At 67.7% G+C, this 45,458-nt stretch carries 50 protein-coding genes, 3 tRNA genes and 1 pseudogene; 27 read left to right on the plus strand and 27 right to left on the minus strand.

Annotated features, from left to right (window positions below):
- Positions 1–184: 184 nt before the first annotated feature.
- The 3 genes from QK291_RS04640 to QK291_RS04650 form a co-directional block, all read right to left on the minus strand.
- A complete protein-coding gene (locus QK291_RS04640; RefSeq protein ID WP_282379587.1) occupies positions 185–820 on the minus strand; it encodes a DUF2461 domain-containing protein in 636 nt (211 codons plus the stop codon).
- A 139-nt stretch (positions 821–959) separates the two neighbouring features.
- The gene (locus QK291_RS04645) at positions 960–2,459 is read right to left on the minus strand and encodes a catalase (RefSeq protein ID WP_282379590.1); all 1,500 of its coding nucleotides are present in this window, start codon (positions 2,457–2,459) and stop codon (positions 960–962) included.
- A 24-nt stretch (positions 2,460–2,483) separates the two neighbouring features.
- Positions 2,484–2,951, minus strand: a complete 468-nt coding sequence (locus tag QK291_RS04650; RefSeq protein ID WP_282379592.1) for a Fur family transcriptional regulator — start codon at positions 2,949–2,951, stop codon at positions 2,484–2,486.
- Between the two features lie 184 nt (positions 2,952–3,135).
- Between QK291_RS04650 and QK291_RS04655 the strand changes: the two genes are divergently transcribed.
- Positions 3,136–4,407, plus strand: a complete 1,272-nt coding sequence (locus QK291_RS04655; RefSeq protein WP_282379594.1) for an MFS transporter — start codon at positions 3,136–3,138, stop codon at positions 4,405–4,407.
- A gap of 51 nt (positions 4,408–4,458) precedes the next feature.
- A complete protein-coding gene (htpX, locus tag QK291_RS04660; protein WP_282379596.1) occupies positions 4,459–5,331 on the plus strand; it encodes a zinc metalloprotease HtpX in 873 nt (290 codons plus the stop codon).
- A 479-nt stretch (positions 5,332–5,810) separates the two neighbouring features.
- Here the strand turns inward: htpX and QK291_RS04665 are convergent, their stop codons facing one another.
- Positions 5,811–6,302: a YajQ family cyclic di-GMP-binding protein gene (locus QK291_RS04665; protein ID WP_282379598.1), complete on the minus strand. Its 492-nt coding sequence runs from the start codon at positions 6,300–6,302 to the stop codon at positions 5,811–5,813.
- A gap of 212 nt (positions 6,303–6,514) precedes the next feature.
- On the opposite strand from QK291_RS04665, the gene QK291_RS04670 reads away from it, so the two are divergent.
- Both QK291_RS04670 and QK291_RS04675 read left to right on the plus strand, forming a co-directional pair.
- Positions 6,515–6,769, plus strand: coding sequence for a hypothetical protein (locus QK291_RS04670; RefSeq protein ID WP_282379600.1), 255 nt, complete (start codon positions 6,515–6,517; stop codon positions 6,767–6,769).
- A gap of 150 nt (positions 6,770–6,919) precedes the next feature.
- Positions 6,920–7,001 (plus strand) — tRNA-Tyr (locus QK291_RS04675).
- Positions 7,002–7,402: 401 nt separating this feature from the next.
- Here the strand turns inward: QK291_RS04675 and QK291_RS04680 are convergent.
- The 7 genes from QK291_RS04680 to QK291_RS04710 all read right to left on the minus strand — a co-directional run bounded on the left by QK291_RS04680 (position 7,403) and on the right by QK291_RS04710 (position 14,925).
- Positions 7,403–8,626, minus strand: coding sequence for a glycosyl hydrolase (locus tag QK291_RS04680; RefSeq protein ID WP_282379602.1), 1,224 nt, complete (start codon positions 8,624–8,626; stop codon positions 7,403–7,405).
- A 151-nt stretch (positions 8,627–8,777) separates the two neighbouring features.
- Positions 8,778–9,206 (minus strand): ATP-binding protein, encoded by a 429-nt coding sequence (locus QK291_RS04685; RefSeq protein WP_282379604.1) that lies wholly within the window; start codon positions 9,204–9,206, stop codon positions 8,778–8,780.
- Positions 9,199–9,531 carry an STAS domain-containing protein gene (locus QK291_RS04690; RefSeq protein ID WP_282379606.1) on the minus strand — a complete coding sequence of 111 codons (333 nt, stop codon included), beginning with the start codon at positions 9,529–9,531 and terminating at the stop codon, positions 9,199–9,201. Before QK291_RS04690 ends, QK291_RS04685 begins: the two co-directional genes overlap by 8 nt.
- Entirely contained in the window at positions 9,515–11,512 is a 1,998-nt protein-coding gene (locus tag QK291_RS04695; RefSeq protein ID WP_282379607.1) for a glycosyltransferase family 2 protein, read from the minus strand. Before QK291_RS04695 ends, QK291_RS04690 begins: the two co-directional genes overlap by 17 nt.
- Positions 11,509–12,855, minus strand: a complete 1,347-nt coding sequence (locus QK291_RS04700; RefSeq protein ID WP_282379608.1) for a SpoIIE family protein phosphatase — start codon at positions 12,853–12,855, stop codon at positions 11,509–11,511. The genes QK291_RS04695 and QK291_RS04700 overlap by 4 nt, the downstream gene beginning before the upstream one ends.
- A 111-nt stretch (positions 12,856–12,966) precedes the next feature.
- The gene (locus QK291_RS04705) at positions 12,967–14,181 is read right to left on the minus strand and encodes a SpoIIE family protein phosphatase (protein ID WP_282379609.1); all 1,215 of its coding nucleotides are present in this window, start codon (positions 14,179–14,181) and stop codon (positions 12,967–12,969) included.
- A gap of 255 nt (positions 14,182–14,436) precedes the next feature.
- Positions 14,437–14,925 (minus strand): hypothetical protein, encoded by a 489-nt coding sequence (locus QK291_RS04710; RefSeq protein ID WP_282379610.1) that lies wholly within the window; start codon positions 14,923–14,925, stop codon positions 14,437–14,439.
- Between the two features lie 380 nt (positions 14,926–15,305).
- Between QK291_RS04710 and QK291_RS04715 the strand changes: the two genes are divergently transcribed.
- Entirely contained in the window at positions 15,306–15,776 is a 471-nt protein-coding gene (locus tag QK291_RS04715; RefSeq protein WP_282379611.1) for a DUF6325 family protein, read from the plus strand.
- 39 nt (positions 15,777–15,815) lie between these two features.
- Positions 15,816–16,139: an SHOCT domain-containing protein gene (locus QK291_RS04720; protein ID WP_282379613.1), complete on the plus strand. Its 324-nt coding sequence runs from the start codon at positions 15,816–15,818 to the stop codon at positions 16,137–16,139.
- A 103-nt stretch (positions 16,140–16,242) separates the two neighbouring features.
- On the opposite strand, the gene QK291_RS04725 is transcribed toward QK291_RS04720, so the two are convergent.
- The 4 genes from QK291_RS04725 to QK291_RS04740 form a co-directional block, all read right to left on the minus strand.
- Complete coding sequence (locus tag QK291_RS04725; protein ID WP_282379615.1) at positions 16,243–16,740, minus strand: SRPBCC domain-containing protein; 498 nt, start codon at positions 16,738–16,740, stop codon at positions 16,243–16,245.
- Positions 16,737–17,087, minus strand: coding sequence for a metalloregulator ArsR/SmtB family transcription factor (locus tag QK291_RS04730; RefSeq protein WP_282379617.1), 351 nt, complete (start codon positions 17,085–17,087; stop codon positions 16,737–16,739). The genes QK291_RS04725 and QK291_RS04730 overlap by 4 nt, the downstream gene beginning before the upstream one ends.
- 52 nt (positions 17,088–17,139) lie before the next feature.
- Positions 17,140–17,406, minus strand: coding sequence for a hypothetical protein (locus QK291_RS04735; protein ID WP_282379619.1), 267 nt, complete (start codon positions 17,404–17,406; stop codon positions 17,140–17,142).
- Between the two features lie 119 nt (positions 17,407–17,525).
- On the minus strand, positions 17,526–17,711 hold the full coding sequence (locus tag QK291_RS04740; protein ID WP_282379621.1) for a hypothetical protein: 186 nt from the start codon (positions 17,709–17,711) through the stop codon (positions 17,526–17,528).
- A 166-nt stretch (positions 17,712–17,877) separates the two neighbouring features.
- Here QK291_RS04740 and QK291_RS04745 point away from each other — a divergent pair, with 166 nt between their 5' ends.
- Positions 17,878–18,192, plus strand: a complete 315-nt coding sequence (locus QK291_RS04745; RefSeq protein WP_282379623.1) for a hypothetical protein — start codon at positions 17,878–17,880, stop codon at positions 18,190–18,192.
- A gap of 145 nt (positions 18,193–18,337) precedes the next feature.
- Here the strand turns inward: QK291_RS04745 and QK291_RS04750 are convergent, their stop codons facing one another.
- From QK291_RS04750 to QK291_RS04760, 3 genes are read right to left on the minus strand one after another with little or no spacing between them, the layout of a single operon-like run.
- Entirely contained in the window at positions 18,338–18,799 is a 462-nt protein-coding gene (locus QK291_RS04750; RefSeq protein WP_282379624.1) for a DUF1810 domain-containing protein, read from the minus strand.
- Positions 18,799–19,434, minus strand: a complete 636-nt coding sequence (locus QK291_RS04755) for an ANTAR domain-containing protein (RefSeq protein ID WP_282379625.1) — start codon at positions 19,432–19,434, stop codon at positions 18,799–18,801. Before QK291_RS04755 ends, QK291_RS04750 begins: the two co-directional genes overlap by 1 nt.
- Positions 19,435–19,486: 52 nt before the next feature.
- Complete coding sequence (locus QK291_RS04760) at positions 19,487–20,212, minus strand: GAF and ANTAR domain-containing protein (protein ID WP_282379626.1); 726 nt, start codon at positions 20,210–20,212, stop codon at positions 19,487–19,489.
- Between the two features lie 246 nt (positions 20,213–20,458).
- On the opposite strand from QK291_RS04760, the gene QK291_RS04765 reads away from it, so the two are divergent.
- From QK291_RS04765 to QK291_RS04785, 5 genes are all read left to right on the plus strand, one after another.
- The gene (locus QK291_RS04765) at positions 20,459–21,181 is read left to right on the plus strand and encodes a GAF and ANTAR domain-containing protein (protein ID WP_282379997.1); all 723 of its coding nucleotides are present in this window, start codon (positions 20,459–20,461) and stop codon (positions 21,179–21,181) included.
- 15 nt (positions 21,182–21,196) lie between these two features.
- Complete coding sequence (locus QK291_RS04770) at positions 21,197–21,541, plus strand: hypothetical protein (protein WP_282379628.1); 345 nt, start codon at positions 21,197–21,199, stop codon at positions 21,539–21,541.
- Between the two features lie 83 nt (positions 21,542–21,624).
- The gene (locus tag QK291_RS04775) at positions 21,625–22,350 is read left to right on the plus strand and encodes an MgtC/SapB family protein (RefSeq protein WP_282379630.1); all 726 of its coding nucleotides are present in this window, start codon (positions 21,625–21,627) and stop codon (positions 22,348–22,350) included.
- A gap of 21 nt (positions 22,351–22,371) precedes the next feature.
- Positions 22,372–22,914, plus strand: a complete 543-nt coding sequence (locus QK291_RS04780; protein WP_282379632.1) for a GNAT family N-acetyltransferase — start codon at positions 22,372–22,374, stop codon at positions 22,912–22,914.
- Positions 22,915–22,987: 73 nt separating this feature from the next.
- Positions 22,988–23,392 (plus strand): VOC family protein, encoded by a 405-nt coding sequence (locus QK291_RS04785; RefSeq protein ID WP_282379634.1) that lies wholly within the window; start codon positions 22,988–22,990, stop codon positions 23,390–23,392.
- A 22-nt stretch (positions 23,393–23,414) separates the two neighbouring features.
- Here QK291_RS04785 and QK291_RS04790 read toward each other — a convergent pair whose 3' ends face one another.
- Entirely contained in the window at positions 23,415–23,903 is a 489-nt protein-coding gene (locus QK291_RS04790; RefSeq protein ID WP_282379636.1) for a GNAT family N-acetyltransferase, read from the minus strand.
- A gap of 60 nt (positions 23,904–23,963) precedes the next feature.
- Between QK291_RS04790 and QK291_RS04795 the strand changes: the two genes are divergently transcribed.
- Both QK291_RS04795 and QK291_RS04800 read left to right on the plus strand, forming a co-directional pair.
- Positions 23,964–24,704, plus strand: a complete 741-nt coding sequence (locus QK291_RS04795) for a Type 1 glutamine amidotransferase-like domain-containing protein (protein WP_282379638.1) — start codon at positions 23,964–23,966, stop codon at positions 24,702–24,704.
- Between the two features lie 10 nt (positions 24,705–24,714).
- Positions 24,715–25,260 carry an acyl-CoA thioesterase gene (locus QK291_RS04800; protein ID WP_282379639.1) on the plus strand — a complete coding sequence of 182 codons (546 nt, stop codon included), beginning with the start codon at positions 24,715–24,717 and terminating at the stop codon, positions 25,258–25,260.
- On the opposite strand, the gene QK291_RS04805 is transcribed toward QK291_RS04800, so the two are convergent.
- Together QK291_RS04805 and QK291_RS04810 are read right to left on the minus strand one after the other, a co-directional pair.
- Positions 25,175–25,780, minus strand: a complete 606-nt coding sequence (locus QK291_RS04805) for an ABC transporter permease subunit (RefSeq protein ID WP_282379641.1) — start codon at positions 25,778–25,780, stop codon at positions 25,175–25,177. The two genes, QK291_RS04800 and QK291_RS04805, sit on opposite strands and share 86 nt — an antisense overlap.
- A complete protein-coding gene (locus QK291_RS04810; protein ID WP_282379643.1) occupies positions 25,777–26,073 on the minus strand; it encodes a hypothetical protein in 297 nt (98 codons plus the stop codon). Before QK291_RS04810 ends, QK291_RS04805 begins: the two co-directional genes overlap by 4 nt.
- A 225-nt stretch (positions 26,074–26,298) precedes the next feature.
- Here QK291_RS04810 and trxA point away from each other — a divergent pair, with 225 nt between their 5' ends.
- Complete coding sequence (gene trxA / locus QK291_RS04815) at positions 26,299–26,706, plus strand: thioredoxin (protein ID WP_282379645.1); 408 nt, start codon at positions 26,299–26,301, stop codon at positions 26,704–26,706.
- A 151-nt stretch (positions 26,707–26,857) separates the two neighbouring features.
- Here the strand turns inward: trxA and QK291_RS04820 are convergent, their stop codons facing one another.
- Positions 26,858–27,136 (minus strand): antibiotic biosynthesis monooxygenase, encoded by a 279-nt coding sequence (locus QK291_RS04820; RefSeq protein ID WP_282379647.1) that lies wholly within the window; start codon positions 27,134–27,136, stop codon positions 26,858–26,860.
- A 101-nt stretch (positions 27,137–27,237) separates the two neighbouring features.
- Here QK291_RS04820 and QK291_RS04825 point away from each other — a divergent pair, with 101 nt between their 5' ends.
- A complete protein-coding gene (locus QK291_RS04825) occupies positions 27,238–28,914 on the plus strand; it encodes an AMP-binding protein (protein ID WP_282379649.1) in 1,677 nt (558 codons plus the stop codon).
- A 182-nt stretch (positions 28,915–29,096) separates the two neighbouring features.
- Here the strand turns inward: QK291_RS04825 and QK291_RS04830 are convergent, their stop codons facing one another.
- Entirely contained in the window at positions 29,097–30,089 is a 993-nt protein-coding gene (locus QK291_RS04830; RefSeq protein WP_282379651.1) for a 3-methyladenine DNA glycosylase, read from the minus strand.
- A 166-nt stretch (positions 30,090–30,255) separates the two neighbouring features.
- On the opposite strand from QK291_RS04830, the gene QK291_RS04835 reads away from it, so the two are divergent.
- The 6 genes and pseudogenes from QK291_RS04835 to QK291_RS04860 form a co-directional block, all read left to right on the plus strand.
- Positions 30,256–30,642, plus strand: a complete 387-nt coding sequence (locus QK291_RS04835) for a VOC family protein (protein WP_282379653.1) — start codon at positions 30,256–30,258, stop codon at positions 30,640–30,642.
- Positions 30,643–30,712: 70 nt separating this feature from the next.
- Complete coding sequence (locus tag QK291_RS04840; protein WP_282379655.1) at positions 30,713–31,147, plus strand: VOC family protein; 435 nt, start codon at positions 30,713–30,715, stop codon at positions 31,145–31,147.
- Positions 31,148–31,376: 229 nt separating this feature from the next.
- Positions 31,377–32,762, plus strand: a complete 1,386-nt coding sequence (locus QK291_RS04845) for a cystathionine beta-synthase (RefSeq protein ID WP_282379657.1) — start codon at positions 31,377–31,379, stop codon at positions 32,760–32,762.
- Positions 32,763–32,852: 90 nt separating this feature from the next.
- Positions 32,853–34,070 carry a cystathionine gamma-synthase gene (locus tag QK291_RS04850; protein WP_282379659.1) on the plus strand — a complete coding sequence of 406 codons (1,218 nt, stop codon included), beginning with the start codon at positions 32,853–32,855 and terminating at the stop codon, positions 34,068–34,070.
- Between the two features lie 5 nt (positions 34,071–34,075).
- Positions 34,076–35,353, plus strand: a complete 1,278-nt coding sequence (locus tag QK291_RS04855; protein WP_282379661.1) for a glycosyltransferase 87 family protein — start codon at positions 34,076–34,078, stop codon at positions 35,351–35,353.
- Positions 35,354–35,935: pseudogene (locus QK291_RS04860) on the plus strand (SDR family oxidoreductase); the annotation flags it as partial. It abuts the gene before it with no gap.
- A 10-nt stretch (positions 35,936–35,945) separates the two neighbouring features.
- On the opposite strand, the gene QK291_RS04865 reads toward QK291_RS04860, so the two are convergent.
- The 4 genes from QK291_RS04865 to QK291_RS04880 are packed head-to-tail and all read right to left on the minus strand — an operon-like array spanning position 35,946 to position 40,551.
- Positions 35,946–37,127, minus strand: a complete 1,182-nt coding sequence (locus QK291_RS04865; RefSeq protein WP_282379663.1) for an acyl-CoA dehydrogenase family protein — start codon at positions 37,125–37,127, stop codon at positions 35,946–35,948.
- A gap of 24 nt (positions 37,128–37,151) precedes the next feature.
- Complete coding sequence (locus tag QK291_RS04870; RefSeq protein WP_282379665.1) at positions 37,152–38,669, minus strand: APC family permease; 1,518 nt, start codon at positions 38,667–38,669, stop codon at positions 37,152–37,154.
- The gene (locus tag QK291_RS04875) at positions 38,666–39,880 is read right to left on the minus strand and encodes a glutathionylspermidine synthase family protein (RefSeq protein WP_282379667.1); all 1,215 of its coding nucleotides are present in this window, start codon (positions 39,878–39,880) and stop codon (positions 38,666–38,668) included. The genes QK291_RS04870 and QK291_RS04875 overlap by 4 nt, the downstream gene beginning before the upstream one ends.
- 2 nt (positions 39,881–39,882) lie before the next feature.
- Positions 39,883–40,551 (minus strand): Tat pathway signal protein, encoded by a 669-nt coding sequence (locus QK291_RS04880; protein ID WP_282379669.1) that lies wholly within the window; start codon positions 40,549–40,551, stop codon positions 39,883–39,885.
- 148 nt (positions 40,552–40,699) lie between these two features.
- Between QK291_RS04880 and QK291_RS04885 the strand changes: the two genes are divergently transcribed.
- The 5 genes from QK291_RS04885 (at position 40,700) to QK291_RS04905 (ending at position 45,147) form a co-directional block, all read left to right on the plus strand.
- The gene (locus QK291_RS04885) at positions 40,700–41,353 is read left to right on the plus strand and encodes an MOSC domain-containing protein (RefSeq protein WP_282379671.1); all 654 of its coding nucleotides are present in this window, start codon (positions 40,700–40,702) and stop codon (positions 41,351–41,353) included.
- A 391-nt stretch (positions 41,354–41,744) separates the two neighbouring features.
- Complete coding sequence (locus QK291_RS04890) at positions 41,745–43,898, plus strand: DEAD/DEAH box helicase (protein ID WP_282379673.1); 2,154 nt, start codon at positions 41,745–41,747, stop codon at positions 43,896–43,898.
- A 233-nt stretch (positions 43,899–44,131) separates the two neighbouring features.
- Positions 44,132–44,203: transfer RNA gene (locus QK291_RS04895), tRNA-Thr, on the plus strand.
- A gap of 62 nt (positions 44,204–44,265) precedes the next feature.
- A tRNA-Met gene (locus tag QK291_RS04900) sits at positions 44,266–44,339 on the plus strand.
- Between the two features lie 145 nt (positions 44,340–44,484).
- A complete protein-coding gene (locus QK291_RS04905; protein ID WP_282379675.1) occupies positions 44,485–45,147 on the plus strand; it encodes an NAD(P)-binding oxidoreductase in 663 nt (220 codons plus the stop codon).
- The last annotated feature ends 311 nt before the right edge of the window (positions 45,148–45,458 follow it).

The raw sequence follows: 45,458 nt of genomic DNA on the forward strand, positions 1-45,458 counted from the left end.
CGGCGGCTCGCCACCGACGCCCGGCTGTTCGCCGGCGGCTCGCCACCGACGCCCGGCTGTTCGCCGGCGGCTCGCCACCGACGCCCGCTGTTCGCCAGCGGCTCGGCCCCGACGGCCAGCACATCTGACGCTCCCATCCGACACAGCCGATCCGAACCGGCACATCTGGCCCGTCCGACGTCGCTCAGGGGGCCGCGTAGAGGCCCATCCACTCGACGAGGGGCCGCAACATCTCCCAGCGTCGGGCCACTTCGGCCGCCGCACCAGGTGTGGCGAGCCACCCGGGTTGGCCCACGTTCACCGACGCCGTCAGGGACTTGTGCTTGAGCAGTTCGGCCCGCGGATGGTCTTTGTCGAAACCCCGGGGGGGAGTCTTCAGGCTTTCGCCCTCCACAGCAAAACCGGCTCCTTCGACGTCGTGCACGATCGCCTGGAGGGCCTCGCCGCTGGCGGGATCATCGACGGCGCGGCGGAAACGCGCCAGCTGGGCGGGCGTATGCGTGTGGCAGCCGCCTCCGATAAGGACGCCGTCAGCGCTGAGCTGGAGATAGAAGCCCACGCCGTCCGCTGTCGACGCGAAGGCTCCTTGCGCAGTCTTGTAGGGGGATTTGTCCAGCGAGAACCGGATGTCCCTGTTGGGCCGGAACAGCTTGCCCGCGCCGAAAGACGGCTCCAGCTCGGCCAGCAGCAGGGTCAGCGGCCCCTTCACCGCGGACTCGTACGTCGCCTTGTGTTCCAGCCACCAGTCGCGGTTGTTGTTGTGTTCGAGATCGGCATAGAACCGGAAAGCGGCATCCGGGATGCCCGCAAATGTGTCCATGTATGGATCGTAGGGATAGCGCCGGGGTCATGGCGAGCGGTTGTCACCGGCATGTGGAAAAGAACAAAAAACTCCCCGCCGCGAAGATCCGCGGCGGGGAGTTTCAGGTCACGGGCAAGCCCGGGCCGGAGCGGGACGATCAGACCTTGTTGGCGGCCTCGGCGTCGGACTCGACCTGGCCGGCACCGAGGTTGGCGCGCAGCTTGGCGCCGAGCTCGGCGTCGACGTTGGTCCAGTACTGGATGGCGCGTTCCTTGATTTCGGCGTTCTTGACGCCGCTGACGGCACCGGTGACGGTGTCCAGCAGGCGGGCCTTGGCGCCGTCGTCGAACACTTCGCGGTACAGCGTGCCGGCCTGGCCGAAGTCGCCGTCCTCGGCGTGCAGGGAGTGCGCGGAGAGCGTGAGCTCACCGTCGTTTTCCCAGCCGCCGGCCGGGTTCAGCGGCTCCACGGCAGCCGGGCCGCCGAGGGAGTTCGGTGCGTAGACCGGAACGGACGGGGCGTTGAAGAGGTACCGGCCCTGGCCGTCCTGGCTGTAGTTGTTGACCTGGTTCTTGGGCAGGTTGACCGGCAGCTGGGCGTGGTTGGTGCCCACGCGGTAGCGGTGCGCGTCGGCGTAGGAGAAGATGCGGGCCTGCAGCATCTTGTCCGGTGACGCGGCGATGCCCGGCACGAAGTTCGACGGCGCGAAGGCGGCCTGCTCGATCTGCGCGAAGTAGTTCTCCGGGTTCCGGTTCAGCTCCATGGTGCCGACCTTGATCAGCGGGTAGTCCGCGTGCGGCCAGACCTTGGTGAGGTCGAACGGGTTGAAGCGGTAGGTCTTGGCATCCTCGTACGGCATGACCTGGACGTGCAGGTCCCAGGAGGGGAAGTTGCCGGCGGCAATGTTCTCCTGAAGGTCGCGGATGTAGAAGTCGCCGTCGGCGCCGGCCAGGGCCTCGGCCGCGTCTCCGGTCATCGAGTTCACGCCCTGGTTGGAGCGGAAGTGGTACTTGACCCAGAAGCGCTCGCCCGCGGCGTTGATCCACTGGTAGGTGTGCGAGCCGTAGCCCTGCATTTCACGCCAGGAAGCCGGGAGGCCGCGGTCGCCCATCAGCCAGGTGACCTGGTGCGCGGACTCGGGGGAGAGGGTCCAGAAGTCCCACTGCATGTCGGCGTCGCGCAGGTGGGTGCCCGGGAGGCGCTTCTGCGAGTGGATGAAGTCGGGGAACTTGATGCCGTCCCGGATGAAGAACACCGGGGTGTTGTTGCCCACGAGGTCGTAGTTGCCCTCGGTGGTGTAGAACTTCACGGCGAAACCGCGGGGGTCGCGCCAGGTGTCGGGGGAGCCTGCCTCGCCGGCGACGGAGGAGAAGCGGATCAGCATCTCGGTCTCGGTGCCCGGCTGGAACAGTGCGGCCTTGGTGTACTTCGAGACGTCCTCGGTGGTCGTGAAGTTACCGAACGCGCCGCCGCCCTTGGCGTGCACCACGCGCTCCGGCACACGCTCGCGGTTGAACTGTGCGAGCTTCTCGATCAGGTAGTGATCGGTGAGGATGATCGCGCCGTCAGCACCGACGGATTTCGAGTGGGCATCGGACGTGACCGGGGCACCGGTCTGGGTTGTGGACACGGCGGGCGCAGAGATGTTCTGAGTCATCGTTCTCCTATTTCTTGGTTGTACTTATTTACGTTCGGAGGGAAGTTGTTGGGTGCGCTGGCAGTCCTGGCAGATGCCCTGGTACAGCACATCGGCGATCTGGATGGTCATAGGCCTGGAGTTCTCGTCCCAGCTCGGCGTCAGGCACGGCGCATGCCCGACGGCGCATTCGACGTCCTCCACCCGGCCGCAGCTGATGCAGACGGCGTGGTGGTGGTTGTCGCCCACCCGCGTCTCGTACAGGGCGGGGGAGTGCGGGGGCTCAAAGCGGCGGAGCATGCGCAGGTCGGTCAGATCGCCCAGGACCACGTAGACGGACTGCGCGGTCAGCTCGGGCAGATCCTGGCGGGCGGCGGCGAGGATCTGCTCGGCGGGGGAGTGCGGGTGGTGTTCGACGGCGGTGAGCACAGCGAGCCGCTGCTTGGTCACCCGGCGGCCGTGGGCACGCAGGGCGGCAGCCCATGCCTCGTGGGTGCCCGCCGAATCCGTCATGCCCCCATTCAAGCATCTATTATGAGTCGATCATAATAAGGCGCGCCTATGACGCCGCTCCGGCGGCGGGTCCCGCTCCCGCTCCCGCGCCCGCGCCGCACCCGCGCCTCGCCGGCGGCGGCCAGACTGCGCGTCGGGCACCGGGTGCGCCGGGCGGCCAGCCCGGCGCCACTAGAGTATCCGGGTGGGGAAATATCTGGCGGACATCACGCCCTTGCGCGAGAGTCCGGCGTTCCGCCGCCTGTGGCTGGGATCCGCCGTCGCGGCCCTGGGCAGCCAGCTGACCCTCGTTGCCGTGAGCCTGGAGGTCTACCGGCTCACCCAGGACAGCCTCTACGTGGGACTGCTGAGCATCTTTGCCCTCGTCCCGCTGGTGTTCGGCGGGCTGTTGGGCGGCTCGATCGCGGACGCCCACGACCGCCGCACGGTGGCGCTGCTGGCCTCCTCGGTGCTGTGGCTGACCACCGCCTGCCTGGCCCTGCAGGCCTGGCTCCAGCTGGGGAACATCTGGGTGCTCTACGTCCTGGTGGCGGTGCAGAGCGGTGCGCAGGCGATCAACCAGCCGGCCCGCAGCGCCATCATCCCGCTGCTGGTCCGCAAAGAGCTCCTGCCGGCCGCCAACGCGCTGAGCATGATCAGCTTCGGCCTCACCCTGACCGCCGGACCGCTGCTGGCCGGGCTGCTGGTGGCCACGGTCGGCTTCGCCTGGACCTACACGATCGATGTCGCCACCTTCGCTTTCGCCTTGTGGGCACTGTTCAAGCTGCCCGCCATGCCGCCGGGGGAACATGCGCGGCCTGCCGGGCTGCGGTCCGTCGTCGAGGGCTTCCGCTTCCTGGGCACCCGCCCCAACCTGCGGATGACCTTCGTCATCGACCTCGTCGCCATGATTTTCGCCCAGCCCCGGGCGCTGCTGCCCGCGATCGGCGCGGTGATGATCGGCGGCGGCGAAACCACGGTGGGGATCCTGCTGGCCTCCACGGCCGTCGGCGCGTTCCTTGCCGGCCTATTCTCCGGCCCGCTCGGCGCCGTGCGGCGGCAGGGGACCGCCGTCGTCTGGTCCGTGATGGGCTGGGGAGCCTCGATTGCCGGCTTCGGCCTCGTCGTCGTCCTGGCCGGGGACTCCGGAGCCAACGGCGCGACGTGGTGGCTGCTGCCCGCGGCCCTGTGCTGCGGGCTGGCCGGCATCGCCGACTCCGTCAGCGCCGTCTTCCGCACCACCATCCTGCAGGCCTCGACGCCGGACCACCTGCGCGGCCGGCTGCAGGGCGTCTTCATCGTGGTGGTCGCCGGCGGACCCCGGGTGGGGGACATGATCGCGGGCGGTGGGACTAAAATTCTGAGTGAAGGCTGGGTCCTGCTGTTGGGCGGCCTGTTGAGCATCGCGGTGGCATGGGCCGTGGCGCACTGGCAGGCGGGTTTCCTGAAGTACGACGCGCGGAACCCGGTGCCCTAGCGGGACGTTTTTCTGGTGCGGGTCGATATTGGGACGACTTCGGGAGGAATCGTGCATCAGCATCACAATGGACTGAAGACCGCGGCCCTTTTCGGTGTGCTGTGGGCGGTGCTGCTGGGGCTTGGCGCGCTGATGGCCTCCAGCATGCGCAGTGCCGCGCCGATCTGGATCATGGCGCTGGTGGGCGTCGCCACGACAGCCTACGGCTACTGGAACAGTGACAAACTCGCGATCCGGGCCATGCGGGCGTATCCCGTGACGGAGGCCCAGGCGCCCCAGCTCTACCAGATTGTCCGGGAGCTCTCCGCCACGGCGCAGCAGCCGATGCCGCGGATCTACCTCTCGCCGACGATGGCCCCGAACGCGTTTGCCACCGGACGGAACCCGCAAAACGCCGCCGTGTGCTGCACCGAGGGCATCCTCCGGCTGCTCGACGCCCGGGAACTGCGCGGCGTGCTGGGCCACGAACTGATGCACGTCTACAACCGGGACATCCTGACCGCCTCCGTGGCTGCCGCCGTCGCCGGCGTCATCACCTCGGTGGCGCAGATGTTCCTGATTTTCGGCGGCGGCGGGGACCGGCGCAACGCCAATCCGATCGCCGCGATCGCGATGGCGCTGCTGGCCCCGTTTGCAGCCTCGCTGATCCAGATGGCCATCTCCCGGACCCGGGAGTACGACGCCGACGAGGACGGTTCCAAACTCACGGGGGACCCGCTGGCGCTCGCCTCGGCCCTGCGCAAGATTGAGCAGGGCGTGCAGCTCGCGCCGCTGCCGCAGGACCAGCGGCTGGTCAACGCCTCGCACCTGATGATCGCGAACCCCTTCCGCGGCGGGGGCGTCGCGAAGATGTTCTCCACGCACCCGCCGATGGGCGAGCGGATCGGCCGGCTGGAGCGGATGGCGGGCCGGCCGCGCGGCTAACTGGGCTTGTTGTGCCGGGGTGCATCCGTCCGGGGGCACTCCGCCCTGCTAACTGGGCTTGTTGTGCCGGGGTGCATCCGTCCGGGGGCACTTTGAGCCGAGATTTCGACGGCGACGCCCCAGCTGACGGGATGTCCGCGCCAATGTGCCCCCGGAGCGCTGCCCCGTCGCGGTGGGCAACCTGGATCTGGGGACCCGGGGTCCGCGGGACAGGAAGATGCCCGGGGATCGCTCGTGGGGGGCCCGGGACCCGGCTGCTTCCCGACGCGCATGAAGTTCCGTGACGCGCAAGTCGTTCCGTGACGCGCAAAAGGGCTGGCACGCCGGTATACCGGCGTGCCAGCCCTTTTGCGTAGCGTCGGGAAACTCGCGCAGCGTGGGGAGGCCTGCGCAGCGTCGGGAAACTCGCGCAGCGTGGGGAGGCCTGCGCAGCGCCAGCCCTTTGCGCAGCGTCAGGGAACCCGGTCCTTGGAGAAACCCTAGCTGCGGAAGTTCACGAACTGCAGGTCGGCCTCGTCGAAGCCCTTCAGCAGGTTCATGGTCTCCTGCAGGTCGTCGCGGGACTTGGAAGTCACGCGGAGCTCGTCGCCCTGGATCTGCGACTTGACGGACTTGGGCGCCTCGTCGCGGATGAGCTTGTTGATCTTCTTTGCGAGGTCCTGCGCGATGCCCTCCTTGATGGTGGCCTCGAGCCGGAACTCCTTGCCGGACGGGTAGGGCTCGCCCGTGTCGAGGGACTTCAGGGAAATGCCGCGTCGGATGAGCTTGGACTGCAGCACGTCCAGGACCGCGAGGACGCGCTCTTCGGAGTTGGCCTTCATGAGGATTTTGTCGTCGCTGAAATCGACCTCGGCGCCGACGCCCTTGAAGTCGTAGCGCTGGACCAGTTCCTTCTGCGCCTGGTGCAGCGCGTTGGCGACTTCCTGCTTGTCGACCTTGCTGACGACGTCGAATGTGGATTCGCCTGCCATGACTGTCCTCCTGGTGTTTCGGGGGGTGCCCGGTAAGGGGCCGTTGTATCTGCAATCCAGCCTAGTACGGATGCCCCTGATGTGAAGTCCGGCGGTGCGGTGCCCTCTTCTCAGTCCGTTTCACAGTCCGCTCAAAGCTGAGTCATGGCGGGAATGAAGTTTCGGGTGGGAGAGTTGCGGGAGTTGGAAGAGTCGCTCGAAAGGAACAGCTCATGCAGAACAAGGCCGTTCGGTACGTCGTCCGCTCCACGGCAGCCGCCGCCGGCGGTATCGCCACCGCCGCGACCTCGGTGGCGGCCGCGACGCTGGCGGCCTCGATCATCTTCAGCCCGGCCCCGGATGCCTCGGAGCGGCTGGACGGCGTCCATGCTGATCTGGCCCGGGCCGTCCAGCTGAACCAGATCACGGAGGAGCAGGCGGCGAGGTTTGAGTCCAGACTCGTCGGCCGCATCCTGGGAGATGCCTGACTTTCCGGGCTTTTTCGAGGCTCAAAGCGCCGATTCGATTCTTCGGCAGAATTTCTGTAAAGTTGTCTTGCCCGCGGTTACTGGAAGCGGAACGGCCTGGAAATAGGCGTTCTGACGATGGAGGCCGCGAGTGATCTTCTTTTGAAGTTCGGCAGATTACCCGAGCGGCCAAAGGGGGCTGACTGTAAATCAGCTGGCAACGCCTACGGGGGTTCGAATCCCTCATCTGCCACCCTTGGAAAAGCCTCCGGAACCAACAGGTTCCGGAGGCTTTTTCTTTGGCTGCCTCAGACCGGAGGGCCCGCCGGGACCCAGTTTCCGCGCCTGATTCGGACGCGGGACGCGGATTCGGACGGGGGCACCCCGGATCCGCGTAGCGCGCGTCCGGAAGAGCAGCGGAACGTGCTGCGCGTCCCGAATCGGGTGCCGCGGAAGCAGGAAAACCCGCGGCAGAGGCTGTGGATCGTCCCGCCGGCAGTGGCTGCCTCAGACCGGAGTGCCTGGCAGGACCCAGTTTCCGCGCCTGTTTCGGACGCCGGGCGCAAATTCGGACGGGGGCACCCCGGATCCGCGTAGCGCGCGTCCGGAAGCGTAGCGGAACGTGCAGAGCGTCCGGCCTCCGGCGGCCTCCGGCTAATGGGGGCGCGCCGCCAGGGCAGCGGCCAGCGCCGTGGCCGAGCTGGTGCTGCTGTTGATCCGCCAGTCGGTTTCCTTGTTGAAGTTGAACCAGACTACGGCCGTGACGTCGGCCTGCGCCGCGAGGTAGCTGATCAGCGCCGTGTTCCAGTCCGCTTTGGATCCGCCGTGTTCCGCCGATGACGTTTCCGCGATGAGCACCTGTTTGCCGGGCGCGAGCCGTCTCAGTTCGGCGAGCCCCGGGCCGAAGAGCTCCGCCGGGGCGATCCAGCTGCTCCAGGCCGCCGACGTGCCCCAGTTGTACCCGTCGAGCGCCACCGCGTCCACGTACCCGGGTCCGGGGTACAAGCCGTCGAGCGGTGTTGACCCCCAGTAGGGGACGTTGGGGTTCCAGACCCAGGTGATGTTGGTGGCGCCGGTGCCGGCGACGACGTCGTGCACGTGCCGCCACGCGGCGGCGTAGTCACCGGGTCCGTTGCCGTTGATGCTTTCGGCCCACGGGTACCAGTTGCCGTTCATCTCGTGCCCGAAGCGCAGCATCACCGGGTGCCCCCAGGACGCCAGGGCCGCGCCCCACTGCCGCAGGTAGGGGTCGAAGTCTCCGGCGGTGATGCGGTCGAGGGCATAGGCGGGCTGCTCGGTTCCGCCGCCCCACGCCCAGGGCTCCCACGTCAGCAGGGTCGTGGCGCCGCGGCTGCGGGCGGCGTCCAGTTCCGGAACGGGCGGGGCCTGGTTGAAGTCCTTGTAGGACAAGATGACGGAGGGCGCCTCGCCGGCGAGGGACGCGGCCTGGTCCAGTTCCGCGGAGGCCAGCGGCCCGCCCGGGGTGCCGACGCCGAAGCGCAGCGGCGAGCTGCTGATGGCCGGAGTCGGCGGCGGCGGTGCGGGGGCGGCGACGACGGTGAAGACCGCCGACGCCGGGACGGTGCCGGCGGTGGCCTGGACGTCAACGACCGGTTGGGTCGTTTGCGGGATGACGAGGGTGGCCGTGAAGTATCCGGAGGCGCTCACCTTGAACGCGGCGGTGCCGGTGCCGGCGGTGAGGGTTCCGGAGCTCTTCTTGGGGAAACCGGTGCCGGTGGCGGTAACCGTGGTTCCCGCCGGGCCCTGAGCGGGACTGAGGCTGATGTTCGCGGTTGCCGCCTGCGCGGGCACGGCTGCCAGCGACAGGCTCAGGACCACCAGTGCGAGGACGCAGGCCAGGCTTCTTATCGGCTTCAAAGGAACTCCTCGGCCGGACGCCGGGTGCGGCGGGGCGTCGTGACGGTACCCGGCCCCCACCGGAAGCCGTAACCTCCAGTGTCCGCTACGGCCGGCCCGGTGAGAGGCTAAAACGACGCAGGACAACCCGAGGAAAGCCCAAGGATTCCGTTCAGTCGTGCAGCGGGGACTTGGACAGGATCCAGGTGTTCGTCCCGTCCTGGCGCTTGAACGTCACAGTGGTGACGAGGGCGCGGATGAGGGCGAGGCCGCGCCCGGATTCCGCCTCGCCGTCGGGCATCGCCGGATCTGTGTCGATCGGGTCAGGGGACGCTGCGCCGAAGGCGCTGACCCGGGCCTCCAGCCTGACGGGCGTGACGCTGATGTCGACCCCGATTTCCACCGGCATCGTGGATTCGGGAACGGCATGCTGCACCACGTTGCTGGCAGCTTCGATGACGGCCGTGGCGAACGTCATCCGGTCCATGTCCGGAACGAAGGAAGCGTCCTCCCACAGGCCGTCCAGCTCGGTGTGCACGGCCTCGATGGCTTCCGGAAGTGCCATCTGGCGCAGCGTCCGCCGGGCGAGGACGTCAGTCATCGCCGAAAGCCTCAGCTGCGGAGGAGTACGAGGTCAGGACTTTGTCCATGCTGGTCAGACCCAGCACCATCTGGACCTGCGGCTGGACTCTCGCGATCCGTAGGTCGCCGCCGGCCTGCCGCGCGGCCTTGAGGCATCCGATGAGGGCTCCGAGTCCGGAGGAGTCCATGAAGGCCGTCTCCTCCAGGTTGATCACGATCCGCGAGGTACCGGCCGCGACAACTTCCGCCACCAGTTCCCGCAGTTTCGGCGCCGACACCATGTTCAGCCGGCCGGCGGCCGTTATCTCGGCGTAGCTGTCTTTCACTTCATAGCTCAGGTCCACGGATGGCCCTTTCTTTGGATGACTCGGTGCTGCTGTGGGTCGCATCGTCGGATTCGCCGCCCGGGTATCCGCGGTACAGGACGGCCCGGACCAGGATGCTCATGACGACGAGGTCAAACACCACCCAGAGTACGTTGACGAGGGTGCCGATCGGTTCGGACATTCCGGCCGCGAGCCGGCCAATCCCAACCACCGCGGCGATGACCAGCAGGATGGAGACGGCAAGCTGGGGCCGGATCAGGCTCCACCGCGGTCCGCCGGACTGCCGGTCCTTGGGGGTGACGGCGAAGCCCAGGGGCCGTCCCAGCCAGACGTTCCGGGCCGCCGTCGTGCAGGCCTTGATCCAGGTCGGGAACAAAGCCAGGCTGTACTGCTGCCCGCGCCAGGTGGGGATGCCCTTCCCGGCAATGGCAAAGAGGAGCTGGTTCACCACCATGAACGGGATGAACCTCAGGAAGAAATCCGCGCTGAGGCTGGTGACGGGCAGGACGCCTAAGACCAGATAGACGATCGGCGCGGCGAAGTAGACGACGGCGGCGAAGCCGCTGAGGTAAGTCCACATGGTCGCGAAGTACATCAGCCGCTGGCCGAGCTTAAGCCCCCGCTGGACCAGCGGGTTCTCCCGCAGGAACACCTGCATGGTGCCCTGGGCCCAGCGAAGACGCTGGGTCAGCATGGTGCCGATGTCCTCCGGTGCCAGCCCGTACGCCAGGACCTCGTGGTGGTACACACTCTGCCAGCCCATGGCGTGGAGCCGCATGGCCGTGGCCATGTCCTCGGTCACGGAGATGGTGGCCAGCGGCATGACCGGCTGCGCCTCGTCGGCGCGTTCCACCGACAACGCGTCCAGCACCGCCTGGACGGACTCGATCGCCCCGAGCGGGGACCAGTCACGGGACGCCATCCGCTGCACCGCGTCGTCGGTCACCACAGGCACGCCCGCGGCGCCGACCTCCACCGGGGACATCGCTGCGATCTCCTCGAGGTCGGCCTGCAGGGCGGACACATCGGCCAGCACCAGCGACTGGACCGCCAGGTCCACCCGCCGCCGCGCCCGGTAGGTGATCTCGCTGAGCGACTCGCCGGCGTCGAGCCGGCGGCGGGCCTCCTGCGTGGCCGCTTCGACTTCGTCGAGGGTCTGCTGCAGGAGGGGGGACTCGCTGGAGGCCGCCTTGGAGGCCTTGCGGATGGCGGAGTGGGAGGCGCCGAGGGCGCGCCGGATGCTCTTTTCCGTTTCCTTGACGTAGCCAACCAGCCCCAGCTGCATCAGGGCCTCGCGCCGGAGGACGGCGTTGGAGCCGCAGAAGAAGGCGGCATTCCAGCCGTCCTTGCCCTGCTGGATCGGGCCGTAGAACAACGGCGCCTGGCTGCCCAGGGGATCATCCGCCGGGACGTTGCTGAAGTACTGGGGCGTCTGCACGAGGGCGACCCTGCGGTTGTTGAAATAGCCCAGCGTGTTGTCCAGGATGTCCGGCTCGGGGATCTGGTCCGCGTCCAGGATGAGCAGGAACTCGCCGGCGGTCATCATCAGGGCGTTGTTCAGGTTCCCGGCCTTGGCGTGCCGGGGCATCCCGCTCCACGCCGCACTTCGCGTCACGTACCCCAGCCCGTGCGCGGCGGCCAGCTCCCGGAGTTCCGCCCGGTCACCGTCGTCCAGGATCCACGTGCTGTGCGGATGCCGGATCTTCTGGGCGGCCAGCGCCGTCGTCATCACCAGGTCCAGCGGCTCGTTGAACGTCGTGATGAAAACGTCGACGGTGGCGTCCGCGGGCGCCGGTGCCGGCGGTGTGCGGGTCTTGAGCCGCCAGACCGTCATCCCGAAGAGCATCACGTCGATCAGGCTGTACGTTTCAGCGATGACGAGGGGCACGGCGATCCACCAGGCGTCCCAGTTCAGCGACGCCAGCCAGCGCCAGGCAACGTAGTTGACCCCGGTCAGCACCGTCAGGACCACGACAAGCCGGACCCAGAAGGGCCTCATCGGGTTGCTCCGGCGTGAGGGTTCATGCCGCTCTGGTCATCGCGCCGGACGGCCAGGATGGTGACGTCGTCGGGGTTGGAGGTTCCCTGTGCCCGCCGGCGCACGGCGTCCACGAGCTCCTCCGCGGACCCCGCGCAGACGGCGAGCCTTCCAATCTCGTCAACCGCGGCGAGTGTTCCGTCATAGAGGTCCAGGACGCCGTCGCTGAAGCTGACGATCATGTCCCCGGGGCCCAGCCGTGTTTGCAGGGATTCCCAGCGGGTGTCGGGGAGCAGGCCGACCGGGAAGTTGTCCGAGGCGAGCCTCTCCCAGGTGCCCGCGGCCCGGACCACCAGGGTCAGGCCGTGGCCGGCGTCCGCGAACAGGATCCGCCCGTCGGAGGCCCGGAGCCGGGCGTGGAACAGTGTGGCGAAGGTCCCTGCCTGGCTCAGGTCAGTGGCGAGGCAGTCCTGCGTGAGGGTCAGGGCTGTCGCGGGGTCACCGCTGTTTCGGGCGCTGCGGATGACCGCCCGCGTGGTGGCGGCGATCATGCCGGCGCCGGCTCCCTTGCCCATAACGTCGCCGAGGGTGAACCCGAGCCCCTCCTCGATGAGGTACCAGTCAAAGAAGTCCCCTCCCACGGCGGCGGAGGGGATGCAGGCGCCGGCGGTCTGGTAGCCGGGGAGCGGAGCGGCGTTCTTCGGCAGCAGGAAGCGTTGGATCTGGGCGGCCCGGCTGAGTTCGGCAGTGGCCGCCGCCGCCTGCTCGCGGGCGGTGTGGAGACGGCGTCGTGCCCGTTGCGCCAACTCGTTGACCACAAGGGCGCCCAGGACAAAGATCATCGTGCTGAACAGCCCGCGGAAGAGCTCATTGGGGTTCGCATCGATACTCGACCCGAGAGCGAATGGGACCATGATGGCAACCGTCGCGCCCGCCGCCGCGTAGGCCACGTGGCGCCGGCCCTGCATGGCAGCGAACCAGAGGACTGGCAGCAGGACAATCGAGGCATAGATGGAGTGGCTTTCTCCCGTGCCGTGCCGCAGCGCTCCGGCCGCCAGGAAATCCAGGCAAGGCACGATGATCGCAAAGCGTGCCAGCTCTGGTTTCGTTGCCACTGCGGCCAAACCGGTGGCTGCCGCCGTCAGCACCGCCCCGGCTGCCAGTGCCGTCCAGTCGCTCACCGTCAGGGTCGCGATCGCACTGCTCATGGCCGCGGCGACGACAAAGAACAGCAAGAACGGCAGCTGCTTACGCAGCGGTGACAGCTCGTCCACGCCCGTCAAGAGTGACGGAATCTGGTTCCGCAGCCTTGGTTGCTCGTCCGCACCCGTCACGACGGCTTCCCGTGTTGCCGTTGCCGCCACTGACTCCCCTATACGTAGACTTCCCCAGCTCTTGTCCCCATGAATCCTACCGAGGCTTTTAGGGTGCAAACTCCGGTCCGACGCCGGCCCGCCCCGGACCGGCGTCGGAGCTTAGATTCGCACCGGGCCGCGCTGGAAAAGGACCGCCGTGATGTCGTCCAGGACCACGGATTTCCCTCGTCGGTCGCACAGTGTCTTGACGGCCGTGTCCGCGTCCTCCTGCGTCCGGCAATCCTTCATGGCGGTGGAGAGGCGGCCGAGGTCGCCGCCGTGGAGGTCGAGGAGGCCGTCGGTGGGAATCAGGACTGCGTCTCCGGGGGAGAGCGCGAAGCGGCGCTCGGTCCAGGTCGCGCCGGGGACCAGCCCCAGCGGCGGGCCGGTGGGGGGCAGGCGCTCGACGGTGCTGTCGGCGCGCAGGATGTGCGTCAATCCCTGTCCGGCGTCCGCATAGAGGCCGGCGCCGGTTGCCGGGTCGATCACGGCGTGGAAGACGGAGGCGAAGGACCCGGCGCGGGCCAGGGTCCCGTCAAGGCGGTCCGACACGTCCCGGAGGAGGCGGGACGGGTCCGCGTCCCAGCCGGCGTCGGCGAAGGCGGAACGCGCCGCCCCCGCCACGAGCCCGGGACCGACGCCCTTGCCCATGGCGTCGCCGACAGTCATGCGGAAGTGCCCGGACTCTGTGGTGCCGAGGTCGTAGAAGTCCCCGCTGAGCCCGAAGGCGGGATAGAAACAGACTCCCAGGGAGTAACCGGCCGGGGCCGGTGGAGTGACCGGCAGGAGCGCTCTTTGGGTGCGGGCTCCCTGGTCGATGTCCCATGACAGGTTCATCTCACGCTGGATGATTTGGGTCAGATCCTCAAGGATCCTCCGCTGTCCCGCACCGAAGGACCTCGGCGACTGGTCGCTGATGCAGAACGTCCCGACATGGGTGCCGCCCGGCCCGGTGAGGGGGTGGCCCGCATAGAACTTGATGTGGGGGCTGCCCGTCACGAGCGGGTTGTGCCGGAAACGTTCGTCGGTGAGGGCGTTCTCCACGATCAAGGTTTCGGAGGACTTGAGCGTCTCGGTGCAGAACGAGTCGCTCCGGTCCGATTCGCGGGACAGCGGACCCACAAACGATTTCAGGTACTGGCGGTTCTCGGCGATCAGCGACACGCTGGCGGCGCTGACCCCGAACAGGCTCTGCGCCAAGCGCGTGATCCGGTCGAAGCGCTCCTCGGAAGGTGTGTCCAGCAGGCGGGTCCTGGACAGGTCTTCCAGCCGTGCCCATTCGGGGGCGGTTGGACCCCGAAGGCTGCTGGGGGATGGGTGTTCCGTGTTTGTCATTCGTCCTCCAACTTTGAAGGGGAGCACCCGCCACGGACATACTCGTCGGGATAGCCGGGTCATCCCGAAGCCACGCCGGGCGCTCAACCTCGAATGAGCTTACCGCCCATCGCAGGGGAGCAGAGATGTGTCGTCCTGGGTTGCGCGGATCGGACCGGGGCCGACGTCGGGAAAAGGGGCACGCCGGAGGGAATACTTGCACCACGCCGGCGGCGGCGACAGCGCCTGGCGGAAAACCGGGCCAGCGCTCCCGCTTCAGACCAGAATGGTCCCGACTGCCCAGAGGCCAGCGACGGCGCCGACGATGATGGCCGGTCGGTTCCAGGTGGAGACCACCGCCGTTGCCGGGCCGGGCAGGGCCGAGGTACGGCCATCCTGCCGGGCCCTGACGACGGCGGCCCGGCCCGTTCTCGTCGGTGTGCTCCAACTGCCGAACCGTCGGCCTTCTGCACTGGTCGCCACCGGGTGGCGCACCTGGACGTCGTAGACGGCCGGGTACGGGATCCGGTGGCTGCGAAGCGGATTGACCAGTTCATTGCCGTTCGTCAGGGTGCGGACGCACGGCCGCCACAGCGTGCAGTAGATGAGCGACGAAGCCAGCAAATGCCACGGCGCGGCTGCGACGCCGTCCCTCGTCTCCCCGACCAGCAGCAGGGGCCCAGGGACGCTCCAACCCCGAGCCAGCCGAGGACGGCGAGCGGATGAGCGGACGCCGACCTGTGTGTGGTCAACAGCGGCGACCATCTCGCAGCCCCGCCTGAACGGCCGGTGCGCCGGTTCTGCGAGTTGTTGTGCGTTGTCCCCAATTGGTCCCCCGCGTCTCATCCGGCCGTCGTTGTGTCCGAGCAACGTACCGCACTCTTGCCTCGCTGCGGGCGTCCAGCCCGTTCGTTTGGACTCACCCGAAAGGGATGATGCGGCCACCCCGCCGCGGGCGCTGTAGTGGTCCGTAGGAGTCTGGAAGCTTCAAAGGGATGCGAGCCAAGGGACTCCGGTCCAGTGCTGGACCGGCCGCCGACTCGCCCACGGGATCACCCGATGCGGGTGGTGACGCTCCGGCAGACGACGTCCACACTAAGACGAGCGTGCCGGACGGGCGCTCCAATCAGAACGGAGGAAAGCCAGTGACAACCACACCGGAGACTGAGGCCCACGGGCCGGTCGACTTTGTGCTCCTCGAGTTCCCCATGGCAGGACTGACCGGACGGGCGAGTGAAGAGCTCATAAGGCTCGTGGAGCAGGGTGTGATCCGGCTCTTCGATCTCCTTGTCGTCACGAAGAACGAGGACGGCACGGTCGAGGTGCTCGAGCTCACCGATCCCGGCGGTCCCGCCGAGTCGTTCTCCTACTTCGACGGCGCGCAGTCCGGGCTGCTCGGCGAGGAGGAAATTGCCGAAGCAGCAACCGCGATTCTGCCAGGGTCCCTCGCCGCGCTGATTGTCTACGAAAACATCTGGGCTGCACCCTTCGTAGCGGCCGTGCGTGACAGCGGAGGCGAGCTCGTCGCGAGCACGCGGATCCCCGCGCCGGACGTGATGGCAGCGCTCGAGGCCCTTGAGTCCGTCGACGCCGCTCCGCCGGTCGCGGGCGCATAAGAACTGGCGCAGACATAGACATATGAGAGGAGAAGAATTATGGGACTTCTTGGGGGTATTGCCCGGACTGCGGTAGTTGCAGGGACGGCTTCTGCGGTCAGCGGCCGGGTCCAGCGCAGGCAGGCTTCGAAGTTCGCCGAAAAGGACGCCGCGACCGCGGCGAAGCAGCAGGAGGCCTACGACGCGCAGATGGGCCAGCAGCAGCAAGCGGCGTACCAGGAGCCGGCTGCGGCTCCTCCCGCCGCAGGTGGGATCTCCAACGACGCCATCCAGCAGCTTAAAGAGCTCGCGGCCCTGAAGGAGCAGGGGATTCTCACGGAGCAGGAGTTCGGGGCGCAGAAGGCAAAGATCCTCGGCGGCTAAGTCCGGCCGCCCTGCGTGACCCGGAAAGACGCCCCCGCAGCTGCCTAGCAGGCGGCTGCGGGGTGTTTCTGTGCGGGTTTGTTGTGTTGCGGACCGGCTCCGGTCAGCTGACCCTGGTCTCGGCGAGGATGGCGTCGATCTGGGCGAGGGCCTGCTTCATGCCCTCTTCCATGCCCATGGCGAGGACCTTCTCCAGGGCCTCCGGGGAGTCAAAGGTCGACACCACGGTCATCCGGGTGCGGTTGTCGATTGCCTCAAGCTCCATGACGGCGTGGCTGGTGCCCATCGCGGGGACCGGGTCCCCGTTCTCGTCGGCGAACCCGTCGTCGAACTCCAGGCGGTGTGGTGCCTCGATAGCGGTGAACCGCCACCAGCCCCGGCTCTTCTCGCCTTCAGGGCCGGTCATGTAGTAGCTGGCACTCCCCCCGGAGACGAAGTCGTGGCTGTCGAAGGTCGCGGGCCAGGTGGGCGGGCCCCACCAGCGTTCAAGCTTGCGCGGATCTTCCCAGACTTGCCAGACACGTTCGACGCCGGCATCGAACTCGGCGACGACGGTGAAGCTCAGGGCTTCGGAATTCTTCTGCGAACTGATTACGGTCATGACGGAACTCTCTTCCTATCCTCGGCGAGAATGTCTGCGATCCGGTCGGCCCGCTGCCGCCAGATCGTTTCGTACTCATCGAGCAGCCGTCGGGCGCGCTGTAGGCCGTAGTGGTGGGCCCGCACGATCTGCTCCCGTCCGCGCCGTTCCTTCGTCACGAGGGAGGCGCGCTCCAATACCGCCACATGTTTCTGTACGGCGGCGAAACTCATGGCGTAGTGCTCGGCCAACCCCGATACCGAAGACTCGCCGGCCGTCACGCGGGTGACGATGTCCCGGCGGGTGGCGTCGGCGAACGCCTGGAACAGGCGGTCAAGGTCAGCGTCACTCAGATCATCTACAACCATTTGGTTGTAGAATAATCTGCCCGTTCCGTCGTGTCAACGGGTTTCAAGAGGACTATTTGGCCATGCCGGGGTGCACGGCGACGAACTCGATTGCGTTGGCTGGCTGGACGGTCCTTTTCGGCGCCCGGGAATATCCCTTTGCATCCAGGTGGTTCTCCGCCCGGTAGACGGCCAGGGCCTCGTCGTAGAGGGTGTTGAGCTGCTGGCCGGTGAACTCCTCCGTGGAGCCGTCATTGAAAGTGAGGGCAATGATGGTGCTGCCCGGGAAGTGCCTCTTCATGCGGATGAAGCCTTCGGCGTCCTGCTGGAGATTGATCAATGCGGTCCTGCCTTCGTGTTGGGGACTTCCAGTCTCCCGCACGTTCCGCGGAACGCCCGCACGACGGGGTCTGACAGAGAGGAAGGCCCCTCGCGGAGGAGCCTTCCCTGGTTTTCCAGCTAGACCTTCTCGGTGGTCCGGTCAGTCGTGGCCGGCTCCTCGACGGTGAATTCCCTGCTGCGGCGGGGGAAAGCCCAGAACTTGAAGCCAGGCTCTTCCACCCGGGGCTCCGGGCGCACCTGGGTGTCCTTCGATTCATCCTTCTTGATGTCCCGACGGAACTCCCTGTTGTACTGATAGCACATCACTGACCTCCTTATCGTGACTGCGCTTTAATCCTCCTCCCCATCCCGCCGCGCGTCGATACCCCTGCCTGCCGAACCGGGGAATGCCCGGGGGGTACGGATGCCCTTCCGGATCGCACGGGGGCCAGCTTTACTGGAACCAGCGACACACAGTGGAGGGGGAACCATGAAGTCCAACGGAACGCGGCAGATCGTGGCGGGCAGCCTTGCCCTGGCTACGGCCATATTTGTCCTGCCGACGCCGCTTTTCCAGGTGGCCACTGGCAGTGCCGATGCGGGAGTGACGGGTCTGTTTGTTCTGGGACTGGCGCTGCTGGCAGCCGGACTCGGTTTGCTCGGCTTCGGACTGCACCGGCGCTCGCGCGACCTGAAGACCGCGCGGACCTACGCCAACAGGGAGCCTTCGTCCTTGGACGAGGACCGTCCGGTCAACCCTTACGCGGTGCCGAAGTCGTACGGCGCCGTGCCTCCGCTGTCGTGAGGGGCCGCGTCTCGAGGACGACGAAGTCCCCACCGGGAGGCTGCCGGGGCGCATAGTCCAGAGCGGCAGTCCAGAAATCCAGTTGGTGCCGGAGATCATCGACACGGATGACGATGGAGCCAATGCCGATCATGGGATGGGCGCCCTAATCCCTGCCCAGGAGCCCGTCGGTGGCGGCATCGGGCAGCCCGTCGAAGTATTTCGCAAGGACCTCCCGGAAGACCCCCTGCCCGGGGTCGGCCCGGAGGAAGAGGGTCATTGAGGAGTGCAGCTTCCGTTCATCGGTGCCGCCGAAGATCTGCCCCGCGGTGCGGCCCTCGAGACCGCCCACGGCACCGGCGCATTCGGCCAGCCGCGGACCCAGCACAGGGTGGCGCAGATACGCCTTCGCTTCATCGAGCGAGGTCACGGCATACTTTCGGGCGGCCGGGCTCTGCCCGAGCCCGGCGATCTGCGGGAACACAAACCACATCCAGTGGCTGCGCTTGGAACCCGCGAGGAGTTCCTCGAGGGCGTGCCGGTACGTGCCGCCCGCGTTCTGGGCTGTGATGAACCGTTCCAGATCGAACGGATCCGCCGCGGCGTCCTCCCCGGTTCCGGCTGACATCATTCTTCGAACCGGGCCGTCATGTCGGTATCGCCGGCGATGGAGGCCACAACGGCCGCCGCAACATCGCGGATCTTCATGTTCCTGTTGTTGGAGGTATTCCGGAGGATCTTGAAGGCGGCCTCCCGCCCGCAGCGGTTCTGGGCCATGATCGCCCCGATCGCTATGTCGATGATGGTCCTCGACTGCATGGCGGCGGCAAGGTCATCCCTGGAGTCGCTGAGCTGCGAGAACCTCAACGCCAGCAGGAGGGCGCGGGAGGCTTCGACGGCAAACTGCTGTGCGTGCTCGACATCGTCGTTGGAGAATGCCTCGGTCCGCGGCGAGTAGAAGTTAACGACCGCCGAGCTGTCATCGTCGAGCACGATCGGGATCCGAAGCGTGCTGACGGATCCCTCGCTGGTGCTGCCCGCGTCTAAGGAAACCTGCTTCCGCCGGTGGACGGTGATCCCGCAGGACACCTCGGACCCCGGGTGCGAGAGTTCCGCCGCCGCCAGGCTGGCCAGATCGGCCAGGAAATCGTCGACGCCGGACCCCGCCCGGGTGCCCTCCAGTAAAAGCCCCAGCAGTGTGCTGGCGCCGCCGCTGACGTCGACTCTGATATTGTGCGCCGATACGTCACGGTTCTCACGCAATTGCTGCCCCCAAGTCCAGCCGCACGCTCACAAACGGCGGCTTTCTCCCATCCTATTCCGGAGGATCCACCGAGGGTAGCGAAGCGCCCTCCAGGATATCCGCGGCAATGGTGTGGAGCTTCGTGTCGGTTGCCCTGGCGGCCAGATGGAGCAGTTCCAGGGACTGCTCCCTGCTGCACCTGTTCTGAATCATGATGAGGGCGACGGCGGCGTCAATGACGGCGCGGGACTTCAGGGCGGACTGGAGATGCTCCGGGTAAATCTCCGGAGGGTGGACTTTGAGGGCCAGCCGCAATATCCGGGACATGGAGACGGCGTGGCGCTCCACCTCCGCGACCGTCTCGCTGTCGAAAACGCCGCTCGTGCGGGCATAGCAGTTCAGGGCCGCGGCTGAGCCCGGATCCGTGGTGATCGGCACGGCCAGCACCGACCGGATGCCCTCGCCGGAAACCGTCGAGGCGTAGTGCGCCCAGCGGTCATCAGCCGCCACGTCAGGAACCAGGACGGTGGTTCCACTCCGCAAGGCCGTCAGGCAGGGCCCGTCGTCGAACGTGTATTGCTTCTCGTCCAGCCGTTTCGCTTCCTCGCAGCTGCTGGCGACAGTGGCGGGGGAACCGTTCCGTTCCACCGTGATGGCACACAGCATGGGCTCCGGACCGCCGAGGCGGGTCGCGGAGATGGTGGTCAAACCAAGAAGAAAGTCGGTGAACCCTGGACTTTCCAGCAGGAGATCCTGCAGTTGCTCGGGTGAGGGAGATGCGCCGGTACCGGGAACCATGCCGGTCTCAATCCTACGAACGCCTGAACGTATGTGACGCGCCGGCTCAGCGGCTGCGGACTCTTGATCGCCCGCAACCCAAATAGCGAAACCCGGACCTGTCACGGCCAACATCCAGCTACTACCGACACTACGCCGTGCGGGGGCCTGTGAATATAGGCGCCCCCGGCCAGCCCGCCGTATGCTTGGAACCTGTGGCGATACGCGCCGGCTGGCATACCGCCGGTATGTACTTCTGAGGTGAAAATGAGCGTGGAACTGCCGCTGGCTGACGAGATCACCGCTGTTTTCGCCCGCGCCACCAAGCTGCTGCTGACCGAAGAGACGGTGGCCCACGCCCTCCGGCTGATCACCGACGCCGCGACTGCGGCAATTCCCGGCGCGATCGGTGCCGGGGTCTCCCTGATCAACCATTCGGGCCTGCGGCAGACGACTGCCGCGTCCGACGCCGTTGTGGCGGAAGCCGACGCGCTGCAGTACGCGCTGGAGGAAGGCCCTTGCATCACGGCCTGGGCGAGCGGAGAAACGGTCCTTGTAGAGGATCTGGCCTCGGACCGGCGCTGGAAGCGCTGGGCTCCCGCCGCTGCTGGCTTGGGAATTGCCTCCTCAGTAAGCTGCCCCCTGCTTTCCGGCGGTCTTGCACTGGGAGCCGTGAAGGTCTACTCCGACGGCGGCCAGTTCGCCGGCAACGGCACGGTCCGTTTAGCCGAACTCTTTGCCGAACAGGCGACCCTCTTTGTCATCCATTCGCACGCCCGTGAGGCTGCCCGGACGCTGAGTGACCGCCTGCAGGAATCCCTGGCCCAAAGGGACACCATCAGCATGGCCAAGGGCCTGCTGATGGCCCGGAACAGCACCAACGATGATGCCGCATTCAGGGATTTGATGATGCTGTCGCGGCAGACAGGGAAGCCTCTGGCACTGGTCGCGGCGGAACTGCTGGCTGCGGCCAGACCCTTCGATAATTAAGCGCAGGACGACGGCATGGCCTTGGGCGACGAGGAGAGCGAACAGCGGCGGCGATTTGCCGAATCGCTGCGCCATGCCGACGTCAGCCTTGAAGAGCTGTGGCTCAGGTACTTCACCCTCGGCGGCCACGCCGGACAGTTCGAGGTGGAGGCGTACCTCCATGGCGCCATCGCGCTGCCAGCACTTCAGCGCGACATCCTCGCCCATGCGCTGAACGAGCGCCTCGATGAACTGTACTCCAGGGCGCCCCGGGCCTCGTACAGCGTCGATGCCCCCGTCAACACACCCGACGACGAGCCGGACGATGAGTCCGATGACGGGTCCGCCGAGGGGTCCGAAAAGAAGCCCGACGACGGCTGACTGCCGCCTTGCTAGAGTCAGCACTAGGGTGAGTGATCCGGGCCGGTCCGCCGCTGATTGACCGGCCAAGGAAGGTGGGAGCCATGTTCGCATTCTTCACCGACACCAGCCTGGTGGAAGCCGGTCTGCTGGCCGCGACGTTCGTGCTGTGTTCAGCGATCGGCATTGAACGGCAGGTCCGGCAGAAGAGCGCGGGCTACCGGACCCATGTGCTGGTGGGACTCGGCTCGTGCGCGTTCACCCTCGTGTCCGCGTACGGCTTCGCTTTCGTGACGGAGCCCGGAGCCGTCGTGGACCCGTCCCGCATCGCGGCCCAGATCGTCAGCGGCATCGGCTTCCTGGGCGCCGGCGTTATCTTCAAGGGCCGGGACGTGGTCCGCGGCCTCACCACGGCCGCCACCATCTGGGTATCTGCCGCGGTGGGCATGGCCTGCGGAGCCGGCATGGTCTCCCTCGGCGCCGTGCTGACGGTCTTCCACCTCCTGACGCTGTTTGTGATTGCCCCGGCCGTCCGCAGGATTCCCTCCGTGGACAGGAACCGCTTGATGCACATCGATTACGCCGATGGCCAGGGCGTGCTGCGGCAGATCCTCGAAATCGCCGCCACCATGGGGTTCAGTTCCTCGATCCTGCGCACCCGAAGGACCGGCGATGAGCAAAGACCGATGGTCTCGATGGAGGTGCGGTTCTTCGGCCGCCACCCGCTGCGCAACCTGGTTCTTCCCCTGATGGACCTGAACGGTGTCGCCAGCGTGATTGTCCGGGGGACCGATTCGAGCGAGGACGACGACGACGATGACGAAGACTGAGGCGCTGCCGGGGGCTTTCGGATGACCGGGACCACCAGGGCCCTGGCGGGCAGCGTCCGGATCCGGTTGTTGAGAGCCTCTGACGCGGAACCGATGTGCGCCGCCTACCTGCGCAACCGCGAACACCTGGCACCCTGGGAGCCGCTGCGGGCCGAGGAGTTCTTCACCGTCGAGGGCCAGATGATGAGCGTCCAGTCCAAGCTGGCTCTGTTCATCGCGGGATCCGACGTTCCGTGGGTGCTGGCGGACGGGGAATCGATTGTGGGCCTGATGACCCTCAGTGGCATCGTCCGCGGGCCGTTCCTCAGCGCCCACCTAGGGTACTGGGTGGACAAGGACTACACGGGGCGGGGGATCGGCTCCGCGGCGGTCGCCTTCGCCGTCGAGGCGGCGCGGGACGAACTGGGCCTGCACCGGCTGCAGGCCGCCACCCTCCAGCCCAACGCAGCCTCGCAGAAGATCCTCAAGCGCGCCGGTTTCACGGAAATCGGCGTGGCGCCGGCCTACCTCAACATTGCCGGGGGCTGGCGGGACCACGTCCTCTTCCAGCGAATCCTGTTCTGAGGCGCCGGATACTGGAGCGCCAGTTACCGAAACCGCGGGAACCCGGCGAGCCAGGACGTGCGAGACTCTCTGGGTGACTGATGAATCGCTCGGGGCCCTGCACCATGTTGAACTGTGGGTGCCGCACCTTGGCCGCGCCAGGGACGAATGGGGCTGGCTCCTGGCCCGGCTGGGGTACCAGGACTACCAGGACTGGCCGGACGGGTGCAGCTGGCGGCGGGGGCCGACCTACATCGTCGTAGAGGAATCCCCGGCCCTCAGCGGCCGGGAGCATGACCGCACTGCTCCCGGACTCAACCATTTGGCGTTCAGCGCCGGGAGCCGGGTGCAGGTCGCCGCGCTCGCCGCGGCCGCCGTCGGGCACGGCTGGCATGAGCTGTTCCCGGAGCAGTATCCGCATGCCGGCGGCCCGAACCACTTCGCCGCGTACCTGGTGAATTCCGACGGCTTCGAAGCCGAGCTGATCGCCACGGACTGAGGGGCCCTGCCCGGGGCGAGGCTCAGCGCACCATCCGCTGGATCCGGACCGGGGTGCCGACCAGCTTATGCGCCGAGGTCGCCCCGTCCGGGACGAAGCCGTTGCGCCGGTAGAAGGCGTGGGCCCGCGGATTGTCCTCCGCAATCCAGAGGTATGCGCCGGCGTCGCCCACGGCCGCGTCCAGCAGCATCTGCCCCGCCCCCGAGCCGTAGTGGCTGGCGAGCACGTAGATGCCCTCCAGCTCCTGGGGCCGGGGTCCGTCCTCATCGCGTCCGGTCCCCGCGTTCGCCCAGCCGATGATGTCCGTCCCGGCGCAGGCCACCCAGGTGTCCGTGGTGGCGGCGGCGATGATTGCGCGCCACCGCTCCTCCCGCGGACCTTGCTGCAGCCCCGCCAGGGTCTCGGCCGGCAGCAGGTGGGCGTAGCTCTCGCGCCAGGCCTGGAGGTGCACCCGCGCAATGCCGGCCGCATCCTCCAGCGCGGCGGCCCGAACGGTCAGCTCTGTTCCCATCCGCAAAGGGTAATACCAATTTCCGCGCACCCCTGGCAGCGATCCGGGTACCTTGAAGCCATGAGCATCTTTCTGGTCGGCGGCGGCCCGGATACCGTGTCGACTCCCCTGATCCTCGACCAGTTCAGCGCGGAGGCGCGGCACCGCGCCGGGGGCGGCCGGCCGCCGCGGATTGCCGTGGTGCTGGTTGACCACCAAGGCAGCGCCGAGTATTTCCTCCCCGCCTATCTGGAACCCCTGCAGCGGAGGACGCCGAGTGAGGTGTCGACGGTCCTGCTCCACCGCCACGGACCCGTGGACCCCCGGGCGTTCGACGGCGTCGATGCGATTGTCGTCGGCGGCGGCCCCACCCCCGTCTACGCCGAGGACCTGCGGAGCGCCGCGCCCGCCATCCGCCAGGCAGTAGCCGCGGGCGCCCCCTATCTGGGCTTCTCTGCCGGCGCCATGGTGGCGCCGGAACGGGCGATTGTCGGCGGCTTTCGGATCCGCGGCGTCGAGGTGTGCCCCGAGGAAGCGTCCGAGGGCCTCGGGGAGGTGGAGCTCCGCGAGGGCCTGGGCCTCGTTCCGTTCGCTGTCGACGTCCACGCCGCGCAGGCCGGCACACTGGGACGTGCGGTCTCCGCCGTCGTGCACGGCATGGTCGACAGGGCGGTGGCTGTCGACGAGAACACGGCCCTGGTGCTGCCGCATGCGGACCCGGGGGAGCAGCGGGTGATCGGTACGAACAACTGCTGGCTCATCCGCGGTCCCGGCCCCAAGGCCACGGTCTCGGTCCTTGGCAGTGTTGTTACTCGCGGGTAACATTGGTCCCATGCATCTGCTCCTGCGCACACTCGTCCTGCTGTTCACGTCCGCCCGCCGCTCCCCGCTGAGCATCTGGGACACCTCCTCGCTGCCGCTGAAGGTCCTGCCGACCGACATCGACATCGCGATGCATGTCAACAACGGCATGTATTTCTCGCTGATGGACTTGGGCCGGTTCGACCTGATGGCCCGCAGCGGAACCTGGAAGGCCATGCGCCGCCGGGGATGGAGCCCGGTGGCGGCCGGGGAGACCATCGCCTTCCGCCGGTCGCTGCAACTGTGGCAGCGGTACACGATCGAAACGAAGATCATTGGCCTCGACGAGAAAGCCATCTACTTCGAGCAGCGCGTGGTGGTGGACGGGGAAATCTACGCCCGCGCCTTCATCGCCACCCGCCTGGTCAGCAAGGGAAAACCGGTCAGCCAGGCGGACATCCTCCGCGAGTTCGGGGCGCCGCCGGCGGACCTCAAGCTGCCCGAATGGATCCACGAATGGCGCGAAACCAACGCCCTCCCCGGCGCCCGGCGCCCGGCGCCCCACGTCTGGGCCTGAGCCGGGGCCGGGGCCGGTCCAGGACGCCGACGCCGGCGCCGGCCGCCAGCCCGTAGGTCTTCCGGCCCGTCACCGCACCGGCGAGCAGCCGGATCAGCACAAACACCAGGGCCACGAGCAGCAGCACGCGCAGCAGGATGGCCAGCGCCCGCTCCAGGACCACCTGCGAGCGGGTCACGACGTGCGCCAGGGTGAGTTCCAGCTGGCCTGATTCCTCGTCCCCGCCGACCGCCGCCGGACCCCACGCCACCGAGGCGATGGTCATCAGCAGGAAGCCGATCAGCCCGAACATCGTGGCCTGGGTGTAGCCGGGTCCCGAGGTGATCTGGTCGTAGTTGAGGGCCTTGATCATCTCCGGCGGGAAGGCATCCATCACACCCTGCATCTCCGGGCTTCCGCCGATCGAGGGATAGAGCGGCAGGTAGATGAAGATCGTGGCGGCGAGTCCGGCCGCCCACCCCAGCGTGGACCGCCAAGAGTCCACGAACGCCCGCGTGAACAGCGGCAGCGGCTTGCTCATCCGCCGTGTCCTTCCCGTCGGCGGCGTATGTCCACGCCCCTTCCGCCGTTCCTGTTGCTGGCGCCGTTCCCGCCGTTCCTGTAGCCGGCGCCGTTCCCGCCGTTTTCGCTGCCGCGAATGGTGCCGTAGAGCTCAAGAACCGATTCCTCGAGGTCCGGCTCCTCCAGCACCAGCTCGGTGAGCTTGAGGGTGGCCAGGACCTGGAGCTGCGGCCGGATCGCGCCGCCCAGCGTGGCGGACAACTCGACGCCGTCGCCCGCCGGAAGCACCTCAAGGTGACCAATCCCGGGCACCCCGCCAGCAGCGCGCCGGCGTCGGCCGCCGAAATCCCGGCGGCAGTAAACCGCACGTGCCGGACCGGGGCTGCCCGCAGGCTGTAAACGGTGGCGACGGTGCCGTGCGGGCTGGGGTCCCAGGGCCCCGGGCCGGACGGCAGGGGGCGCGGGAGGGCCGTCACATGGATGTGCCAACAGCGAAATGCAGGGGACAAGCCGGCGCTGCTCGCGTACCGTTGACCCATGGCTACCGTAGACCTTACAGGTGAACAGTTCGCATCCACCGTCGAGGACAATGACATTGTCCTCGTTGATTTCTGGGCCGAATGGTGCGGCCCCTGCAAGCAGTTCGGCCCCACCTACGCCGCAGTGTCCGAGAAGCACAAGGACGTCGTCTTCTCCAAGGTGGACACCGAGGCCGAGCAGCAGCTCGCGGCCGAGGCCGGCATTACGTCCATCCCGACGCTGATGGCGTTCCGAGAGAAGGTGCTGGTGTTCTCCCAGCCGGGCGCGCTGAATGCCCAGCAGCTGGAGCAGGTCGTGGACGCCGTCAAGGCCCTGGATATGGAGGAAGTCCACGCGCACGTGGCCCGGTCCCAGGCCGCCGCCGCGTCCGGCCAGCAGGACGGAAGCCAGATCCCGGAGGCCTAAGCGCCACCTCTCACCGGCAGCAGCAACTGACCTCTGAACAGCAACGCGGGGTCACTCCGCGCCCATTTATCGGAAGATCATGGGCGGGGAGTGACCCCGCGTTGCTTTGTTCTGTCGTGGTTTCGGCGTTCTGTCGTGGTGTCGGGTCCGGCTAGAGCTTCACGAGTTTGACCGGCTCGGCCAGCAGGGCGCTGAGGGATTCATTGAGGTCCTGGACCGCGGTGCCTTTCGAGTGCGTGTCCAGGTCCTCCTGCGAGGTCCACCGTTCGGTCAGGACCAGCTTGTCCTCGCTGGCCTCGGTGAGCTCGTAGCGGATGCAGCCGGGTTCGTTGACCACCTCGTCTATCGCGATCTCCAGCGCGAGCTTCACACGGAAGAACTCGCCGTCGTTGGGGATGAAGATGGCCTTAAGGTCAATGGGTGCGCTCATGGTTTTTACAATACCGGGCGTGGGCAATGTGTCCCGAAGATTTCGTAGGACATCCAAGCTTTACTCTTCTTTTGGGGCCCGAGTGTTGGTAGCGTCACATCATGCTTGCATACACAGCCGGGGACACTGACGTCCCGCTGCTCGAGGAAACCATCGGCGACAATTTCGAACGGGTCGTGGCCCGGTACCCCTATCAGGATGCCCTGATCGAGGCCGCGGCCGTGCCGGGGGAAGAGGCCCGGCGCTGGAGCTACACCAAGCTGAACGACGACGTCGACCGTGTCGCCCGCGCCCTGCTGGCCCTGGGCGTGGCCAAGGGTGACCGGATCGGCATCTGGAGCCCGAACTGTGCCGAGTGGACCATCCTGCAGTACGCGACGGCCAAGACCGGGGCGATCCTGGTCAACGTCAATCCCGCGTACCGCAGCCATGAACTGGAGTTCGTGGTCAGGCAGAACGGCATGCGGATGCTGGTCGCGGCGCCGTCGGACCGCAACAGCGACTACACCGGCATGGCCCGGCAGGCGCTGGCCGAGTGCCCGGAGCTGCGCGATCTCGTGTTCCTGCCCGACGCAGGCCTGCCCGGGCTCACCGCCGGCGTCCCCGAATCCCCGTCGGAGCGCACGTTCGCGGAGCTGCTCAAGCGGGCCGACGACGTCGGCCATGCCGAGCTGAAGGCGCGCATGGCCGGGCTGGACCCCCACGACGCGATCAACCTGCAGTACACCTCAGGAACCACCGGGTTCCCCAAGGGGGCCACCCTCTCGCACCACAACATCCTGAACAACGGCTACTCGATAGGCGAGCTGATGGGGTACACCGAGCACGACCGGGTGGTGCTGCCGGTGCCGTTCTACCACTGCTTCGGCATGGTGATCGGAAACCTGGCCGCCCTCAGCCACGGCTGCGCCACCATCATCCCGGGCCGGGGGTTCACTCCAGCCGCCGCGTTGGAGGCCGTGCAGGACTTCGGCGGGACGTCGCTGTACGGCGTGCCCACGATGTTCATCGCCGAACTCGCGCTCCCGGACTTTGCCTCCTATGACCTCTCCACCCTGCGCACCGGCGTGATGGCGGGCTCGCTGTGTCCCATCGAGGTGATGAACCGGGTCATCACGGAAATGAACATGACAGATGTGGTCATCTGCTACGGCATGACGGAGACCTCGCCGGTGTCCACCATGACCCGCAGTGTGGACACGATGGCCCAGCGCACCCAGAGCGTGGGCCGGACGATGCCGCAGCTGGAAAGCCAGGTCGTGGACCCGATGACCGGTGACGTGATGCAGCGCGGCGAGATCGGCGAACTGTGCACCCGCGGGTACTCCGTCATGAAGGGCTACTGGAACCAGCCGGACAAGACCGCCGAGGCGGTCGACGCCGACGGCTGGATGCACACCGGGGACCTGGCCCGGATGGACGATAACGGCTACATCGTCATCGAGGGACGGATCAAGGACATGGTGATCCGGGGCGGGGAGAACGTCTATCCCCGCGAAATCGAGGAGTTCCTGTACACCCACCCGGACATCCAGGACGTGCAGGTGATCGGAGTGCCGGACGCCAAGTACGGTGAGGAGCTCATGGCGTGCGTCATCCTCAAGCCCGGTGCGGCCCCGCTGGATGCCGGCAGCCTGGCCGATTTCTGCCGCGGGAAGCTGGCGCACTACAAGATCCCGCGCTACGTGGATGTGCGCGAGGACTTCCCGATGACGGTCTCCGGCAAGATCCGCAAGGTGGACATGCGGCAGGAAGCGGTGGCCCGGCTGGGCCTCTAAGTCGAGGTCTCCGGCGCTCCGGGGGCATTTTGGGAGCAAAGTTCGATGCCGGCGCCAAGATTGGCGGCGTGTCCGCGCCAAAGTGCCCCCGGAGTGCTGCGGGGCCGGTCCGAGGCGTGGCTGCGTGGTGACGGGCGCGGGACCGCCGGCCCCCCTTGCTTCCTGGGAGGGCAGGGGCGCGCCTAGTGGCCGCGGTGGTCCTGGATGGTCATCCGCGGGCCGAAGGTGGGTTTGCGGAAGCCGCTGAGCCCGATCATCCGGACCACACGCTGCCGGTGTCCGGCCCACGGGGCCAGCAGCCGGAGCATCCCGGCGTCGTCGGTCCGGCGCCCGGTCAGCGCCGCCCCCACATACGCCGCCAGGTGGTAGTCGCCCACCGCAATCGAGTCCGGGCAGCCGTGCGTGCGCTGCATCACTTCGGCCGCGGTCCACACGCCGATGCCGGGGATGGTCTGCAGCTTCGCCGACGCCTCCGCGGCCGGGAGCGCCGCCAGCCGCTCCAGCGCGGCGGCGGAGCGCAGCGCGCGCATGACGGTCGCCGAGCGCTGCGGACCCACGCCGGCGTGGTGCCATTCCCAGGACGGGATGCGCAGCCACTGTTCAGGCGTGGGCTGCACCAGCAGGTTCGCCGGCGCAACGGTGCCAGCGCCGGGGGCCGGGGTGCCGTAGCGGTACATCAGGTAGCGGTAGCCGCGCCGGGCCTCGACCATGGTGACCTTCTGCTCCAAGATCGTGGGCACCAGGGAATCGACCAGGCGGCCGGTGGCGGGCAGCCGGACGGCGGGGTTCCGGCGTCGGGCCTCAACCACCAGCCGGGGGAGCGTGGCGTGGAACGCGGGCTCATCGAAGGCGGACCAGTCGTCGTCGCGGCCCAGCATCCGCGGAGCGGACGCGGCGGCTTCGGCCGCACCCGGCCCCCAGGCCTGGATCTCGACGGCGGGACCCGCCGCCGGACAGCCCGACGGATAAGCCACCGCCAGCCGGAGCGTCGCCGGACCCGATGGTGTGGTGAACGCCATCCAGAGGCCGTCCGCCGTCGTGCGGATGGACGGATCGCCGTGCCCCCGCAGCAGCGTCCCGATGGTCTGCATCAGGTCGAAGGGGCCGCCCGGGAGCCAGCGCAGGGAGGCGTCCGCCGCGGCGGCCACGCCGGCGGGGACGTCTGCAATGGTCATCCGACCATGATTCCACGAACGCCTGACAACGCCGCTGCCCGCTGCCTGCGGAAGCAAAGGCCGGACGGCCCTTAGCCCCGGCGTTGACCGGTACTAGACTCCGGCTGTGGCGTGGGCGCCCGCGCCCGCCCTGAGGGCCCCGAACCCTCGTTCTAAGGAGAGTGTGATGGCTGGTGGAGTAGTACATTTTGAGATCCCCGCAGACGACGAGACCCGCGCCCGGGAGTTCTACAGTTCCATTTTCGGCTGGGAGTTCCAGGTGCTTCCGGAGCTGGACTACAGCCTCGCGATGACCACGCCGCTGGACGAGCAGGGCAGGCCGGCGGTGCCCGGTTCCATCAACGGCGGACTGTTCCGGCGAACCGGCCAGCTCACAGCCCCGGTGGTGACAGTGGATGTGGAGGACATTGACGCTGCCCTGCAGCAAATCGTGGCGCAGGGCGGTTCTGTTCATCGGGAAAAAATGGAGGTTCCGGGGTCTGGCTGGAACGCCTACTTCAAGGACTCCGAAGGCAACATCGTGGGTCTGTGGCAGAACGCGGCACCGTCCTAGACTTTCGCTGTGGCGTGGACTGCCCTCGCCATGGACCGAGACACCGAGTTCCTGTTCTAAGGAGAATGTGATGGCTGGCGGAGTAATCCATTTCGAAATCCCCGCAGACGATGAGAACCGCGCCCGGGAGTTCTACAGGTCGGCGCTCGGCTGGAGAATAGATGCCATGCCGGAGCTGAGTTACGCCATGCTCATGACGACGCCGATGGATGAGACGGGCCTGCCCGCCGTTCCGGGGTCCATTAACGGCGGCATGTTCCGCCGCGAGGGGGAACTCACGTCCCCGGTTATCACGGTGGACGTGGAGGACATCGACGCGGCGCTGGAGAAGATCAACGCCCTGGGCGGCAGCACCGTCCTGCCGCGGCAGGAAGTTAGCACCATGGGCTGGTCCGCCTATTTCCGGGACACCGAAGGCAACATCATCGGCCTGTGGCAGAACGCCGCGCCGGCGGCAGGCGACGCGGCTGCCGGGGCGGGTGGGGCGAACGACATCGGCGCGTAAGGCACGCGGGGCACGCCGGCAGATTGTTCACCGTGGTCGCCGCACCGGCGCCTAGGCTCGCGAGCTGCAGCAGGGCCGGCAGGCCCTCGCCGGCAACGGCGAACCCGGTCAGGAACTGCGTGAGGCCGTTCGCGTGCAGGGCCTCCACCACCATGCACCGGCAGCCTCCCGGGCCGCGCCGCCGTGCCCGGGGCGGCCCCAAGCCGGCGGAGACTGTAACTTTGTACCTATGAAGTACGCCCAGTCCGTTCTGGACCTCATCGGCAATACGCCGCTCGTCAAGCTGCACCACGTTACCGACGGCATCGGGGCCACGGTCCTGGTGAAGCTGGAATACCTGAACCCCGGCGGTTCCATCAAGGACCGGATCGCGGTCAAGATGATCGAGGAGGCCGAACGCACCGGCAAGCTCCTGCCCGGCGGCACCATCGTGGAACCCACCTCCGGTAACACCGGCGTCGGCCTGGCCCTCGTGGCCCAGCAGAAGGGCTACCGCTGCGTCTTCGTGGTGCCGGACAAGGTCGGCGAGGACAAGCGCGCCGTGCTCCAGGCCTACGGCGCCGAGGTCGTGGTCACGCCCACCGCCGTTCCCCCCGACAGCCCGCAGAGCTACTATGGCGTCTCGGACCGGCTCGTCACCGAGATTCCCGGCGCCTACAAGCCCGACCAGTTCTCCAACCCGGCCGCCCCGTCCAGCCACTACGAATCCACCGGACCGGAAATCTGGCGCGACACGGACGGCCGGATCACCCACTGCGTGATCGGCGCCGGCACCGGCGGCACCATCACCGGCACCGGCCGCTACCTCAAGGAAGTCTCCGCCCACCGCGCGGAGGCCGACGGCGGCGTGGTCAAGATCATCGGCGCGGACCCTGCCGGTTCGGTCTACTCCGGCGGCACCGGCAGGCCGTACTTCGTCGAGGGTGTCGGCGAGGACATGTGGCCCGCCAACTACGACAAGTCCGTCCCGGACGACGTCATCGCCGTCAGTGACGCCGAATCCTTCGAGATGACGCGCCGGCTGGCCCGCGAGGAAGGCCTGCTCGTGGGCGGGTCCTCCGGCATGGCCGTCGTCGCCGCCCTGCGGGTCGCCAAGGACCTGCCGGAGGACGCCGTCGTCGTCGTGATCCTGCCGGACTCCGGCCGCGGCTACCTGGCCAAGATCTTCAACGACCAGTGGATGCGCTCGTACGGCTTCCTGGCCAGCGGCGACGAAGCCTCTGTGGGCGAGATCCTCAAGGCCAAGACCGGGGAGCTGCCGGACCTCGTGCACATCCACCCGAACGAGAGCGTCCGCGACGTCATCAACATCATGAACGAGTACGGCGTCTCCCACATCCCGGTGCTGTCCCAGGAACCCCCTGTGGTGATGGGCGAGGTCCTCGGCGCCGTGGACGAGCGCACCCTGACCGCCAAGCTGTTCCGCGGCGAGGCCAAACTCTCGGACAAGATCTCCGAACACATGGAGGCCCGGCTGCCGGTGATCGGTTCGCTCGAATCGATCCAGACGGCCCGCGACCTCCTCTCCGACTCGGACACGCTGATGGTGACGTTCGTCGGCGCTCCGGTGGGGATCCTGACCCGCCACGACCTCCTCGCCTACCTGAGCAACTGACGCCACTGACGCCCGCAACTGACCTCAGCCACTGACCCGGCAGCCGGGCCGCCCTCCCGGGCACCCGGCCGCCGGACGAAAGGAACGCACATGTCTTTGCCAGAAAGCTCCTCCGTACCCACCCCCGGCTTCAACACCCGCGCCGTGCACGCCGGCCAGGAGTTCGAGCCGCGCACCGGCGCCGTCGTGCCGCCCGTGCACTTCTCCACCACCTACGCCCAGGAAGCGATCGGCGTGCTGCGCGCCGGCTACGAGTACGGCCGCGGCACCAACCCCACCCGTGACTCGCTGCAGGAACAGCTCGCCGCACTGGAGGGCGGGACCGCCGCGTTCTCCTTCAGCTCCGGCCTCGCCGCCGAGGACTCCATGATCCGCGCGCTCACCCGCCCCGGTGACCACATCGTGCTCGGCAACGACGCCTACGGCGGCACCTACCGGCTGATCGCCCGCGTGCTGGGGGAGTGGGGCATCGGCAACACCCCGGTGGACATGTCCAACCTCGACGCCGTCGCGCAGGCCGTGGCGGCGGGTGGATCAAACGGGGGCAAGACCCGCCTCGTGTGGGTGGAGACGCCGTCGAACCCGATGATGAAGATCACCGACATCGCGGCCCTCGCCACGCTGGCGCACGACGCCGGTGCCCTCCTCGTGGTGGACAACACCTTCGCCTCGCCGTACCTGCAGAACCCGCTGGCCCTTGGCGCCGACATCGTGGTGCACTCCACCACTAAGTACATCGGCGGGCACTCCGACGTCGTCGGCGGCGCCATCATCGTCAACGACGCGGAGCTGGCCGAGAAGATCGGCTTCGTGCAGTTCGCCGTCGGTGCCATCTCCGGCCCGATGGACGCGTTCCTGACCACCCGCGGCCTCAAGACCCTGGGCGTGCGGATGGACCGGCACAGCGACAACGCGCAGGCCGTGGCCGAATGGCTGCTGCAGCGCCCCGAGGTCGAGGCCGTCCTGTACCCGGGACTGCCCTCCCACCCCGGGCACGAGCTGGCCAAGAAGCAGATGAAGAAGTTCGGCGGCATGATCTCCGTGCAGTTCAAGGGCGGCGAGGCGGCGGCACGCAAGGTGGCCGAGTCCACCTCCGTGTTCACGCTGGCCGAGTCGCTCGGCGGGATCGAATCGCTGATGAACTACCCCTCGGAGATGACCCACGCCTCGGTCAAGGGCACCGAACTCGCCGTCCCGGTCAACCTGATCCGGCTCTCCTGCGGCATCGAGGACGTCGAGGACCTCATCGCCGACCTGGAGCAGGCCTTCGCGCAGCTCGACTCCGCGGCCGGCGCGTCAGGCAGCTAAGCGCCGTGACCACCACCACCAGGGCCACGCCCTCCACCACACGCGGCTGGCTCGCGACGGCGGCCGGCGCGCTCGCCGTCGTCCTCGCCCTGGTGGTGCTGTACTCGGCCTACATCCCGCTGATGAACGACTTCGAGGTGTACTTCTACGGCGGCAGCCGGGTGCTGCAGACCGGGGAGGCCGGCGTCAACGAGCTCTACGCGCCGCGGGACGGGCTGCCGTTCACCTACCCGCCGTTCGCGGCGCTGCTGTTCGCGGCGATGGCGACGCTGGGCCAGGGCGGCGGCAGCCTCGTGTTCATCAGCACGGCCCTGCTGGGCGCCGCGACCGTGTCCGCCTGGCTGGCGCGGCACTACTTCCGGCTTGGCAGCTGGCGGAACGCGTTCGCCGACTGGCGCTTCCGCGCCGTGGCACTGGCCGGCACGGCAGCGATCCTGCTCCTGGGCCCGTGGCGGGACACCTTCGACTTCGGCCAGATCAACATCATCCTGATGGGCCTGATCCTCGCCGACTTCGCGCTCTACGGCAAGGCCCGAGCCGGGGCGATCCGCTGGCCCGCGGGGCTGCTGATCGGCATCGCGGCCGGGATCAAGCTGACCCCGCTGGCGTTCGGGCTGTACTTCCTGGTCCGCCGCGATTTCAAGGCGCTCGGCTGGATGGCAGCCGGGTTCCTCGGCTCGATCGGCCTGGCCTGGGCCATCCTGCCCACGGCCTCGCTGACCTTCTGGACCAAGATCCTGCCTGACACCGGGCGGATCGGCGGGCCGGCCTACGTGGACAACCTCTCGGTCAAAGGCCTGCTGCTGCACCTGGGACTGCCGGATTCCGGCCTGACCAGCATGCTGTGGCTGGTGCTTTCGCTGGCCTTGACCGCGGTGGCCGCGCTGGTGATCGCGTGGGCCGTGGACGCCGACGAGAACTTCGTCGCGGTCTCGGCCACCGCCGTGCTGATGCTCCTGATCAGCCCGGTGTCCTGGTCCCACCACTGGGTGTGGATGGCGGTGGCGCTGCCCTGCATGGGCTTCGCGATCCACCGGGTGCCGTCCCGGAACGGCCGGATGCGCCTCGCCGGGTGGATCATCGTCGCGTTCTCGGCCCTGGCCTTCTACCTGACGCCCAAGTATCTGTCCGTCATGGCAGGGGCGGCCGAATGGGGCAAGGACCCGCAGACCCAGTGGCAGCTGATCGTGGCGAGCCTCGGCGTGCTCTGCGGGATCGCCATGCTGGTGTTCTGGGCGCTGGCCTACCGGCCCTCCCGCGCCGCGCTCCGCCCCCGCGGGTAAGCCGACGGCTGGGACCTCGTGCTGACCTACTGGCAGGACTACGACGCCCGGATGCCGTGGGGTGTACAGCCGGACGACGTCGAACGGCTCACCACGGAGCTGCAGGCCACCGGCGCCGCTGTCGTCGCACTGCCGGCGGATTTCCAGGACCCGCAGGCCGTGGGCGGGCTGATGGAGGCGATCGCGGCGGAGGCCGGGCCGCTGCAGGGGCTGGTGCTCAGCCATGCTGAATCCGTGGACTCGGGCATCCTGGACACCTCCCTGGAGAGCTTCGAGCGGCATTTCGACCACACCGCGTTCAATTTGCCCTATGGCGCGTCCAAGGGCGCGCTGGACCGGATCGTCACGGCGGCGGCGCGGGAACTCGGGCCGCTGGGGATCAGCGCCAATGTGCTCAATCCCGGTCCCGTGGACACCGGCTGGATGGACGGGCCGCTGCGTGAAGAACTGGCCCGGCGGCAGCCCGGCGGCCGGCTCGGAACCCCGGCGGATGTGGCCGGGACGGTGGCGTTCCTGCTCTCGGCCGAGGACCGCTGGGTGTCGGGCCAGCTGGTCAAGGCGGACGGCGGCTTCTCCGCCTGAGGCGCCGGGGCTAGCGGAAGGCGGCCAGCCCGGTGATGTGCTGGCCCAGGACCAGGGTGTGCACCTCGTCGGTGCCCTCGTAGGTCCGCACGGACTCCAGGTTGGCGGCGTGCCGGAGCGGCGAATAGTCCAGAGTGATCCCGTTCCCGCCCAGGATGGTCCGGGCCTCGCGGGCGATCGCGATCGCCTCACGCACGTTGTTCAGTTTGCCCAGCGAGATCTGCTCGGGCCGCAGCTTCCCGGCATCCTTGAGCCGTCCCAGCTGCAGCGCCACGAGCGTGCCCTTCTGGATCTCGAGCAGCATGTTGACGAGTTTCTCCTGGGTCAGCTGGTAGCCGGCGAGGGGCTTGCCGAACTGCAGCCGCTCCTGCGAGTACTTCAGTGCGGCCTCGTAGGAGTCCCGGGCCGCGCCCATCGCACCCCACGCGATCCCGTAGCGGGCCTCGTTCAGGCAGCTGAACGGGCCACGCAGCCCGCGGGCTGCCGGGAGCAGGGCCTCCGGACCCAGCCGGACGGCGTCGAACGCGACATCACACTGGATCGAGGCGCGCATCGAGAGCTTCTGTCCGATCGGTGTCGCGGTGACCCCGGCGGTGCGGGCGGGGACCAGGAAGCCGCGGACGCCGTCGTCGGTCATTGCCCACACCACCAGCACGTCGGCCACCGAGGCGAGCCCGATCCAGCGTTTGGTGCCGTCCAGGATCCAGCCGCCGTCGTCGCCGGAGCCGTTGCGGCGGGCGAAGGTCTGCATAGAGGCCGGGTCCGAGCCGGCGGTGGGCTCGGTCAGCGCGAAGCTGCCGATCAGTTCGCCGGCGGCCATCCGGGGGAGCCACTCCTGCTTTTGCTCCTCGGAGCCCCACTTGTGGATGGCTGTCATGGCCAGCGAGCCCTGCACGGAGACGAAGGTCCGGATCCCGGAATCGCCGGCCTCCAGCTCCATCGCCGCCAGGCCGTATTCGACGGCGGAGCGGCCCGGGCAGCCATAGCCCTCCAGATGCATCCCGAGGACGCCAAGTTCCCCCAGCTCGGGGGCCAGCTCCAGCGGGAAGACGCCGTCGTCGTACCAGCCCGCGATGCCGGGACGGATCCGCTGGTCCGTGAAATCGCGGACCCGCTCCCGGACAGCCAGTTCCCCGGCGCTCAGCAGGGAATCGATTGCCAGGATGTCGGACACGTCCGCGTTGTTGCTCATTCCAGCATCCTACGGCGGCGCCCGCTACCCGGCGGCGCCGGAAGCCGTGTGCTCGAGGAAATAGCGCCGGGTGGACGGTGCGAAACGGCACACCGCGGCCAGCACCGCGCCGAGAGCCAGCAGCACAACACCGCTGACGAAGGCCCCGCCAACGCCCAGGATTTGGGTGTCGCCGTACCCCGGATCCCACATTTGCACCGCCGAGACGCAGAACGCGCCGGTCAGTGCCAGGGCGCCGAGGAACGGCAGGATGCCGCGGAACCAAAGGTTGCGGGCCGATCCGCGCAGCGTCCCGCGGAAGTACCAGACGCAGGCGAACCCGGTAAGGGCGTAGTAGAAGGCGATAAAGAGGCTGATGGAGCTGATCGAGTCGGAGAGCAGGTTCTCACTCAGCAGGCTCATCAGCACGTAATAGGTGATGGCGGCGCCACCCATGACCTTGGTCGAGAATCCGGGGGTCCGGTAGCGCGGGTGGACCTCGCCGAACTTCGCGGGCAGTGCCCCATGCGCCCCCATTGACAGGGTGCCGCGGGCTGTGGGGAGGATCGTGGTCTGTGTGGAGGACAGCACGGAGGCCAGTACCGCGACAACGATCAGCCAGCCCCAGGGCCCGAGAACCACGTCCTTCATGGCCAGGAAGACGTCGCCGTTGTTCGCGTCGTTGCCCAGGCCGATCCCTTCCGTGCCGGCGGTGGCGTACATCATCACGAGCAGGGCGACGGACACGTAGATCGCCACCAGCACAAACGCCGAAATGACCGCGCCCCGGCCCGGCGTGGTCGCCGGGTTCTCCGACTCCTCATTCACCGCGAAGCAGGTGTCCCAGCCCCAGTAGATGAAAAGCGCCAGGAGCACGCCATGGACGACGGCGCCGGGATCGGCGAAGGCGCCGACCGGGTTGAACCACTCAAGGTCGAAAGCCTGGCCGATCGGGGCCCCGGACGGGGTCCCGCCGACGATCTGGACGACCATTGCGACGGCGAAGATGCCCAGCGATATGTACTGCACATAGGTCAGGACCCGCTGGACATGCTCACCGAGCCGGATGCCCCGGTGGTTCACCACGGTCATAAAGGCAATGAACAGCACCCCTGTGGCGGTCACCACAAGGCTGTTCGCGGCCAGCGACCCGTCCCCGACAAGGAGCCACAGGTACTGCCCGGCGACCTGGCCAAGGTTGGCCAGCACCACGACGCCGGCGAGCGCCACCCCCCAGCCGCCCAGCCAGCCGGCCCAGGGGCCGAAGGCGCGCCGGGCCCAGATGAAGGTGGTGCCGCAGTCCGGCATGGCACTGTTCAGTTCACGGAAGGCATAGGCGACGAAAAGGACCGGGACAAAGCCCAGGAGCAGGATCAGGGGGGTGTAATTGCCGTTCACCGCCACGATCAGGCCAAGGGTGGCGGCGAGTGAATAGACCGGGGCGGTGGACGCCAGGCCCAGCATCACCGAGTCACCGAGGTCCAGGATTCCGGCGCGCAGCCCCTTGGCAGGGATGGCGCTTTGTCCGCTGGGGCTGCCGGCCGTCGTCGTCCTGGTGCTCATAGGGTGGTACCTGCCTTGCTGGAATGGGCCTTCGAGGAGGAGAGCGGGGCCGCAGAGTCAATGGTGTTTGGCACAAAGCGGCAGAAGTAGTCGGTGATCGGGCCGTCAGATTCGCGGATGCCGCAGCCTACCGATTCGCCGCCGACCACCCAGAGCCCCAGCACCGGACGGTTGCCTTCGAAGTCCGGTAGGGCGTGGAACTGCTGGTAGCACCAGCCTTCACGGCCGTAGCCGCCGGGCTGTTCAAGGTTGATGCCGTTGGCGTGGATCTTGATGTTGTCACCCTCGCGCCCGTGCAGCGGCTTGGCCACCCACTCGGTGAGTGGGCCGGGGCCGTCAAGATATGCCGGCAGCAGGTTGGGGTGATCCGGGTACAGATGCCACAGGGCCGCGAGCAGCGCCTTGTTGGACAGGAGCATTTTCCAGGCGGGTTCCACCCAGCGCGGGTTGTGGGAACGCTGGAGCAGGCGCTGGCCGAACGGCTCCTTCATCATCAGTTCCCAGGGATAGAGCTTGAACATGGTGCTGATCAGGAAGTTGTCCAGGTCCACGAAGCGGTTGAGGTTCGGGTCCCAGCCGATATCGGACATGTTGATTCCGATGGTGGTCCAGCCGCCCTGGCCCGCGACGTCCCGCATGTAGGCAGCGGTCATCCAGTCCTCGCCGGATTCCTCCTCTTCGGCGTGGGCAACATGCAGGGTACTCATACCGGTCCTGTACTGCAGTTTCTTCCACTCCCGGACCAGGGCTTCATGGATGCCGTTCCACTGGTCCTTCCCGGGGAAGACGTCCTGCAGCCAGAACCACTGCGCCACGGCCGCCTCGATCAGCCCGGTGGGGGTGTCGGCGTTGTATTCCAGCATCTTGGCCGGGCCACCCTGGCCGTCGTAGACAAAGTCGAATCGTCCGTAAACGTCGGCGTCGCCGGCCTGCAGGGACTCAGCGGCGAGCTCCAGCGCCTGCGGCCCGACGCCAATCGGCCCCATGGCGCCAGTCGCGAGGTACTTCGCTGCCTCCAGGGACATAAGGTGCATCTCCTCCGCAGTCTGCTCGAGGGTCTCCACTTCGTCCATGGTGAACTCGTAGTAGGCGTCCTCGTGCCAGTACTCGACGGTGCTGCCGTCAGGCAGGGTGGTGGTGGAGAAGACGAGGCCCTGCTGTTCAATCCGCTGTTTCCAGTCCGGCCGTGGCTCGGAAATATGTCGTTTCATGCCTAGCCTCCCGTACTTCCGCCCTTGGAGCTGGAGCCGAAGCCGCCCCGGCTTACAGTGCCGCCCTTGGAGCTGTACCCAGTCGATGCCTTCGCTCCGGCCGGGGCAGTCCTGGTGTAGCTGGGGTAGCTGGTCCGGTTCTGTCCCAGCCCCGGCACGCTGGCACCGCGGGAGTAGAAGTACCAGGCGTAGACCCCGGAGCCGCGTCCCGCGGTGCTGCTGTTGCCGCACTGGGTGTCCTCGACGCGCTCGCCGGTGTCGTCGTTGAAGCACACCTGGGCATAGTCGGCGTCATCCTCGTTACTGGCCACCATCGCGGTGATGGTTCCGGCCAGCAGCGCGGTCACGCCGAGCGCCACAACAACTGTGCGCCGCTGGGAGCGCTTCTTCCGGTCCGGAGCTGATGCCAGCTTCCTCGCACGTTCACGGCCGAAAGGGTCCACGATTGGGACGGGACCGGCCGGCGACGGGGGGCCGGGGGAATCCGACAGCGTGTGCTGGTCCACCAATTCGGGGCGGAGCACCGGCCGGGGCACCAGCCACGGCGGCTGCTGACCGTCACCGCTCGCGGGGCTCGGCGTGAAGTCCTCCCGGGCGGTTTCCCACGCCGGCGGTCCGTCGGCTTTTCCCCCGCCCGGCCCCGCTCTTCCCGGCTTGTCCTGCTTGTCCATGCTTCCCCCTGCATTTCCTCTGGCTTGCGGCCGTAGTGCCGGTGACAGCCTAACCGCCAGCCGTTCCGGCGACTAACGTCAAAAAGGGGTAGAACTCCCCGCGCCTGCGGCGGGGTCCGGGCCCGGCGCCCAGGCCTACACTGGTGCCATGGACACCGCCTCTGTTCTCGCCGTCTGCCGCGTACACCAATTGCTGGACGACCCCGGAAGCGTGGGCGTCACAGCGATCGACAAGCGGCCCGTGGCCGGGCCCGTCAGGGTACACAGGCTCGGGCTGCGCGGTGACGTCCAGGCCAGCCGGGTCGACCACGGCGGCGAGGACCAGGCACTCTACGCCTACTCCCAGGACGACGCCGACTACTGGGCCGCGGAGCTCGGCCGGGAACTGCCGCCGGGGATCTTCGGGGAGAACCTGCGCATTGCCGGGATCAGTGCCACCAACGCCGTCATCGGCGAACGCTGGAAGATCGGACTCGAGGTTGAAGTCGAAGTGACCTCGCCCCGGATCCCCTGCGCGACCTTCCAGCGCCGGATGCGTGAACCGCACTGGGTCAAGCGGTTCAGCGATGCCGGGCGGGTGGGGACCTATCTGCGGGTGGTGCGGGTCGGCAGCATCGAGGCGGGGGACCATATCCACCGGATCTTCGTGCCCACCCACGGGGTGACCACCGGCAAGTGGTTCAGCGACCCCACGCTCGAGGACATGGAGGCCCTGCGGGACGCCGACGCCGACGGCGAGATCCGCCTCCAGCCTGAGTACCACGGGGAGTTCGCGAAGCTGCAGCGCCGCCTCGGCGTGTAGCGGGACAGGCGCCCGTGTGCGCAAGCTCACCGCCGTCGTGGCCCCCTGGGTTACCCAAGCGCCGATCCATGCCCTACAATTGAACTATCCCCCACTCCGGAAATCCCTTATTTCCTGCCCAATTCTTGAGGCAAGACTGGTAAGTGTTGGGGCCCGCGCATTGAGATGCGGGCATTTTCATAGGGAGAGCCGGCTAAAGAAAACGCTGTACAGACTGCTGGGATAGCAGCCAAGAGATGCAGCGGGAAGTCCTGCCACGGGATTGCGAAAGCGCCGGGCTTCTATGTGACCGGCCGGTCAAAGTATGCCCGGCGATTTCGGTCACGCGTACTGCGGCTCCGCTCACCTCGGGTTGTGCCGCTTGGCCCCTATGGATGAGGATATTTCACCTATGCCCGAAAATCAGAACAACTCCGTCGAAACCGAAACCGTCAATATCGACGTCGAGACTTCTGAAACGGCTGCCCCCGCAGCCGGCTCCGCCCCGGTATTCACCGAGGCTCCTGCAAACAACGCTCCGGCCACTGCCGAAGCTGCACCGCAGGCCGACGCTCCGGCCGCCGCCGAAGCCGCTCCGAAGGCCGAAGCCCCGGCTGCCCCCGCGAAGGAAGAAGACGCCGAAGAAGAAGGCGTCAAGTTCGTGGACCTCGGCATCGACGCCCGCGTCCTCGCTGCCCTGCAGGACGTTGGCTACGAGAAGCCGTCCCCGATCCAGGCAGCAACCATCCCGTTGCTGCTCGAAGGCCGCGACGTCGTGGGCCTGGCCCAGACCGGCACCGGTAAGACTGCAGCATTCGCAGTACCGGCGCTGTCCCGTCTGGCCGAGCTCCACGACCTCAACGGCCCGTCCCGCAAGACCCAGGCCCTGGTGCTCGCTCCGACCCGTGAGCTCGCCCTTCAGGTCGCCGAGGCTTTCACCTCCTACGCCAAGCACATCGACGACTTCACCGTCCTGCCGGTGTACGGCGGCTCCGCCTACGGCCCCCAGCTCAACGGCCTGCGCCGCGGCGCCCAGGTTGTTGTCGGCACCCCCGGTCGCGTGATCGACCACATCTCCAAGGGTTCCCTCGACCTGTCCGAACTCCAGTACCTGGTCCTGGACGAGGCTGACGAGATGCTTCGGATGGGCTTCGCCGAAGACGTGGAGCAGATCTTCCAGCAGACCCCGGCGGGCCGCCAGGTTGCCCTGTTCTCCGCCACGATGCCGAGCCAGATCCGCCGGCTGTCCAAGCAGTACCTGAACAACCCGGCCGAGGTCCAGGTCAAGTCCAAGACCACCACCGGCGCCAACACCCGCCAGCGCTACCTGCAGGTCATGGGCCCGCACAAGCTCGACGCGCTGACCCGCATCCTCGAGGTCGAGCCGTTCGAAGGCGTCATCGCCTTCGTGCGCACCAAGATGGCCACCGAGGACCTCGCCGACAAGCTGCGTTCACGGGGCTTCCAGGCGGCCGCCATTAACGGTGACATCCCGCAGCAGCAGCGTGAGCGTACGGTCGAGGCCCTGCGTGACGGCAAGATCGACATCCTGGTCGCCACCGACGTCGCGGCCCGCGGCCTTGACGTTGAGCGCGTCAGCCACGTGGTCAACTACGACATCCCGCACGACACCGAGTCCTACGTTCACCGCATCGGCCGCACCGGCCGTGCAGGCCGTTCCGGCGACGCGATCTTGTTCATGACGCCGCGGGAGAAGTACCTGCTGCGGTCCATCGAGAAGGCGACCCGCCAGCCGGTGGAGCAGATGCACCTGCCCACCGCCGAGTCGGTCAACACCCTGCGCCTGGGCAAGTTCGCGGAGAAGATCACCGAGACCCTCGCCTCCGAGGATGTTTCCTCCTTCCGCGACCTCATCGCCTCCTACGAGGAAGAGCACAACGTGCCGGCCGCGGAAATCGCCGCCGCGCTGGCAGTGATGGCCCAGGGCGGCCAGCCGCTGCTGGTCAAGGAACTGCCTGCTGCTCCGGAGTTCCAGAAGCGCGAGCGGTCCAAGGACGGCTTCGGCTCACGCGGCCCGACCCGCACCCTGACCGAGGGCAACGCCACCTACCGGATCGCCGTCGGACGCCGTCAGCGCGTCATGCCGGGTTCCATCGTTGGCGCCATCGCCAACGAAGGCGGCATCTCCTCGGCCCAGATCGGCGGCATCGACATCCGTGCGGACCACTCCCTCGTGGAGCTTCCCGCGGACCTCAGCGCCGACCAGCTGAAGGCGCTGTCCCGCACCCGGATCGGCGGCGAGCTGATCCACCTCGAGCTGGACAACGGCCGTTCGCCTGCGAGCGACCGCGGCGGCGAGCGTGGCGGCTACCAGGGTGGCGGCCAGGGCGGCAGCCGCGGCGGTTACTCCGGCGGCGGCGACCGTGGCGGCAACTTCAAGGGCAACGGCGGCTTCAAGCGCGAATTCCGCAAGAACGACGGCGAGCGGACTTCCGCTGACCGCGGCGGACGCTCCTTCAGCGACCGCAACGAGCGTGGCGTCGGCTCCGACGCGGCCCGCAAGCCGCGCACCGAAGGCGGCTTCAAGCCGCGCACCAAGTGGTAACCATCAGCTGCTAACGCACTGATTCACCCGCAGAACGGGCCGGCCCAACAGCCGGCCCGTTCTGCGTTAAGTTCCCTTGGTCACATCCGCACGCCCGGGGGCGCCGCCGGACGTGCCGGCGGACCATCGCAGGGCCCCTGAGACCCCGGATTTCCGCCGCTTCGGGCGCTTTGGAGGGGTCTCCGGCGCCGATTTGTTGGGAGCGGAATCTTCCGGTAAAGTATTTACTCGTTGCCCCCCTAGCTCAGTGGTAGAGCGCGTTCTTGGTAAGAACGAGGTCACCGGATCGATTCCGGTGGGGGGCTCTGAATGAGGGCCTGTGTCAAGGCGGTTTTTGACCGGCTGAGCGCAGGTTTTCCTCATTTATGGCGGCGTAGCTCAGTTGGTTAGAGCGCACGACTCATAATCGTGAGGTCGGGAGATCGAGCCTCCCCGCCGCTACAGAATGACCCTTCAGGCCCAGCCTGCGGGGTCCTTTTGTTTAACCCCCCGTTGCGCTATCACTTTTGGTGCTTAACTGGGCGTTTTGACCGCGAAAAGTGATAGCGCAACGGGGGCCGGGGCGATTGTGGGACAGAATGGTCACATGACACGAATCGCAATCATTGGCGGCCACGGCAAAGTGGCTCTGGAACTGTCCCGCATCCTCTCCGCTGAAGGAATGGACGTGACATCGGTTATCCGCAACCCGGACCACCGGGAGGACGTCGCGGCCACGGGCGCCGCTCCGGTCGTCCTGGATGTTGAACATTCGACGACGGCGGAGATCGCCGAGGCGCTCCGGAACCACGACGCGGTGGTCTGGTCGGCCGGCGCCGGCGGCGGCGGAAGCCCCGAACGGACCTTCGCGGTGGACCGGGACGCTGCCATCCGGTCGATGGACGCGGCCGCCGCGGCCGGCGCCAGGCGGTACATTATGGTCTCCTACCTTGGCGCCGGGCCCGATCACGGGGTCCCCGAGGACGACGGCTTCTTCGCGTACGCCGAGGCCAAGGCCGCCGCGGACTCCTATCTGCGCGGCACGGACCTGGACTGGACCATCCTGGGGCCCGGAGCGCTCACTGACGGGCCCGGGAACGGCCTGATCGAGGTCAACCCGGCGGAAGGCTCCGGAGACGGGGAGACGGCCCGTGCCAACGTGGCCCTCGTCGCGGCGGCGGTGCTGGGTCTGCCCTCGACGGTCCGGCGCACCATCGAATTCCGCGACGGCACCCTGCCGCTGGCGGCGGCCCTGGAACCGGTGAGCTAGCCGCAGCCGCAGCTGAGCTACCGAAGGAAGAGATGTCGCGGTGACGCTGTGATGGGGCCGCGGGGGACAACAGAAAGGGCCGGATCGTTTGACGATCCGGCCCTTTCAGTCACGCCCGTCGGGATTGCGGCGGCGGACGACGGCTGGCGGCCCGGTTGGTGGCTCGGCCGCAGCGCGGTTAGTAAACCTTCGTTTGGCATCCGAGGTGTCGGGGGCCGTTGGATAGCGGCGAGACGGCGATGCCGTAGGAGCAGATGTTGTAGGTGCCAGGTTGTGTGATGGGTATGGCGGCGGTGTAGCCGTGGTTGCCG

This window comes from Arthrobacter sp. AL12 (assembly GCF_029960645.1).
GTDB lineage: Bacteria > Actinomycetota > Actinomycetes > Actinomycetales > Micrococcaceae > Arthrobacter.

Coding starts and splice junctions, on each gene's coding strand:
- QK291_RS04640 (WP_282379587.1), bottom strand. CDS start 820: ATGGACACATTTGCGGGCATCCCGGATGCCGCTTTCCGGTTCTATGCC.
- QK291_RS04645 (WP_282379590.1), bottom strand. CDS start 2,459: ATGACTCAGAACATCTCTGCGCCCGCCGTGTCCACAACCCAGACCGGT.
- QK291_RS04650 (WP_282379592.1), bottom strand. CDS start 2,951: ATGACGGATTCGGCGGGCACCCACGAGGCATGGGCTGCCGCCCTGCGT.
- QK291_RS04665 (WP_282379598.1), bottom strand. CDS start 6,302: ATGGCAGGCGAATCCACATTCGACGTCGTCAGCAAGGTCGACAAGCAG.
- QK291_RS04670 (WP_282379600.1), top strand. CDS start 6,515: ATGCAGAACAAGGCCGTTCGGTACGTCGTCCGCTCCACGGCAGCCGCC.
- QK291_RS04685 (WP_282379604.1), bottom strand. CDS start 9,206: ATGACTGACGTCCTCGCCCGGCGGACGCTGCGCCAGATGGCACTTCCG.
- QK291_RS04695 (WP_282379607.1), bottom strand. CDS start 11,512: ATGAGGCCCTTCTGGGTCCGGCTTGTCGTGGTCCTGACGGTGCTGACC.
- QK291_RS04705 (WP_282379609.1), bottom strand. CDS start 14,181: ATGACAAACACGGAACACCCATCCCCCAGCAGCCTTCGGGGTCCAACC.
- QK291_RS04710 (WP_282379610.1), bottom strand. CDS start 14,925: ATGGTCGCCGCTGTTGACCACACACAGGTCGGCGTCCGCTCATCCGCT.
- QK291_RS04720 (WP_282379613.1), top strand. CDS start 15,816: ATGGGACTTCTTGGGGGTATTGCCCGGACTGCGGTAGTTGCAGGGACG.
- QK291_RS04725 (WP_282379615.1), bottom strand. CDS start 16,740: ATGACCGTAATCAGTTCGCAGAAGAATTCCGAAGCCCTGAGCTTCACC.
- QK291_RS04730 (WP_282379617.1), bottom strand. CDS start 17,087: ATGGTTGTAGATGATCTGAGTGACGCTGACCTTGACCGCCTGTTCCAG.
- QK291_RS04740 (WP_282379621.1), bottom strand. CDS start 17,711: ATGTGCTATCAGTACAACAGGGAGTTCCGTCGGGACATCAAGAAGGAT.
- QK291_RS04745 (WP_282379623.1), top strand. CDS start 17,878: ATGAAGTCCAACGGAACGCGGCAGATCGTGGCGGGCAGCCTTGCCCTG.
- QK291_RS04750 (WP_282379624.1), bottom strand. CDS start 18,799: ATGTCAGCCGGAACCGGGGAGGACGCCGCGGCGGATCCGTTCGATCTG.
- QK291_RS04760 (WP_282379626.1), bottom strand. CDS start 20,212: ATGGTTCCCGGTACCGGCGCATCTCCCTCACCCGAGCAACTGCAGGAT.
- QK291_RS04765 (WP_282379997.1), top strand. CDS start 20,459: ATGAGCGTGGAACTGCCGCTGGCTGACGAGATCACCGCTGTTTTCGCC.
- QK291_RS04770 (WP_282379628.1), top strand. CDS start 21,197: ATGGCCTTGGGCGACGAGGAGAGCGAACAGCGGCGGCGATTTGCCGAA.
- QK291_RS04775 (WP_282379630.1), top strand. CDS start 21,625: ATGTTCGCATTCTTCACCGACACCAGCCTGGTGGAAGCCGGTCTGCTG.
- QK291_RS04780 (WP_282379632.1), top strand. CDS start 22,372: ATGACCGGGACCACCAGGGCCCTGGCGGGCAGCGTCCGGATCCGGTTG.
- QK291_RS04790 (WP_282379636.1), bottom strand. CDS start 23,903: ATGGGAACAGAGCTGACCGTTCGGGCCGCCGCGCTGGAGGATGCGGCC.
- QK291_RS04795 (WP_282379638.1), top strand. CDS start 23,964: ATGAGCATCTTTCTGGTCGGCGGCGGCCCGGATACCGTGTCGACTCCC.
- QK291_RS04800 (WP_282379639.1), top strand. CDS start 24,715: ATGCATCTGCTCCTGCGCACACTCGTCCTGCTGTTCACGTCCGCCCGC.
- QK291_RS04805 (WP_282379641.1), bottom strand. CDS start 25,780: ATGAGCAAGCCGCTGCCGCTGTTCACGCGGGCGTTCGTGGACTCTTGG.
- trxA (WP_282379645.1), top strand. CDS start 26,299: ATGGCTACCGTAGACCTTACAGGTGAACAGTTCGCATCCACCGTCGAG.
- QK291_RS04820 (WP_282379647.1), bottom strand. CDS start 27,136: ATGAGCGCACCCATTGACCTTAAGGCCATCTTCATCCCCAACGACGGC.
- QK291_RS04825 (WP_282379649.1), top strand. CDS start 27,238: ATGCTTGCATACACAGCCGGGGACACTGACGTCCCGCTGCTCGAGGAA.
- QK291_RS04830 (WP_282379651.1), bottom strand. CDS start 30,089: ATGACCATTGCAGACGTCCCCGCCGGCGTGGCCGCCGCGGCGGACGCC.
- QK291_RS04835 (WP_282379653.1), top strand. CDS start 30,256: ATGGCTGGTGGAGTAGTACATTTTGAGATCCCCGCAGACGACGAGACC.
- QK291_RS04840 (WP_282379655.1), top strand. CDS start 30,713: ATGGCTGGCGGAGTAATCCATTTCGAAATCCCCGCAGACGATGAGAAC.
- QK291_RS04845 (WP_282379657.1), top strand. CDS start 31,377: ATGAAGTACGCCCAGTCCGTTCTGGACCTCATCGGCAATACGCCGCTC.
- QK291_RS04850 (WP_282379659.1), top strand. CDS start 32,853: ATGTCTTTGCCAGAAAGCTCCTCCGTACCCACCCCCGGCTTCAACACC.
- QK291_RS04865 (WP_282379663.1), bottom strand. CDS start 37,127: ATGAGCAACAACGCGGACGTGTCCGACATCCTGGCAATCGATTCCCTG.
- QK291_RS04870 (WP_282379665.1), bottom strand. CDS start 38,669: ATGAGCACCAGGACGACGACGGCCGGCAGCCCCAGCGGACAAAGCGCC.
- QK291_RS04875 (WP_282379667.1), bottom strand. CDS start 39,880: ATGAAACGACATATTTCCGAGCCACGGCCGGACTGGAAACAGCGGATT.
- QK291_RS04880 (WP_282379669.1), bottom strand. CDS start 40,551: ATGGACAAGCAGGACAAGCCGGGAAGAGCGGGGCCGGGCGGGGGAAAA.
- QK291_RS04885 (WP_282379671.1), top strand. CDS start 40,700: ATGGACACCGCCTCTGTTCTCGCCGTCTGCCGCGTACACCAATTGCTG.
- QK291_RS04890 (WP_282379673.1), top strand. CDS start 41,745: ATGCCCGAAAATCAGAACAACTCCGTCGAAACCGAAACCGTCAATATC.
- QK291_RS04905 (WP_282379675.1), top strand. CDS start 44,485: ATGACACGAATCGCAATCATTGGCGGCCACGGCAAAGTGGCTCTGGAA.